This window comes from Gaetbulibacter sp. M235, from assembly GCF_043876835.1.
GTDB lineage: Bacteria > Bacteroidota > Bacteroidia > Flavobacteriales > Flavobacteriaceae > Yeosuana.
In genome coordinates this window covers 1-57,671 of record NZ_JBAWJZ010000002.1, presented here as the reverse complement: position 1 = coordinate 57,671, position 57,671 = coordinate 1, and the positions used below count along the sequence as shown (strand labels likewise).

Annotated in this window: 48 protein-coding genes and 2 tRNA genes (1 of these 50 running past the window's edge); 16 read left to right on the top strand and 34 right to left on the bottom strand. The window is 31.3% G+C overall.

Annotated features, from left to right (window positions below; genetic code table 11):
• The 3 genes from purE to V8G69_RS02855 all read left to right on the top strand — a co-directional run.
• Positions 1 to 455 carry the 3' portion of a 5-(carboxyamino)imidazole ribonucleotide mutase gene (gene purE / locus V8G69_RS02865; protein ID WP_394880246.1) on the top strand. The gene continues 28 nt to the left of window position 1, outside the view, so only the last 455 of its 483 coding nucleotides appear in the window; its start codon lies beyond the left edge, outside the window; it ends in the stop codon at positions 453 to 455.
• Positions 456 to 596: 141 nt separating this feature from the next.
• Positions 597 to 2,633: a M3 family metallopeptidase gene (locus tag V8G69_RS02860; RefSeq protein ID WP_394880245.1), complete on the top strand. Its 2,037-nt coding sequence runs from the start codon at positions 597 to 599 to the stop codon at positions 2,631 to 2,633.
• Positions 2,634 to 2,718: 85 nt separating this feature from the next.
• Positions 2,719 to 3,273 (top strand): sigma-70 family RNA polymerase sigma factor, encoded by a 555-nt coding sequence (locus tag V8G69_RS02855; RefSeq protein ID WP_394880244.1) that lies wholly within the window; start codon positions 2,719 to 2,721, stop codon positions 3,271 to 3,273.
• A gap of 245 nt (positions 3,274 to 3,518) precedes the next feature.
• On the opposite strand, the gene V8G69_RS02850 is transcribed toward V8G69_RS02855, so the two are convergent.
• Positions 3,519 to 4,367: a hypothetical protein gene (locus tag V8G69_RS02850; RefSeq protein WP_394880243.1), complete on the bottom strand. Its 849-nt coding sequence runs from the start codon at positions 4,365 to 4,367 to the stop codon at positions 3,519 to 3,521.
• Between the two features lie 120 nt (positions 4,368 to 4,487).
• Here V8G69_RS02850 and gcvP point away from each other — a divergent pair, with 120 nt between their 5' ends.
• The 4 genes from gcvP (at position 4,488) to V8G69_RS02830 (ending at position 9,921) form a co-directional block, all read left to right on the top strand.
• Positions 4,488 to 7,337, top strand: coding sequence for an aminomethyl-transferring glycine dehydrogenase (gene gcvP, locus V8G69_RS02845; RefSeq protein ID WP_394880242.1), 2,850 nt, complete (start codon positions 4,488 to 4,490; stop codon positions 7,335 to 7,337).
• Positions 7,338 to 7,438: 101 nt separating this feature from the next.
• Entirely contained in the window at positions 7,439 to 8,497 is a 1,059-nt protein-coding gene (locus V8G69_RS02840) for a 3-oxoacyl-ACP synthase III family protein (protein WP_394880241.1), read from the top strand.
• Between the two features lie 29 nt (positions 8,498 to 8,526).
• The gene (locus V8G69_RS02835) at positions 8,527 to 9,048 is read left to right on the top strand and encodes a methyltransferase (RefSeq protein WP_394880240.1); all 522 of its coding nucleotides are present in this window, start codon (positions 8,527 to 8,529) and stop codon (positions 9,046 to 9,048) included.
• A 24-nt stretch (positions 9,049 to 9,072) separates the two neighbouring features.
• On the top strand, positions 9,073 to 9,921 hold the full coding sequence (locus V8G69_RS02830; RefSeq protein ID WP_394880239.1) for a glycosyltransferase family 2 protein: 849 nt from the start codon (positions 9,073 to 9,075) through the stop codon (positions 9,919 to 9,921).
• Here V8G69_RS02830 and V8G69_RS02825 read toward each other — a convergent pair.
• Together V8G69_RS02825 and pafA are read right to left on the bottom strand one after the other, a co-directional pair.
• Complete coding sequence (locus tag V8G69_RS02825; RefSeq protein ID WP_394880238.1) at positions 9,914 to 10,723, bottom strand: DNA/RNA non-specific endonuclease; 810 nt, start codon at positions 10,721 to 10,723, stop codon at positions 9,914 to 9,916. The genes V8G69_RS02830 and V8G69_RS02825 overlap by 8 nt on opposite strands.
• 1 nt (position 10,724) lies before the next feature.
• Entirely contained in the window at positions 10,725 to 12,389 is a 1,665-nt protein-coding gene (gene pafA, locus V8G69_RS02820) for an alkaline phosphatase PafA (RefSeq protein WP_394880237.1), read from the bottom strand.
• Positions 12,390 to 12,500: 111 nt separating this feature from the next.
• Here pafA and V8G69_RS02815 point away from each other — a divergent pair, with 111 nt between their 5' ends.
• Both V8G69_RS02815 and V8G69_RS02810 read left to right on the top strand, forming a co-directional pair.
• Positions 12,501 to 13,238: an MlaE family ABC transporter permease gene (locus V8G69_RS02815; RefSeq protein ID WP_394880236.1), complete on the top strand. Its 738-nt coding sequence runs from the start codon at positions 12,501 to 12,503 to the stop codon at positions 13,236 to 13,238.
• The gene (locus V8G69_RS02810) at positions 13,238 to 14,005 is read left to right on the top strand and encodes an ABC transporter ATP-binding protein (protein ID WP_394880235.1); all 768 of its coding nucleotides are present in this window, start codon (positions 13,238 to 13,240) and stop codon (positions 14,003 to 14,005) included. Before V8G69_RS02815 ends, V8G69_RS02810 begins: the two co-directional genes overlap by 1 nt.
• A 28-nt stretch (positions 14,006 to 14,033) precedes the next feature.
• Here the strand turns inward: V8G69_RS02810 and V8G69_RS02805 are convergent, their stop codons facing one another.
• From V8G69_RS02805 to V8G69_RS02785, 5 genes are all read right to left on the bottom strand, one after another.
• Positions 14,034 to 14,759, bottom strand: coding sequence for a polysaccharide deacetylase family protein (locus V8G69_RS02805; RefSeq protein ID WP_394880233.1), 726 nt, complete (start codon positions 14,757 to 14,759; stop codon positions 14,034 to 14,036).
• Entirely contained in the window at positions 14,752 to 16,539 is a 1,788-nt protein-coding gene (locus tag V8G69_RS02800) for a glycoside hydrolase family 9 protein (RefSeq protein ID WP_394880232.1), read from the bottom strand. Before V8G69_RS02800 ends, V8G69_RS02805 begins: the two co-directional genes overlap by 8 nt.
• A gap of 22 nt (positions 16,540 to 16,561) precedes the next feature.
• On the bottom strand, positions 16,562 to 18,025 hold the full coding sequence (locus tag V8G69_RS02795) for a DUF389 domain-containing protein (RefSeq protein ID WP_394880231.1): 1,464 nt from the start codon (positions 18,023 to 18,025) through the stop codon (positions 16,562 to 16,564).
• Between the two features lie 118 nt (positions 18,026 to 18,143).
• Positions 18,144 to 19,223, bottom strand: coding sequence for a mannose-1-phosphate guanylyltransferase (locus tag V8G69_RS02790; RefSeq protein ID WP_394880229.1), 1,080 nt, complete (start codon positions 19,221 to 19,223; stop codon positions 18,144 to 18,146).
• Positions 19,224 to 19,225: 2 nt separating this feature from the next.
• Entirely contained in the window at positions 19,226 to 19,819 is a 594-nt protein-coding gene (locus tag V8G69_RS02785; RefSeq protein WP_394880228.1) for a SprT-like domain-containing protein, read from the bottom strand.
• A 139-nt stretch (positions 19,820 to 19,958) separates the two neighbouring features.
• On the opposite strand from V8G69_RS02785, the gene V8G69_RS02780 reads away from it, so the two are divergent.
• Positions 19,959 to 20,579, top strand: a complete 621-nt coding sequence (locus V8G69_RS02780) for a hypothetical protein (protein WP_394880226.1) — start codon at positions 19,959 to 19,961, stop codon at positions 20,577 to 20,579.
• A 157-nt stretch (positions 20,580 to 20,736) separates the two neighbouring features.
• On the opposite strand, the gene V8G69_RS02775 is transcribed toward V8G69_RS02780, so the two are convergent.
• The 4 genes from V8G69_RS02775 to V8G69_RS02760 form a co-directional block, all read right to left on the bottom strand.
• Positions 20,737 to 21,372, bottom strand: coding sequence for an HAD family hydrolase (locus V8G69_RS02775; protein ID WP_394880225.1), 636 nt, complete (start codon positions 21,370 to 21,372; stop codon positions 20,737 to 20,739).
• 3 nt (positions 21,373 to 21,375) lie between these two features.
• Positions 21,376 to 24,609: a T9SS type B sorting domain-containing protein gene (locus tag V8G69_RS02770; protein WP_394880224.1), complete on the bottom strand. Its 3,234-nt coding sequence runs from the start codon at positions 24,607 to 24,609 to the stop codon at positions 21,376 to 21,378.
• A gap of 65 nt (positions 24,610 to 24,674) precedes the next feature.
• Positions 24,675 to 25,361, bottom strand: a complete 687-nt coding sequence (locus V8G69_RS02765) for an SDR family NAD(P)-dependent oxidoreductase (RefSeq protein ID WP_394880223.1) — start codon at positions 25,359 to 25,361, stop codon at positions 24,675 to 24,677.
• Complete coding sequence (locus V8G69_RS02760) at positions 25,351 to 26,301, bottom strand: M28 family peptidase (protein WP_394880221.1); 951 nt, start codon at positions 26,299 to 26,301, stop codon at positions 25,351 to 25,353. Before V8G69_RS02760 ends, V8G69_RS02765 begins: the two co-directional genes overlap by 11 nt.
• Before the next feature lie 147 nt (positions 26,302 to 26,448).
• Between V8G69_RS02760 and V8G69_RS02755 the strand changes: the two genes are divergently transcribed.
• From V8G69_RS02755 to V8G69_RS02745, 3 genes are all read left to right on the top strand, one after another.
• Positions 26,449 to 27,555 (top strand): nickel-binding protein, encoded by a 1,107-nt coding sequence (locus V8G69_RS02755; protein WP_394880220.1) that lies wholly within the window; start codon positions 26,449 to 26,451, stop codon positions 27,553 to 27,555.
• A gap of 103 nt (positions 27,556 to 27,658) precedes the next feature.
• Entirely contained in the window at positions 27,659 to 28,033 is a 375-nt protein-coding gene (locus V8G69_RS02750; RefSeq protein ID WP_394880219.1) for a group 1 truncated hemoglobin, read from the top strand.
• Positions 28,034 to 28,062: 29 nt separating this feature from the next.
• Positions 28,063 to 28,335: a DUF4242 domain-containing protein gene (locus V8G69_RS02745; RefSeq protein WP_394880218.1), complete on the top strand. Its 273-nt coding sequence runs from the start codon at positions 28,063 to 28,065 to the stop codon at positions 28,333 to 28,335.
• An 80-nt stretch (positions 28,336 to 28,415) separates the two neighbouring features.
• On the opposite strand, the gene V8G69_RS02740 is transcribed toward V8G69_RS02745, so the two are convergent.
• The 5 genes from V8G69_RS02740 to porU all read right to left on the bottom strand — a co-directional run bounded on the left by V8G69_RS02740 (position 28,416) and on the right by porU (position 36,929).
• Positions 28,416 to 30,029 carry a pyruvate dehydrogenase complex dihydrolipoamide acetyltransferase gene (locus V8G69_RS02740; RefSeq protein WP_394880217.1) on the bottom strand — a complete coding sequence of 538 codons (1,614 nt, stop codon included), beginning with the start codon at positions 30,027 to 30,029 and terminating at the stop codon, positions 28,416 to 28,418.
• A 3-nt stretch (positions 30,030 to 30,032) separates the two neighbouring features.
• Entirely contained in the window at positions 30,033 to 31,031 is a 999-nt protein-coding gene (pdhA, locus tag V8G69_RS02735) for a pyruvate dehydrogenase (acetyl-transferring) E1 component subunit alpha (RefSeq protein ID WP_394880215.1), read from the bottom strand.
• 200 nt (positions 31,032 to 31,231) lie between these two features.
• Positions 31,232 to 31,714, bottom strand: a complete 483-nt coding sequence (gene cdd / locus V8G69_RS02730; protein WP_394880213.1) for a cytidine deaminase — start codon at positions 31,712 to 31,714, stop codon at positions 31,232 to 31,234.
• Positions 31,715 to 31,813: 99 nt separating this feature from the next.
• The gene (gene porV, locus V8G69_RS02725; protein WP_394880211.1) at positions 31,814 to 33,016 is read right to left on the bottom strand and encodes a type IX secretion system outer membrane channel protein PorV; all 1,203 of its coding nucleotides are present in this window, start codon (positions 33,014 to 33,016) and stop codon (positions 31,814 to 31,816) included.
• 34 nt (positions 33,017 to 33,050) lie between these two features.
• Positions 33,051 to 36,929, bottom strand: a complete 3,879-nt coding sequence (gene porU, locus V8G69_RS02720) for a type IX secretion system sortase PorU (protein WP_394880209.1) — start codon at positions 36,927 to 36,929, stop codon at positions 33,051 to 33,053.
• A 260-nt stretch (positions 36,930 to 37,189) separates the two neighbouring features.
• On the opposite strand from porU, the gene gldJ reads away from it, so the two are divergent.
• On the top strand, positions 37,190 to 38,896 hold the full coding sequence (gene gldJ, locus V8G69_RS02715) for a gliding motility lipoprotein GldJ (protein ID WP_394880207.1): 1,707 nt from the start codon (positions 37,190 to 37,192) through the stop codon (positions 38,894 to 38,896).
• 67 nt (positions 38,897 to 38,963) lie between these two features.
• Positions 38,964 to 40,247, top strand: coding sequence for a UDP-N-acetylmuramoyl-tripeptide--D-alanyl-D-alanine ligase (murF, locus tag V8G69_RS02710; protein WP_394880205.1), 1,284 nt, complete (start codon positions 38,964 to 38,966; stop codon positions 40,245 to 40,247).
• A 163-nt stretch (positions 40,248 to 40,410) separates the two neighbouring features.
• On the opposite strand, the gene V8G69_RS02705 is transcribed toward murF, so the two are convergent.
• The 16 genes from V8G69_RS02705 to V8G69_RS02630 form a co-directional block, all read right to left on the bottom strand.
• Positions 40,411 to 41,418 carry a ComEC/Rec2 family competence protein gene (locus V8G69_RS02705; protein WP_394880203.1) on the bottom strand — a complete coding sequence of 336 codons (1,008 nt, stop codon included), beginning with the start codon at positions 41,416 to 41,418 and terminating at the stop codon, positions 40,411 to 40,413.
• Complete coding sequence (locus V8G69_RS02700) at positions 41,412 to 42,050, bottom strand: hypothetical protein (RefSeq protein WP_394880202.1); 639 nt, start codon at positions 42,048 to 42,050, stop codon at positions 41,412 to 41,414. Before V8G69_RS02700 ends, V8G69_RS02705 begins: the two co-directional genes overlap by 7 nt.
• Positions 42,035 to 42,730, bottom strand: a complete 696-nt coding sequence (locus tag V8G69_RS02695; RefSeq protein ID WP_394880201.1) for a hypothetical protein — start codon at positions 42,728 to 42,730, stop codon at positions 42,035 to 42,037. Before V8G69_RS02695 ends, V8G69_RS02700 begins: the two co-directional genes overlap by 16 nt.
• Before the next feature lie 107 nt (positions 42,731 to 42,837).
• Entirely contained in the window at positions 42,838 to 43,668 is an 831-nt protein-coding gene (locus V8G69_RS02690) for a hypothetical protein (protein ID WP_394880199.1), read from the bottom strand.
• Between the two features lie 321 nt (positions 43,669 to 43,989).
• Positions 43,990 to 44,304: a helix-turn-helix domain-containing protein gene (locus V8G69_RS02685; RefSeq protein ID WP_394880197.1), complete on the bottom strand. Its 315-nt coding sequence runs from the start codon at positions 44,302 to 44,304 to the stop codon at positions 43,990 to 43,992.
• A gap of 81 nt (positions 44,305 to 44,385) precedes the next feature.
• Positions 44,386 to 45,009 (bottom strand): hypothetical protein, encoded by a 624-nt coding sequence (locus V8G69_RS02680; protein ID WP_394880196.1) that lies wholly within the window; start codon positions 45,007 to 45,009, stop codon positions 44,386 to 44,388.
• Positions 45,009 to 46,241 carry a site-specific integrase gene (locus tag V8G69_RS02675; RefSeq protein WP_394880194.1) on the bottom strand — a complete coding sequence of 411 codons (1,233 nt, stop codon included), beginning with the start codon at positions 46,239 to 46,241 and terminating at the stop codon, positions 45,009 to 45,011. The genes V8G69_RS02680 and V8G69_RS02675 overlap by 1 nt, the downstream gene beginning before the upstream one ends.
• A gap of 165 nt (positions 46,242 to 46,406) precedes the next feature.
• Positions 46,407 to 46,481 (bottom strand) — tRNA-Val (locus V8G69_RS02670).
• A gap of 86 nt (positions 46,482 to 46,567) precedes the next feature.
• Positions 46,568 to 46,642 (bottom strand) — tRNA-Val (locus V8G69_RS02665).
• Between the two features lie 62 nt (positions 46,643 to 46,704).
• On the bottom strand, positions 46,705 to 47,922 hold the full coding sequence (locus V8G69_RS02660; protein ID WP_394880193.1) for a bifunctional folylpolyglutamate synthase/dihydrofolate synthase: 1,218 nt from the start codon (positions 47,920 to 47,922) through the stop codon (positions 46,705 to 46,707).
• Between the two features lies 1 nt (position 47,923).
• Positions 47,924 to 48,772 (bottom strand): energy transducer TonB, encoded by an 849-nt coding sequence (locus V8G69_RS02655; protein WP_394880192.1) that lies wholly within the window; start codon positions 48,770 to 48,772, stop codon positions 47,924 to 47,926.
• A 28-nt stretch (positions 48,773 to 48,800) separates the two neighbouring features.
• A complete protein-coding gene (locus V8G69_RS02650; RefSeq protein ID WP_394880190.1) occupies positions 48,801 to 49,196 on the bottom strand; it encodes an ExbD/TolR family protein in 396 nt (131 codons plus the stop codon).
• A gap of 1 nt (position 49,197) precedes the next feature.
• Positions 49,198 to 49,899: a MotA/TolQ/ExbB proton channel family protein gene (locus V8G69_RS02645; RefSeq protein WP_394880189.1), complete on the bottom strand. Its 702-nt coding sequence runs from the start codon at positions 49,897 to 49,899 to the stop codon at positions 49,198 to 49,200.
• 54 nt (positions 49,900 to 49,953) lie between these two features.
• Entirely contained in the window at positions 49,954 to 51,360 is a 1,407-nt protein-coding gene (gene nhaD / locus V8G69_RS02640) for a sodium:proton antiporter NhaD (protein ID WP_394880188.1), read from the bottom strand.
• A gap of 8 nt (positions 51,361 to 51,368) precedes the next feature.
• Positions 51,369 to 52,595, bottom strand: a complete 1,227-nt coding sequence (locus V8G69_RS02635) for a Glu/Leu/Phe/Val dehydrogenase dimerization domain-containing protein (RefSeq protein ID WP_394880187.1) — start codon at positions 52,593 to 52,595, stop codon at positions 51,369 to 51,371.
• A 154-nt stretch (positions 52,596 to 52,749) separates the two neighbouring features.
• The gene (locus V8G69_RS02630) at positions 52,750 to 53,814 is read right to left on the bottom strand and encodes an anhydro-N-acetylmuramic acid kinase (protein ID WP_394880185.1); all 1,065 of its coding nucleotides are present in this window, start codon (positions 53,812 to 53,814) and stop codon (positions 52,750 to 52,752) included.
• 94 nt (positions 53,815 to 53,908) lie between these two features.
• Between V8G69_RS02630 and V8G69_RS02625 the strand changes: the two genes are divergently transcribed.
• A complete protein-coding gene (locus tag V8G69_RS02625; RefSeq protein ID WP_394880184.1) occupies positions 53,909 to 55,051 on the top strand; it encodes an acyl-CoA dehydrogenase in 1,143 nt (380 codons plus the stop codon).
• Here V8G69_RS02625 and V8G69_RS02620 read toward each other — a convergent pair.
• Positions 55,048 to 57,498, bottom strand: a complete 2,451-nt coding sequence (locus V8G69_RS02620) for a helix-turn-helix domain-containing protein (RefSeq protein ID WP_394880183.1) — start codon at positions 57,496 to 57,498, stop codon at positions 55,048 to 55,050. The two genes, V8G69_RS02625 and V8G69_RS02620, sit on opposite strands and share 4 nt — an antisense overlap.
• Positions 57,499 to 57,671: the final 173 nt, after the last annotated feature.

The window sequence follows — 57,671 nt, the reverse complement described above, 5'->3', positions numbered from 1 at the left end:
GCAAAAGCGATCTTCCAGTTATGCAAGAAGCCATAGACATTTTAAAAAGTTTTGACATTGATGTTGAAGTTGATATAGTTTCAGCTCATAGAACACCAGAAAAATTATTTGATTATGGTAAACATGCACATACTAAAGGATTTTCTGTTATTATTGCCGGTGCTGGTGGTGCTGCGCATTTACCAGGAATGATAGCTTCTTTATCTCCGCTTCCAGTAATTGGGGTTCCAATAAAAAGCAGTAATTCAATAGATGGTTGGGACTCTGTACTTTCAATTCTTCAAATGCCAGGCGGCGTTCCTGTAGCAACCGTAGCACTTAATGGAGCTAAAAATGCAGGTATATTAGCAGCACAAATAATTGGTTCTAATAATGTTAGCATATTAGACAAAATTATTGCTTACAAAGAAGGACTAAAACAAATAGTGATTAAATCTGCTCAAGATATGAAATAAAAAAACCCCGAATAAATTCGAGGTTTCTTTGGCTATTAAAATAGATTAAATTTGAATTAGTCACTTTTCAAAAACAATATCAACAAATATAAAAAAATAAATATAACTATGCGCGCATAGTAGTTTTAATTTTCTAAAAAAATGATTAAAAATATATTAGCAGAACCATTTAAAACTCCATTTGGTACTGCTCCATTTTCAAAAATAAAGAATGAAGATTTTCTTCCTGCCTTTAAATTGGCAATACAAGAAGCTAAAACAGAGATTGATACCATTGTAAATAATTCTGAACTTCCTACATTTCAAAATACTATCGAGGCGCTTGACTTTTCAGGAGAAAAATTAGACAGAATTTCTAGTATATTTTTTAATCTGAATTCTGCAGAAACCAATGATGCCATTCAAAAAATTGCTCAAGAAGTTTCTCCTCTTTTATCTGAATTCAGCAATGATATTGCTTTAAATGAAGACTTATTTAAACGAGTTAAAATTGTTTATGATAAAAAAGAAACTCTAAACCTATCAACAGAGCAAAATACATTGCTTGATAAAAAATATAAAGGCTTTTCAAGAAACGGTGCTAATTTACCCGAAGACAAAAAACTGATACTTAGAGATATTGACAAAAAATTAAGCCAGCTTAAACTGAAATTTGGTGAAAATGTTTTGGCTGAAACCAATAAGTACGAAATGCTTATTACCAACGAAAATAATTTGTCTGGTTTACCAGAAGGCGCCATTGAAGCCGCTAAACAATTAGCAGAATCTAAAGATAAAAATGGCTGGTTATTTACATTAGATTATCCTAGTTACATCCCTTTTGTAACCTATGCAAACAATAGAGAGTTACGTAAAAAACTGGTTATGGCGTCTGGACAAAAATCATTTCACAATGATGAATTAGACAATCAAGAAAATGTTTTAAACATTGCTAAACTACGTTTTGAAAGAGCCCAACTTTTAGGCTATAAAACTCATGCTCACTTTGTGCTAGAAGAACGCATGGCTAAAACTCCTGAAAAAGTCACTTCCTTTTTAAATGAGTTACTTGAAAAAGCAAAACCTGCTGCAAAACAAGAATTTGATGAATTAGAAGCGTTTGCAAAAGAATTGGATAATATAGATCATTTAGAAAAATGGGATGGAGCTTATTATGCAGAAAAACTAAAACAAAAATTATTTGATTTAGATGACGAAAAATTAAAGCCTTATTTCAAATTAGAAAATGTTATTAATGGTGTTTTTGAGGTTTCACAAAAGTTATACGGTTTAAATTTTGAAAAAATAAATACTATTGACAAATACCATAAAGAAGTTTTAACTTATAAAGTTACTAACGATGAAGGCGATTTAATTTCCGTTTTTTATGCAGATTTTTTTCCTAGACCAGGAAAACGTAATGGTGCGTGGATGACATCGTTTAAGCCTCAAAGCATTAAAAATGGCACAAATGAACGACCTCACATATCAATAGTTTGCAACTTTACCAAACCCACAAAAAGCAAACCATCTTTATTAACCTTTAATGAAGTAACTACATTATTCCATGAATTTGGTCATGCGCTACATGGTATGTTAGCAAATACAACTTACCCAAGTTTGTCTGGAACCAGTGTATTTTGGGATTTTGTTGAATTACCTAGTCAGGTACTTGAAAACTGGTGTTATGAAAAAGAGGCTTTACAATTGTTTGCGAAACATTATGAAACTGGAGAAGTCATTCCTATGGATTTGGTTGAAAAAATAAAAAAATCATCGACTTTTCATGAAGGTATGCAAACCTTGCGTCAGTTAAGTTTTGGATTGTTGGATATGAGTTGGCACGGACAAAACCCTACTCACATTACCAACGTAAAAAATCATGAAACCCTAGCTTTTGAAAGTACTAAATTATATCCTGATGTGATAGAAAATTGCATGAGCACATCATTTTCACATATTTTTCAAGGTGGCTATTCTTCTGGATATTACAGTTACAAATGGGCTGAAGTATTGGATGCCGATGCTTTTGAATATTTTAAAGAAGCTGGTATTTTTAACAAAGAGATAGCAAACAAGTTTAAAAATAATGTACTTTCTCAAGGAGGCACCGAAGATCCTATGGTTCTTTATAAACGCTTTAGAGGTCATGAACCTAAACCAGAAGCTTTGTTAAAAAGAGCAGGATTATTAAAATAATTCATTAATATTAGCACTTTATTTTAACAAGTTTGAGCATATTGGTTTTCAATTATTAATATGTTATTTTTATAAAAAATTATTCATGACTAATCACCAACTAAATCCTAATAAGTGGATTGACTTATATGCCGATTACTTATTTAACTACACTATTTCTCGTGTTAATAATAGAGACATAGCTCAGGATTTGGTACAAGATACTTTTTTAGCGGCTTTAAAATCAATGAAAAACTTTAAAGGAGAAGCCAATGAACGCACTTGGCTTATCTCTATTTTAAAACGAAAAATCATTGATTATTACAGAAAAATAAATTCAAATAAAGGAAAAGCTGAAGTAAGAATTACATCAAACAACGATTCGGAAACTGATGGAGATTGGTTGGAAGAACGTGTAGCTGATCCTTTTGACAAAACTGCTGAAGACACCATGCAAAACACTGAATTGGGCGAAGCTATTTTTAAGTGTTTAACAAAACTACCTGAAAAGCAAGCAGAAATTTTTAGAATGAAAACCATTGAAGGTCTTGAAACTGAAGATATTTGTAAAGAATTAAACATCACTGCGTCTAACCTTTGGGTTATTATCCATAGAGCTAGAACAGCTATGGCATCATGTCTTAAAGAAAATTGGTTTTAATTATGAGTAAAAAACTTAATATAAAATTACCTTGCAGTGAAGCAAATCATGTTTGCGATAAATCACAATACAAAGAATCGTCTATTTGGGAAAAAATTAAGCTCAACCTCCACCTATTATACTGTAAAGCTTGTAGAGAATATAGCAAACAAAACTCCAAATTATCATTCATTATCACAAAATCAAAGGTGACTTGCATGGATAAAAAAAATAAGGAATGTTTGAAAAATGAGTTTGAAAAAGCTTTAAAAGAAAATAAGCTTAAGTAAAAATAATACTAAAAACAACCATAAAACAGGCAGTCCTTCTACCCAAAATGCACAATAATACTTTCCTTGTTTTTCTTTTGAAAAAATTATAAATAATAGTGTAATAAAAGTAAATATCAGCAATGTTAATAACTGATTTAAAAGGACTTCCTTTTTAAAAAATTCTAAAATAAAAAAAATAAAACCTAAAATAACCCCCATAATTTTAGTACCATTTACTCCTAATTTCTGAGGAATAGTAGAGAGTTTTAAACTATCAAATTGCAAATCCCTTATCTCAAAAGGTAGCATTAACATGATCACCAACAAAAAACGTTGAACACTCACAATTACAACATCTGCGTCAATAACATGATTATTGTTTATTAAAGGAAGATAAACTGTAACGCCTGTCCAAACCAATGCTATTAAAAACACCTTTAACCCACTTACGTTTCTTAAATTACTGCTTGTTTCTAAAAGCTTTTGTCGTGGCAAAAATGGGACAGCATACAAAAAGGTTATTATTCCAAAAATAAAAACAATCAACAAGGTGTTTCTTTCAATCTTTAATGCGTAATAACACATTAACACAAAACAAATAAGAGAAAAAATCTGAATCCATTTCAACCAAATAGATAAACTAAGATGTTGAAATTTAGCAATTTCAAAAAACTTAACAAAATTATATCCTGTTATAGAAGCATAAAAAATGAAATACAAAATGCTTTCATCATAAGAAATCTTAAATTCAATTAGCGTTAACCATGACAGAGAAAATACAGCTAATGCTACATGAATACTGCTATTTATATAAAAATTTAAAATATGTTTTAAAAACCGCATGACACAAAAATAACTAAAGTGTTAATAACGCCATTATTTCGTTAAAAACTTTAAGCCATACTGCTTAAAAAGGGTGATTAATTATGTAATTTTGCGCATCAATTTTCAACTAAATTATAAATGAATACAAACGCTTTTGCACTGCGTCATATTGGTCCAAGAGAAAACGACCAAAACCTAATGCTAAAAACTTTAGGTGTAGATTCCTTAGATCAATTAATTTATGAAACCATTCCTGATGACATTCGTTTAAAAGAGCCATTAAAATTAGACGAACCCATGACTGAGCATGAGTATTTGCTTCATATCCATGAGTTATCTAAAAAAAATAAAGCTTATAAAACTTATATAGGTTTAGGGTATTATCCAACTATTTTACCGGCCGTTATACAAAGAAATATTCTTGAAAATCCAGGTTGGTATACTGCTTACACACCTTATCAGGCAGAAATTGCCCAAGGACGTCTTGAAGCTTTACTAAATTTCCAAACCATGATTACCGACTTGACAGGAATGGAAATCGCTAACGCATCTCTACTTGATGAAAGTACAGCCGCTGCTGAAGCCATGAGTTTGTTATTTGCAGTTCGCGAGCGTGATCAAAAGAAAAATAACGTAAATAAGTTTTTTGTTTCTGATACCATATTACCACAAACATTATCATTGTTACAAACAAGATCTAATCCACTTGGTGTTGAGTTGGTTATTGGTAATGAAAACTCATTTGATTTTTCTTCTGAATTTTTTGGAGCCATATTACAATATCCAGGGAAAGATGGACAAATAACTGATTTAAAATCATTTATAAGTAAAGCCAATGAGGCTCAAATAAAAGTAGCTGTTGCTGCAGATATTATGAGTTTAGTTAAATTAGAAGCTCCGGGGAAATTTGGTGCTGATGTGGTAGTTGGCACTACACAACGCTTTGGAATTCCTATGGGTTATGGCGGACCTCATGCTGCATATTTTGCAACCAAAGAAGCCTACAAGCGTGATTTACCCGGAAGAATTATTGGTGTTACCAAAGATGCAAGCGGAAATAGAGCTTTACGTATGGCGCTTCAAACCCGCGAACAACATATTAAGCGTGATAAAGCCACATCAAACATTTGTACTGCACAAGTTTTATTAGCTGTTATGGCTAGTATGTACGTTGTTTATCATGGGCCAAAAGGATTAAAATTCATAGCCAATAAAATTCATAATACAGCTTCAACTCTTTCAGGTGCTTTGGTAAAATTAGGTTTTAACCAAGTTAACACATCTTATTTTGACACTCTTCAAATTAAGACTGACTCCAAAAAAATTAAAAAAATTGCTAAGGATAAAAAGGTCAATTTCTTTTATCCTGACAGTGAAACCGTAACAATTTCAATCAATGAAACTACTTCTGTTAGAGATATAAATTATATTATAACCGTTTTTGCTGAAGCAGCTAATAAAGAAACTATTGTTATTTCTTCAATTTCAGAATTAAACAACATTTCTGAAAAATCACAAAGAACTTCAGATTTCTTAACGCTTGATGTATTTAATAAGCACCATTCTGAAACCGAATTGATGCGTTACATAAAATCTCTTGAGCGCAAAGATTTATCATTAAATCACTCTATGATTTCTTTAGGTTCTTGTACCATGAAATTAAATGCCGCTTCAGAAATGTTACCATTAAGTTGGTTTAAATGGGGAAATATCCATCCATTTGCGCCACTTAAACAAGCAAAAGGATACTTAACTGTATTAAAAGAATTAGAAAACCAGTTAACAGAAATCACAGGCTTTGCAGCTACTTCACTACAACCAAACTCTGGTGCACAAGGAGAATATGCGGGTTTAATGGTCATTAAAGCTTATCATGAATCACGTGGCGATTATAATAGAAATGTTTGTCTTATTCCATCATCGGCTCATGGTACAAATCCAGCAAGTGCTGTTATGGCCGGAATGAAAGTTGTTGTAACAAAATCAACTGCTGAAGGAAATATTGACGTAGAAGATTTACGTGAGAAAGCTGAATTATATAAAGATAATTTATCTTGCTTAATGGTAACATATCCATCAACACATGGTGTTTATGAGTCTGCTATCAAAGAAATTACAAAAATTATCCATGATAATGGCGGACAAGTTTATATGGATGGTGCTAATATGAACGCCCAGGTTGGATTAACAAATCCTGGAAGTATTGGTGCTGATGTTTGCCACCTAAATTTACATAAAACCTTTGCTATTCCTCATGGTGGTGGTGGCCCTGGTGTTGGCCCTATTTGTGTTGCGAAACAGCTTGTACCATTTTTACCAGGAAACCCATTAGTTAAAACTGGTGGTGATAAAGCCATCACAGCTATATCAGCTGCCCCTTTTGGTTCGGCTTTAGTATGTCTGATTTCTTATGGCTACATTAAAATGTTAGGAGAAGAAGGATTAACCCAATCAACAAAAATTGCCATCTTAAATGCTAACTATATCAAGCATCGTTTACAAGGAAGTTTTGACACATTATATTCAGGTGAATGTGGAAGAGCTGCACATGAAATGATAGTAGATTGTAGAGCTTTTAAAGCAAATGGCATTGAAGTTACAGATATTGCAAAACGATTAATGGATTATGGTTTTCATGCACCAACTGTTTCTTTCCCTGTTGCTGGAACTTTGATGATTGAACCAACAGAAAGCGAAAGCAAACAAGAGATTGATCGTTTTTGTGATGCTATGATTTCTATCAAAAAAGAGATTGATCAGGCTTCAAAAGATGATGAACATAACGTTTTAAAAAATGCCCCTCATACTTTGGAAATGATTACATCAACAAATTGGATTTATCCATACTCTCGTGAAGCAGCAGCTTTTCCGTTAGACTATGTAAAAGACAACAAGTTTTGGCCTACGGTAAGACGTGTTGATGATGCTTATGGAGACAGAAATTTAATATGTACTTGCGCTCCAATTGAAGCCTATATGGAAGCATAAATGAGCTGTTGAACATCGTAAAAATCTTCATAATTTAATTTGCCTTTAATTTATAGTAACTACCTTAGTTACCAACTAAATTAAAGGCATATTTTATATTTATGAGTATTAAAATTACCGGTACAGGAAGCTACATTCCAGATACCATAGAAAAAAATGAAAACTTCAACCAACATACATTTTTAAACACAGATGGCTCTCCTATTAATAGTGAAAACACTGTAATCATTGAAAAATTTAAAGCCATTACAGGCATAATTGAACGTCGATATGCAAAAAATCATTTAAACTCTTCAGATTTAGGTTTTTTTGCAGCCGAAAAAGCTATTATAGACGCCAATATTGACCGAGAGGAATTAGACTATATCATTGTAGCCCATAATTTTGGTGATGTAAAGTACAATACCATTCAAAGTGATCTTTTGCCCTGTTTAGCATCTAGAATTAAACATAGTTTGCGAATAAAAAACCCAAAATGCGTAGCTTATGATATCCTTTTTGGTTGCCCAGGATGGATTCAGGGAGTTATACAAGCTGAAGCTTTTATAAAAGCAGGTATTGCTAAGAAATGTTTAGTTATAGGAAACGAAACCTTATCAAGAGTGGTTGACAAATATGATAGAGATTCCATGATATATTCTGATGGTGCTGGAGCAACAGTAATAGAAGCTACTGATGATGAAGGAGGTATTTTAGCTCATGAAGCAGCAAGTTTTACTTATGATGAAGCTTACTATTTGTTTTTTGGAAATTCAAACAATCAAGAATTATGTAGAGATACCAGATACATTAAAATGGATGGTCGTAAAATCTACGAATTTGCTTTAACAAATGTGCCTAACGCCATGAAAACGTGCCTTGAAAAAAGTGGTGTAGACATAAAAGATGTGAAAAAGATACTCATTCATCAAGCTAATGAAAAAATGGATGAAGCCATTGTAAAGCGCTTTTATAAACTCTACAAAACAGATATGCCTGAAGACATTATGCCAATGAGTATTGATAAATTAGGCAATAGTTCTGTAGCAACAGTACCCACTTTATTTGATTTAATTAAAAACAATAAATTAGAAAATCATAGTCTTTCTAAAGGCGATGTTATTATATTTGCTAGCGTTGGTGCAGGTATGCACATTAATGCCATAGTTTACAAATATTAATAATACCGCATTAGCGGAAACACAAAATAATGTACGAGAAAAGCTATCCTAACAAACGCTTCAAACATACTATTGAGTTTTTAAAAAATCATATTCCTAATACCTATTCAATTTTAGATTTAGGTGTTGAAAATCCTTTTTCAGAAATCATGAAATCTGAAGGTTATATGGTTGAAAACACAAAAGGAGAAGATTTAGATATAGATACTTCTGCCATTTCAAATTCTCAAGTAAAAGTCGTTACTGCTTTTGAAATTTTCGAACATTTATTATCTCCTTTTACGGTTTTACAATCTATAAAAGCAAACCAATTAATTGCCAGTGTCCCGCTTAGGTTATGGTTTTCATCTGCTTACAGAAGCAAAACCGATATGCGTGACAGACATTATCATGAATTTGAAGATTGGCAATTTGATTGGTTATTGGAAAAAGCGGGTTGGAAAATTATTGATAGACAGAAATGGACAAACCCTACAAAGAAAATTGGCATCAGGCCTTTATTGCGTTGGTTTACCCCTAGATATTATATTATATATGCTGAAAGGGTTTAACTTTGAATAATTAAATTTTCAATTTTGAATTTCTATATCATCATTCCTGCGCATAACGAACAAGATTCCATTGGACTTACTTTAGATTCTTTGGTTCATCAAACGCTTCTACCAAAAAAGATTGTAGTTGTTAATGACAATTCAACAGATGAAACTCAAGATATTGTAGAAAGCTACTCAGCAAAATATAATTATATTCATTTAATCAACACAACATCTTCAAATGAACATTTACCAGGTTCAAAAATTATTAATGCCTTTTATAAAGGTTTTGATACCTTGGATGAAAATTACGATGTGATCTGTAAATTTGATGCCGATTTAATTTTTCCAAATGATTATTTAGAAAAACTATCGAAACATTTTCATCATAACAATCGCTTTGGAATGGTTTCGGGTTTTTGTTATATAGAAAAAAAAGGTGATTGGATTCTTGAAAATTTAACACGAAAGGATCACATTAGAGGAGGACTTAAAGCCTACAGGAAAGATTGTTTTATTGAAATAGGAAAATTAAAATCATCTATGGGTTGGGATACCGTTGATGAATTACTTGCAAAATACTATAAATGGGATATTTTAACTGATGAAACTTTACATGTAAAACATCTTAAACCTACAGGAATAAACTACAATAAAGCTTCAAAATACATGCAAGGCGAAGCCATGTACAAAATGCGTTATGGCTTTATAATCACTTTAATTTCTGCTTTAAAATTGGCTTACAGAAAACGTAGCTTTACTTTGTTTACAGATTATATGGCCGGTTATTTTAAAGCTAAAAAAAATAAAATAGATTTTTTAGTAACTGCTGAAGAAGGTAAATTTATCAGGAATTTACGCTGGAAAGGAATGTTGGAAAAATTCAATTAAAACTCCAGTTTTTATAATTACTTGACGCTTCAAGTTTGTTTTCTATATTATCATCCAATTCAGGAAAAAAATCAATACCAGTAAGTTTTTCAACCTCATCTACAGATACAACAAATTTATAGAGTGGTTCATTTGAGTTTTCATGCGGCATTAAAAAAGCTATCATTTTTATTTTCCCATGATTATTATCTAAAATGAATTTATAGAATTGATTTGGAACAGAAACATGTTCATATCCAATTGTTTTTAAATGCCCTTTAAGAACTCCGCCAGTTACTACAAAAACCCCGTCATATTTATTTGCCCAATAACGCACTTTTTGCTCTAAAATATTCCAGATACCTGCATTAAAATCATGCTCCTGAGGACTAATATTACTTGTCAAAAATGTTTCATCGTAAGCTGATTCACTATAATTTCTATCGCCTGCAGGACATAAATGTCCGCGGTCATAACCAGAGTTTTTATAGTTTTTCCAATCTGCTGCTCCAGATTTCACAGCTTTATCAATTTCAAAATATGGCCTTTCAAAATTTGCGTTAGAGAGTTGTTCTTTTTTTAATTCATAAGCAACCCATTCTGCTTGCTCATTTGGTTCACTATAAGATAATGAATATCCTTCATGATGTACAATTTGACCTGTAGTACTTGTAGGCAAAAAATATTCGTTTGTTTGTTTCTTAACAGTAGAACCTTGTTTTACAATGTTGGTTTGCTCTTCTTGATTTAAGAAATATTCATACCCATATACTCCTAAAACAATTAGTATAGCTAATAAAGAATATAGTTTTGTTTTTCTCAAACTAGTTAAAAACAAATTCTAAAGGTTCTCCTTTATTTCCACTTGGATAGCTAATATCCAATAAGGCTGACATTGTTGGAGCAATATCTATTATTTCTGTTTTTTGAAAAGTCTCCCCATGTTTTATGCCTTTTCCAAAAAACAATAAAGGTACATGGGTGTCGTATTCAAATGCTGAACCATGGGTTGATCCTGTTTTACTATATGATATGAAGGCTGTATCCAATACATAAATGACATCTCCCGAACGTTTTTGATTGAATCCGTTTTGAATTAACTGCTCAATACCTGTTGAAAAAGATGTACTTGTCATGGCAGTTGCTGTATAAGCCTTATCAACAAAATCGTATGTAATAATTTCATTTACTATGGCTTCTTGAACGTCATCCAAATCTAAATCCAACTGGTGTATCTTTTCTCTGTTTAAAAATATTTGATAATTACTAATACTTTCAATCAAATCTGAAGCTCCAAAAGTAGCTTTCATAAAATCATTTATTTTTTTACTAAAGTCACTTGAACTAAAATAACCTGCTGGTATTTTTACACTTTGCAAATAGGAAGGCACATCAACAGCAGCATGATCTGCTGTTAAAAAAACAGTGTAATTACCATTTCCTACTTGCTCATCTAATGACTTAAAAAGTCTTTCTAGTTCTAAATCTAATCGTAAATAGGTATCTTCAATTTCTTTTGAATTAACACCAAAATTATGTCCAACATAATCCGTACTTGAGTAACTTACCGTTAAAACATCAGTTATATTATCAGAACCTAGTTTTTCAGCTTTAATAGCTTCAATAACAAAATCTGTTGTTAAACTATTTCCAAAAGCAGTAGTTTTTAAAATATCATAACCTTCATTTTGGTCTTTTAAAGTTTTTAAATCATAAGGAAATGTTGCTGTTTCTTTTCCTTTAAAACCTCCTTCAAAATCATTTAAATCGCTTCCACTTTCTGTATATGTTGAAATATCATATAAAGTATTCCATGTTTTTAAATAAGACTCCACTGAATGCTTTTTATTAAAATCAACTACCCATTTTGGAAGTTCATTCATATAAAAAGTACTTGTTATCCAATTTCCTTCATCTTTTCCTTGAAACCAATAGGCTGCATTTGCTGTATGACCAGCAGGTAAAATAGCACCTCTGTCCTTAATAGCAATACCTATAGTTTTTCCTTGCATTTGGGTAAATAATCTGTTTTCATCAGAGAAAGTGGTTGTTTTCATTCTTTGAGGAGACATTTGTCCTGCATCAGTTACAGTTCCAACAGATTGAACAGAAGTATCCTCAGCACAATAAACACTCTTTTTTATTTCTTTATCATACCAGTCATTTGCAATAATACCATGGTATTTTGGCGTTGTTCCTGTATAAACTGACGTATGACCTGGTCCAGTATATGTTGGAATGTAATTAAAATGATTGTTTTTGCAATTAAACCCTTCATTCATCATGCGTTTAAAACCTCCTTCACCATATCTATTATAAAAGCGAGTTAAATAATCGTATCGCATTTGGTCAATCACAATACCTACAACAAGTTTTGGGCGTTCATTAAAACTACTTGCACTAGGAATTTGATTTTTTGTTATTGAACTTTGGGCTAAACAAACACTTGTTATAGTTACCAATAATAAAAGAGAAATAAAACGTTTCATTTTTGTATTTATATTTAATTATTCAAAAATACATATTTTAAAACATCATAATTTAAAATTAAAGTTAAATACCTTTAACTTTTTTTTACTTTAGCATCAAGAAATTAAAACATGACATACCTTCAATATATAGGCACCTATTTTTTAATGATTGTTGAAATGTTTCGCAAACCTACCAAGTGGTCGGTTATGAAACAGCTTATTTTTAAAGACATTGATGACTTGATTATTGGCTCGTTAGGAATAGTCGCCTTTATTTCATTTTTTGTTGGTGGCGTTGTTACCATCCAAACAGCGTTGAATATAAGTAATCCATTAATTCCTAAATATTTAGTTGGTTTTGCTACAAGACAATCGGTTATTCTTGAGTTTGCACCTACATTTATTTCCATCATTATGGCTGGAAAAGTTGGTTCATTCATTACATCAAGTATTGGTACTATGCGAGTAACAGAACAAATAGATGCACTAGAAGTTATGGGAATTAACTCATTAAATTATTTGGTATTTCCTAAGTTTATATCATTAATGCTCTACCCTTTTGTAATATCTATCGCTATGTTTTTAGGTATTCTAGGTGGTATGGCTGCTTGTGTTTATGGTGGTTTTAGCTCGTTAGATGATTATATTATCGGAATTCAAACTGATTTTACCCCATTTCATATTACCTATGCATTTATTAAAACATTTGTGTTTGCGTTTGTTTTAGCAACCATTCCGTCCTATCATGGCTTTTACATGAAAGGTGGTGCTCTTGAAGTTGGTAAAGCCAGTACCACTTCTTTTGTATGGACCAGTGTGGTGATAATCCTTTTAAATTATATTTTAACCCAAATGTTATTGAGCTAATGATAGAAGTAAAAAATATACATAAATCTTTTTCTGGTGTTGAAGTTTTAAAAGGGATTAGCACGTCGTTTGAAAAAGGAAAAACCAACTTAATTATTGGGCAAAGTGGTTCGGGGAAAACGGTTTTTATAAAGTGTTTGCTTGGATTATTTGATTATCAAGAAGGCAGTATATCGTATGACGGAAAAATATTTTCTGAATTAAGTGAAGATCAAAAAAGAAATTTACGTGCCGAGATAGGTATGGTATTTCAAGGCAGTGCCTTATTTGACTCTATGACTATTGCAGAAAATGTGATGTTCCCTTTAAAAATGTTTACCAAGCAAAGCAAAAGCGAAATGGAAGACCGCGTTGACTTTGTTTTAAAACGTGTCAATTTAATTGATGCCCATAATAAAATGCCAAGTGAAGCTTCTGGTGGTATGCAAAAACGTGTTGCCATTGCAAGAGCTATTGTAAATAATCCCAAATACTTGTTCTGTGACGAACCAAACTCTGGTCTTGATCCAAAAACAGCTATCATTATAGATAATTTAATTCAAGAGATTACAGATGAATATCAAATTACAACCGTTATTAACTCACATGATATGAACTCGGTGATGGAAATTGGTGAAAAGATAGTGTTTTTAAAAGACGGATTAAAAGCTTGGGAAGGTTCTAAAGAAACTATTTTTAAAACCGATAATGAAGTTGTAACCGATTTTGTTTACTCTTCTGAATTGATGAAAAAAGTGCGACAAATGTATATTGAAGAAAAGCAATAATTTGTTTGTTAAACTATTATACGTTTTGTTAGAATTTTTTGAAATCATACCCTTTATTCATCAAATAACTTATAAGCTCATCTAAATGTAAATAGAGTTTATCTTTTCTTAAAGGATTTGTTCCTGGATGAATTAGTAAATGAAAGCCATTCATCCCATTTAATTTTTCGTATTCATAAATGCTCTTTAAAATAGCTTCACTTGAAATATAATTTGACATGTCTGGAGTTGTATAATCAGCATTAGATCGTGTTCCCGAAGAATAATTTATTGTTATTAGATTAAGCTCATTTGCTATTTCAACAACCTTTTTATTATACCATTCATAAGGAGGCATAAAATACAAAGCTTCAACACTTAAGTCGTTTAACAACTTAATATTTCTTGAAATATCTTCCTTTATTATACTTGTAGAATATAATAAGCTATCTCTTTTTGACCAATCACAATACAAAAGATGCTTATCTGAATGCGCTCCAACATAGTGTCCCTGATTAATAATACTTTTCACTAAATGTTTGTGACTTCGAACAAAATCTCCCGTAAAAAAGAAAGAAGCTTTAATTTTTTTGGTTTTTAACACCTTCAAAACATAGTCAAAACCCTCATAATAATCATGTCCTGTAAAGCATAAAAAAATATTTTTTTGTAAAGTGTCAGATCTTACTAAAGCCCCTTCTACATCAATAATATTTTGTGCTTTTGCAGAACAAAAAAATCCTAAAATTAAAATAGAAAAAACAATTCTATTCATCGCTTAAATGTGTCAATATCAGCAACAATTCTGCAGAACCATCTAAGGTAGGCTCATTAGTACTGTAGTCCATCCAATCGTCTCTGTACTTAATGTGTTTCGGTTGCAAATGCTCATATTCGTCAGGTTCAGAAAGTTCAATAGCAATCATTTTTTCAAGAATGGTAGTCCAAAGTGGCCCATCAACCAAACTTCCTTTAATAGTTTCTTTATTAATTACCCAAAAAGGCATATGAACACTAACAGGCGTATCTGCATTTTCAGGAATTCCAGTAATCATACTTGAATTCCATGGATTTAATCCTAACAGCCAATTGATATGATCTTGCATAAGAGTGCGATATTTTTTAGAACCCGTCATCTCTTCATATAACATGGCTTGTGTGGCCACTGCTGCAGCCAAATTATTAGAACACCAAATAAACAAATGTCCTACACCATATACATTTTCTGATGTTTTTTGCTGAATCTTATCCAAATTATGTTCGTAATAAGCTACCATTTGTTGCTTATCTTTTTCTGAGCCAACTTGCCACAATGCATAATGCCCCATGTTTACAAAAGGGTACATTTCATAGTGATTAGCAGTTTCCCGTTCCATCCAGGACCAGTTACCTATAATTTTGGCATATTTACGAGCATCTTTTAAATATTTCATTTTTTTTGAAACTTTATATAACTGTGCTGCTGCCCATTCCATATCGTCTGCCCATGTATTTTCTTCGTATCGATATGGTGCTCCAAAGCTATTGCCTTGTTGGTATCCTTCATTTTTTTGTCCCATTTCATATAGTTCAAGAGCCGCTTGCATGCAAGTTTTTGCAAAAGTTTCATAACCTTTTAAATTAATGAAAATCTCGTAACCTAAAGCTAAAGTAGCTGCAGAACGTCCTGCCAGATTTGAAATACCAGTTGCCTGACTTTTATATTTTGAAAGGCCTTGTGGCTTTCCATCTGCAAAATAGACAGGACGGAAACTATTGGGTCCCCAACCATAATCGGCATTTTCTTCATGGGGTAATTTGAAACCTCTGTGGTCTCTATCATCTGCAACTTGATGATATAACTCATTGGGTTTTGGATGTAGTTTTAAAATCCACTCGAGTCCCCATTTTGCTTCATCCAAAATGTCAGGTAAATCATTTGTCCCTTCTAGTCCTTTAGAATCAAATTTATCCAAAAACTTTTTAGGATTGGATTGATATGCCATAAGCAATCTTGCAGTAGTATTGCTACCAGTAATTAGATATTTTAATTGATCACCTGCATCATGCCAACCACCAGTGGCATCAATTTGTGTTGAATCTGGTCTAATTCCAAAAAAACTCAACCCATCTTTTTGGTGGCAAAACTCTTTGGTGTGAGGATTAAATCCACAGCGTTGTGTTCTAATAAAACCAACTACATCTTCGTCCCAATTTGGGTAAGGGCCAATTTTAAAAGTATTACTTAATATGTTTTGTTCAGTTCCATCCTGAAATTCAAAATAATAAGTTCCTTGTTGTTTAAAATCAGAAAAGTCTATAACATAAGAATAAGAAAACGGATCCCAACTGCCTTCACTTAATATACCATTGTATTTATTTAAGACTACTCCTTTTTCGTCTTTTAAAATCAAAGTAGGTTCTATTAGTTCTTTTTTACTTAAAAGGATAGCTTTCTTCGGATTTTCTATTGGGTAACCTGCCAAATTAACCCTTATCTCAACATCTTGTTCTGCTTTTAAGGAATTATAACAAAAACAAAAAAACGCTACGGCAATAATTCGAAAAACATTCATATTCTAATTTAAAAACAGTTCTTTAATTAGCTCGTTTAACAACCAAAGTGTCTAAATTTAATTTCAGTTTCAACCATTTTTCAAGTTTCTCACTATCCTTAACCCTTGCTTTTTCATTAGCTAGAGAATCAATCCATTTTACTGTAAACACAGTAACTGTATCTGTTTTTGTGAAATTGGTATTAATAACATTCGAATAAGAAAATTGAGCTAAATTTTCATAATTTATTTTTACTTCTTTGGTCAATTCATCAAAAGGGATATAATTTTTCTCCAATTTTGAAAGCTGTTTTACTTTACCTTCGAGAAATGATATTTTTTGTGTTTGTGATAATAAATCCAAGGAATCTCTGTAACGCAATTCTTCCATATATTTAAAATTATCTAACCCTTTGGATCTGTTTTGATTGAAGTTTAATTTTGTAGCCGATAAGGCGCTATAATCTCTCATTCTGCCATCTAAAAGATTAATGGTTGATTCAGGAATTTCATCCAATCCAAAAGTATTAATATCAATAGATGAATTATTCCTGTCTACATAACTATAAATGGCGTTATTTTTCATGTATTCAAAATGAGGCAAATCTTTTAACTCACTATTTACAAAAGCTTTGGCGTCTCTTGTAAAATTACTTTCCTGTAGCACGTTAATAAACGTCCAGATTGCCGGTATCATCACAACAATTGCTAGCAAAGAAGCTATTCGACCAATACGTTTTCGCTTTGCAGAGTTGACGTATTTAAGCATAGGGAAACGCAGCACTTTTAAAATGATAAAAGTTGCCAACGCTATAAAAATGGTGTTAATTGTAAACAAATACATAGCGCCACCAAAATATTGCCAATTACCTTTTGCCAAACCATAACCTGCTGTACATAATGGTGGCATTAAAGCTGTAGCTATAGCGACACCAAAAATTACAGAAGCAATGGTTCCTTTTTTTGTTCTGGCTATAAGAAGTGCAGAACCGCCAAAAAATGCAATTAAAACATCTCGAATATCTGGTTTAACTCTACCTAAAAGTTCTGAAGTATCTTCACTTAGCGGAAACAAATAAAAGAATAAGAATGCGGTTAATAAACTTAAGGCTATCATGATACCTAAATTTATCAAAGAACGTTTTAAAGTATCAACATCGTTGATTGCTATTGATAAACCAACTCCAAGAATAGGTCCCATAAGAGGAGAAATTAACATGGCTCCAATTACAACTGCCGTTGAATTCGCATTTAATCCAATGGAAGCCACAAAAATAGAACACACTAGAATCCATGCTGTAGCTCCTTTAAAAGGAATATCGTTTTTAATAGCTTCAACAGTAGCCTCTCTATCTGTTTCTTCTCTAAAATCAAGCAATTCTTTTAGAAACTTTTTAAGACTTATAAATAAGCCTTGTGCATCTTTTTTAATAGTCTCTTTTGTTTCCTCTACCGAAGAATCCTTTTTGGTTCCTTCTTCGGAAAAATTGAATTTATTTTCTTCCATTGACTTATTTATTAAACACCAATAACATAAATATATTAAAAAAATAATGCACTGGTTAATTAAAATATTTTCACCAATGCATTATTTCTTTTTTATCTAAAATAAAGGTTAGTTAAACCTATCCGTATTGTTCTCCAAACTCACCTTTTACCTTTTGAAGCACTTTTTTAATATCCTGTTCTTTTGCTTTTGGGTAAATTAGCAGCACATCTTCCTTATCTACAATTATATAATCTTTCAGTCCATCAACAACTACAATTTTATTGTTTTTGGTTCTAATCATGTTTCCTGAAGCATCCTGGGTTAAAGTTCTTGAATTTACTACAGCATTACCTGTTTCATCCTTATCCAGTTTATCATACAAACTTCCCCAAGTTCCAAGGTCATTCCAATCAAATTCTGCGGCCAAAACATATACGTTTTTCGACTTTTCCATAATAGCATAATCCACTGAAATGTTTTCTGATTTGGCATAATTTTCTTGAATAAAATCATACTCAAGTTCTGTATTATAAGTAGCCAATCCATTTTTAAATAACTCATAAAGTGCAGGTTGACTACTTTGAAAAGCTTTAATAACACTTTTTACGCTCCACATAAAAATACCAGCATTCCACAGGAAATTACCTTGAGAAATAAACTCTTTAGCGGTTTCATAATCTGGTTTTTCTCTAAATTGATTTACAGCTTTTATAGTCTCATTTGAAGTTTTATCAAACTCAATATAACCGTATCCCGTATTTGGAAATGTTGGTTGAATTCCTAACGTCATTAAAGCATCATTCTCTGCGCAAAAATCAAACGCCTGTTGCACGTTGTTGGAAAATGTTGTTTCATCTTCTATCCAATGATCACTTGGTGCTACAATCATAATAGCATCAGGATTTTCTTTTTGAATTTTTAAAGAGGCATATAAAATACATGGCGCTGTATTACGCATTGCAGGTTCTAAAACCACTTGACGTTGTGTTACTTGTGGCAATTGTTCAAGCACTAAGTCGTTATAACGTTCATTCGTTAAAATAAAAATATTTTCTTGTGGTATTAATTTTGCAAGTCTTTTAAATGTTTTTTGAATAAGTGTATCTCCAGTTCCAAGCATGTCATGAAATTGCTTTGGAAAAGCTTCTGTACTTACAGGCCAAAATCTTGAGCCCACACCACCTGCCATTAAAATGGCATAATAATTTTTGTTCATAATTATATTAATTCTACTTCTACATTCGGATTGAAAAGATACAACTTTCCTGTTTTAACCTCAACACATTCATAACGTTTTACACGCTTATCTGCCTTTTTAAATATTTTGCCATTGTAAATTTTAAAAGTACTTCCTAAAGGCACTTCAAAAACATATGTTTTATCAAATGATTCGTCAAATTGCTTTAAGGCATAAGCTAATGCTACATCGGTATCACTGGATGCTTTTGGGTTTTTAAAATGCTTCGCCAAAAGCTGAAGCAATTCATTTGGGAAAATCTCAGGATTTAAAAATGGAAGCATTAAATGCTGAAAGCTTCGCTTCCACTCTATTCCATGTGGTTTTATAAATCTACCATAATTTTTATAGGCTTCAAAATGAGCTATTTCATGAATAAGGGTGATTAAAAACCGATATTCATTTAAATTAGAATTGATGGTTATTTGATGTTTACCGTTTGGTAATCTTCTATAATCTCCATGCCTTGTTTTTCGCTCATTTTTAATTTTAACAATCAGATTATCATGCTCTAAAAGGTTTAAAACCTGTGGCATTGCCTTAGATGAAATAAAGTTTTCAAGTTTGTTTTGCATTACGACAAAAATACATGAATTATTGAAAGTAAAAAACGTTGATTTTGTCAGAAAAAATTTATAACTTCGTTTAACAGTCGATAAATAAACATTGAAACGTTTTTTATCTAGGCATTACAAAACATTTAGAAGAAACAATATGAACAAAAATTTATCTCTGCTATTTTTGATATTTATATCAATTTCCAGTTATGCTCAAAATTCAAAATCTGACTTTTTAGTTACCAAAGAAAATGACACTATCTTTTGTAAAGTAGTTGGTTTAAAAGGAAAACAGATTGAATTTATTCAAAACGGAGAAAATAAAAGCAAGAAAAAGAATATTTTTAATTTTTTGGACTTAAAAATCGCGGACTTATCAGTAATTGAAAACCCTCTTAATTTACAAATCGAAAAACCTGAAAACGGATATGCACACGTTTATCTTTATAGACCTTATGTTTATACAGGTTCAGCTTTAGCTTGTAAAGTAGAATATAATGGAGAAAAATTAGTTAACCTTAAGACTTACAGCTACTATCTACATAAAATAAAAGCTGGTGAAATTCATAAATATAATTGGAATAATAGTAAAAAAGACATACTCGAAATAGACGCTGTAAATGGAGAGATTTATTTTATCAGAGGTTCATTTGGAGCAAGCTTTGAGCCATGGAATACGATTTCAACTGTGAGAAACGGAATGAACATTTTCTTAGATAATCCAAATACATCAAAGTATGCTATTTTGACAATGAAAGAAGTAAGTCCAAATTATTAAAAAACGTTTTGTAACACCGTGTAAAAATAATTGCTTGGTTCTTGCCTACTCGGAAAATCCTGCGGATTTTCCTCTGGTTTGTTCCTTTTTTAGCAAGTTAGCTACTTACTAACACAACTATCCTTAAACAAACACATTAAACGAACCTCCAAAAAAGTCATAACATTTTTAAAAGCTGTCGCATATCATTAAAGGTTTTAGTGACAATTCCTTCCAATTCATTGTTATAATCATGTGCGGTAAACCCAAACACATCAAAACCTCCCGCAAGAGCTCCTTTAACACCTAATAAACTATCCTCAACAACAACACATTCGTGTGGTTGAAACCCCATGGTTTTTGCTGCCCATAAAAACACATCAGGTTCTGGTTTAAATTTTTGAATGGCATAACAACTAAACAGTTTGTTTTCAAAATATGGTAACAACCCAACTACATTTAAATTAAACCTCATCTTAGATTCCATACCACTTGAAGCTACACAAAAAGGTAATTGTAATTGTTCAATAACTTGGGTAACCCCTTCAATGGGTTTTAGGTGTTTTTCAAATTCCTCCAAACTTCGTGTTCTATACTCATTTTCAAACGTCTCTGGAATGGGTTGTTTTACCAAAGTTGAAATGATATTTACACAATCTTTAAAATGACTGCCCTTAAAGTGGTTCATAGCAAAACCTAAATCGATTTCAGCACCTAAGTCATTTGCCATATCTACAAGAGTTTGGTTTCCAATGGGTTCACTATCTACCAAAACACCATCGCAATCAAAAATGACACATTTGTATTTGCTCATAGATTATCTTTTTAACGAAAAATGTCCATTAAACTCATTCTTATCATCTAATTTTACTGTAAACCAATAATCTGATGACAGCATTTTTTCTCCATTAAATGTCCCATCCCAACCATTACTATTTGGGCTAATTTGTTTTAAAAATTTACCATATCTGTCGTAGATAAAAATTTCAGCATTTGGATAGTCTATAATACCTTTTATTTGCCAAGTATCGTTTACACCATCGCCGTTTGGAGTAAAGTATTTAGGATAATCTATAATAATGACTTCTTCAAAATCCTCACCACATCCCAAAGCATCTCTAACCGAAACCGTGTAAATTCCTCCTAAAACATTGTTGAAAAAATTACTACTTTGATAATTAATGCCATCAATAGAATATTCAAAATCGCCATCACCCGAAGCATTTATTTTTATATAATTATCATTAGATAGTTCTTGGTACTCTACATTAACAATACTTGGAAGTTCTGAACGAATCAACTTAAAGTCAAAACTCATTTCACAATAAATGCCATTATTGTTTTGTCCAACCGTAAGTGTGTAATTTCCAGCATTAATCAAATTAGCCTGATAGGTGTTTGAAATAATTGCTCCATCTTGATATTCCCAATTATAAGTATCAAAATCACTTTCAACACTTACGCCTAATGATGTCTCTAAATTGCATAAAAAATAAGAATCCTCCATAGAAACTAATGGCAGTTGGTTTACAATTAAATTAAAACTGGTCTCAGAATAGCATAAACTATTGAGTTCATTTTCTACCCTAACATAAATTGTTTGCGACCAAGCTTGTGTATTTTGAAAGATAGCAGACAAAGGACTTGGTAATTGATTGTTTCCTGAATCAAAATAAGTAATTTTAAGTCCATTTTGATTTCCTATAATTTCGGTTTCAATGTGTGACAAATCAAAATTTGCAAACCCATTTCCTAAATCACAAGAATAAAGTGTTTGAGGTTGATCTATTTGTGGTTGAGACGCTGTTTTTAAAGTTACCGAAGTTTCGGAAAAGCAAGTAGTTATTGGATTTGTAACTCGTACTATAATTAATTCCTCATTAGGAATTGTATTGGTATAAGGGTTTGGCAGCGGGCTTGGCAATGGATTACCGTTGTAATCAAAATAAGATACTTGTAAACCTGTTTGATTGCCTAAAACTTGAGATTCAATATTTGAAGTATCAAAATATTCTGAAATACCATCGTTGTTGTCGTCGCAGCCAATTATTTCACTTAAGATATTTGCTGTGGGTAGTGGAATTACTATTAAATTAAATGTAATCTCATTAGAACAATTAGTATTAATATTAGTTACTTTTCCTATTACAGTCTCTTGATTAACAACTCTATTTACAGTATTTAGTGAATTGATTAATTCCCCATCTTGATGATAAAATTCAACAACCAAGTCTGAGTTTCCATTTTTAATTTCAGATTCGGTTTGGGTTAAATCAAAAACTGTAAAACCATCAAAATCGTCATCACAAACCTCTAAATCTTCTACATTATCTATATTTAAGTTATTTGAATTAACAATTAAATCGAATGTAGTTTCTGAATAACAACAAAGATTTCCTCTATCGGAAACTCTCACTGTTATGGTTTCCCTACCCTTGATTCTATTAGAAAATGGATTTGGTAATGAGTAATATTTATGCCCCGATTCATCAAAGTATAAAATAGTCTTATCTGTTTGTCCATTCAATACTTGTTGCTCAATAGCAGAAACATCGAAAGATGTAGAAAAGCCTGAGTTAAAACTATCTTCGCATGCATAAATATTGTTAATACCGTAAGCTGTTGGAGGTTGCCTAACATCAATTATCTCTGTTAAAACTTCAATTCTTCCATCATTTGCTGTGACAGTTGCTGTGACAGTAAAACTACCATCAGAAGAAAAGTCATGAAAAGGTGATAAATCATTAGATATATTATTTATTCCAGAAGTAGGGTCTCCAAAATTCCAGGATACTGAAGCAACTTCAAACTTATTCTCTACACTAAATTCTTTTAAAAACTCAGAACAAATATTTGTAATGCTCATTCCAAAAATGTTCGACTTTTGGTTTACATCACCAGATACTTTTACATAAAAATTAACTTCAGGCTTACCCATATCTACCGTTGAAGTATAACACTCTGGTGCACAGCCTCCATTTTCTGATTTAAGCCAAGATAAATCGTTACTTTGCTCTGAGCCAGCTATAAATGCCGCAGAAGAATATCCAGGTCTTGGCAAATTGTAAACTTCAACAAGTATCATTTCTACATTAGCAGGCACAACTACTGGATTAATAAAATCTACAATAAAAATTCGAGGTGTGATTCTATCATCAAAATAAGGAATGTCTACAATTTGGCTACTACCTAATAAGTCTGCACTAGAAAAGGAATCAGGAAAATTGGAATCAATTTTATATATATTAAATTGTATTTTCGTGTCCCATTGAGCAGCAGAAAAAGCAACTTCTCCTTTATCAATTATATATTCTTCATCAATCGAAACTCCAAAATCTTTCAAAACAAATGTTCTAGCAAATTTTAAGCCTCCACCTGTACAACTATACTGGTTCATCCAGATAGGTGGATCGTTCAAATTATGTGTTAAAGTTGTATTTGTTCCTGTGTTTATTGTATTAAAAGGCTCACCAGTAACATTGATATAAAAATTCGCATTTGGAACAGGAACACTTAAATCCAAAGTGGATGTATGCGTGTAATATTCTCTGCAACCCTTGTACCAAGAAAAATCATTATCACTTGCTGTACCAGCAATAATTACCTCTGCAGAATTAGGATTATAAAAATCTACAAACTTTACAATTTCGACCAATATCATTTCCACGCCTGACGGCACTATTATAGGTGTTGTTAGATCAATTTGTATAACTTGTGGAGTATCAATGCTTGGCAATATTCCAAAGCCTCCGGCACCCAATTGACGTGGTGGTGAGTTAGGAAAATCAGAATCAATACTATAAACACTCAAACCCAAATAAGCTCCATTATAAGATTTACTAATTCCAACTTGAGCTGACCTAATAATAAACTGTTCACTTGTATCTAAACCAAAATCTGACAATTTGAAAACTCTTGCCCAAGATTCGTCTTCTTCACATGAAGGCATTCCTGTATCAATAGGAGTTGTTCCAATATTATGTGTTAAAGTAATTTGAGCAAATCCTATTCCTAGGTTTAGCAAAAAAATAAAAGAAAGAATATTCCTCATAGGAACAAATATATAAAACAGAAATTAATTGATTTATATTTTCTGTTTCCAACGTCAAATGATTATTAAGGCGTAGAATTAGAAACCTGCAACAATTTACCATTGTAGTATTTGTTTCCGGTGAGCGAAAATTCAAAAATATATTGTGCCATTTCTAAAGCTGAAGTAGATGCTTTATAACCGGGAAATGCTTCTTCCAACATTTCAGTCTGTACTGCCCCTAAGGCTAATACATTGAACGAAATACCCGAATCTTTATATTCTTCTGCCAACAATTCAGTTAATGTAATAACTGCGCCTTTGCTAGAACTATAAGCAGCCAATCCTGGAAATTTCATGCTTCCTTGTACACCACCCATTGAGCTTATAGTAACAACATGACTTTCATTTTTCATAAAAGGCAAAACAATTCGAGTTAATTCTGCTACTCCAAACACATTTGTTTTATAAACATTTTCAAAATCTTGCATACTGATTTCTGAAAATGGTTTATTAACAAGCTTTCCTGCATTATTTATTAATATATCTACTTTCTGCCAATTTTTATTCACAAAATCTTCAACCTTTTTATAAGCTTCGCCATCATTTAAATCAAATGAAAATGCATTAACATTATTTAGCTTTAAATCTTGTATTGGTTTTTCATTTCGTGAAAGCGCTAATACTTTGTGACCAGCTTTTGCAAACAGCTGTACCAACTCAAAGCCTATACCTCTACTGGTTCCTGTTATGATAACATGTTTACTCATCATTCATTTTGATTTCTTTGGTTGGTGAATTACATATTTGCACTAAAGCAGGAATCATCGCAGTTATTAAATTACTCATATGTTCATAATCTAATTTATCTGCTTCATCATCTACGTGGTGATAGTAATCATAATTTGTTAAGTCGCAAGAAGAAATGGTTTGACAAGGCACGTTAAACGCAGTATAAAACGGATAATTATCTGAACGTTTGAACAAACTGTATTTAACCGACACATCTGATTTTCCAATATAATTTGAACCTATGTATGCATTCATCTTTTCGGCCATATTACTTAAATCATAACCCGTAACAAACGCTTCATAATCCCTATCTTTAAAAGGGACACCTATCATTTCAAAATTTAGCATTGTATATAAATTAACATTTTGCTCTTTAAGTTTTTTTGCTAAATGGTCCGAACCCAATAATCCCATTTCTTCACCAGAAAACAAGGCAAATATGATACTTCGCTTATTACTTTTTGCATTAGAAAAATATTCAGCAAATGCTAAAACGGCACTTGTTCCTGCTGCATTGTCATTTGCACCATTAGCTATAGAATCATTTTCAATAACTTTGCCAAATCCTATATGATCATAGTGAGCTCCAATAACGACAATTTCATTTTTTAATTCTGGATCATTGCCTTCAATAAAACCAACAATATTTGAACCTACAAAATCTTTCACTTTAAAAGTATCTCTGTATGTTTCAAAATAGGGCTTGATATTATTTTTATTAAAAATGTTTTCAATGTAATTTGCTGCCATTTCTATTCCCTCTGTTCCTGTATTTCTGCCTTTTAAAGCATCAGAAGTCAAAAATTGAACTGACTCTTTAACTTCACTTATATTGATAAAAGTGTCATTAATTTGCTCTTTTTCTTGAGATTTACAGCTCAGGCTTAAAAGCACACATATAATCGCTAAAATTTTTTTCATAAAATATTCTAATTGACTTTAAAGATAAAAAAATAAGCCTAACATTACTTTTTAACTTAAATTAAAATAACCACTAATTTCAACACCTAAATTACTATTGTACAATACATTAATAATCATTAACTTGTATGAAAAATACAGTCAACTATGCCACTATATATGGATCGTCATGATATACCTGAAGGCACTACAGCAGAGCATTTGGCGAAAATGCATCAAGAAGATTTGAAAGTACAGCATTTATTTGGTTGTAAAGGAATGACTTATTGGTTTGATGAAAAGAGAAGAACAGCTTTTTGCTTAGTTGAAGCTCCAACAAAAAAGGCACTTCAAGACATGCATAACCAAGCTCATGGTCAATTTCCAAATAGCATAATTGAAGTCAACAAACATATAGTTGAAGCTTTTTTAGGCAGGATTGAAGACCCTGAAAATTTACAAAATAAAGATTTAAATATTATTAACGAGTCTGCTTTTAGAGTGTTAATGGTTATTGAAACAAGTAATTATTTGAACCGACTTGAAGCTAATCAATTTACGATATTCACTCAAAAATTTCATAACAGTGTTTCAAAACGCCTAAATGAGTTTAAAGGAAATATTGTAAAAAAAAATAACAACACTTATTTAGTATCGTTTAAATCGGTTACCGATGCTGTTTCGTGTGCTCAAAAAATTAATTTTCAATTTAAATATGTAACTCCAAAATTTGACATTTCCAGCAGAAAATTAAAAATCGCATTAAGTTGTGGAAATCCAGTTACCAAAAAAGATAATATTTTTGAAGATGCCATTACCTTAACAACTCGTATGTGCGATTTTATAAAGGAACCTTTTGTTATTACTACAGAAATTAATTCCCTTTATGAAAATGAAAACCGAAATGCTACTATTGACAAGGATTTAGTAAGAATTTTATCCCCTTCTGAAATAAAATTTCTAACCCAATTAATCAACTTTATTGAAAGTGTTTGGCAAAATCCAGATTTTAATATAAGTCAGTTTAGCGAATCTTTAGGCTATAGCAAATCTCAATTAAACAGGAAATTAAAAAACTTAACAGGACAATCACCCAATAATTTTTTAAAAGAATTCAGGTTACATAAAGCATTAGATTTATTACATAATCAAAATGGCAACATTTCTGAAATAGCTTTTGAAACCGGTTTTAATAGTGCCGCATATTTTTCAAAATGCTTTTTAGACAAATACAGTATTCTGCCTTCAAAATATATTCAACAGCATATAGTTTAGATATTTATTAAAATGAACCAAAATTGCACTAATTTGGATTAAATTTAGATGTACTTCCTCTTTTGATTGCATAAATTTATTGCTAACCAATAAATAAAAAATTATGAGTAAATCACTTTTTGAAAGATTAGGTGGCACAGAAGGTATTTCAATAATTGTTGATGATACCGTTGAAAACCACATGAACAATCCAAATATTCAAGCCAGATTTCTTCCTTACAAAGACCAACCAGAACAAATGAATCTAGTTAAAAAACACACCGTAGATTTTTTTAGTGCTGGTAGTGGTGGCCCAATTGTATATTCTGGAAGAGACATGGTTACAGCACATAAAGGCATGAACATTAGCCATGCTGAATATATGCATACCATTGATGATATTTTTATGGCTTTAGATAAAAATGGTGTCGATGAGAACACAAAAAAAGACGTCCTTTATATTTTATGGTCACTAAAAAATATGATTATCTCACAATAAAAATGATACTAACTTAATATTTTTATATCATGCCAAAATACGTAATAGAGAGAGAAATTCCTGGAGCAGGAAAATTAACTCAAGAACAATTAAAAGGAATTTCACAAACTTCTTGCAAAGTATTGCAAGATTTAGGGTCAGAAATTAATTGGGTTCATAGTTATGTAACTGAAGATAAAATTTATTGTGTTTACATAGCTCCAAACAAAGAGTTAGTATTAGAACACGCCAAACAAGGAGGATTTCCTGCTAATTCTATAAGTGAAGTGTCAACTATTATTGATCCTACAACTTCAGAATAAAAACAAAAAAACCTGCTTCGTTTACTTGAAGCAGGTTTGATATTTATTTGGAGATTCTGAAATAAGTTCAGAATGACAAATTATACTAACATCGTTACAGGATTTTCAATATATCCTTTTAATGTTTGAAGAAATTGTGCACCAGTAGCACCATCAACCGTTCTGTGGTCACAGGCCAATGATAATTTCATGGTATTACCCACAACTATTTGTCCATTTTTAACAACTGGTTTTTGGATAATGTTACCAACAGATAAAATTGCTGAGTTAGGTTGATTTATAATTGATGTAAAACTTTCAATACCAAACATACCTAAATTAGAAATTGTAAAGGTACTACCTTCCATTTCTTGAGGGGTTAGTTTTTTACTTCTAGCTCTACCTGCAAAATCTTTAACTGCAGCTCCAATTTGTGGTAAACTTTGCTCATTGGCAAACTTAACTACAGGAACTAACAATCCGTCTTCAACAGCTACAGCCACACCAATATGAACATGATTGTTTAAACGCATTTTATCAGCAAACCATTGTGAATTCACCTGTGGATGTTGCTTCAATGCTAACGCACAAGCCTTAACCACCATATCATTGTAAGATATTTTTGTATCAGGAATTGTGTTAAACTGTGTACGGAAAGCGATTGCATTATCCATATCAAACTCAACATTTAAGTAATAGTGAGGAGCTGTAAATTTAGATTCTGCCAAACGTTTAGCTATTACTTTACGCATTTGAGAATTAGGCTTCTCGTCAAAATCTTCTTGACCAGATGGAACAAACTTACCAACAGCCGCAGCCGAAGACACCGTTGCAGGTGTAAAGTTTTCTACATCACGTTTTACGATTCTTCCGTTTTCTCCAGATCCTTTTATTTGAGATAAGTTGATACCTTTTTCATCAGCCATCTTTTTTGCTAACGGTGACACATATAATCTTCCGTTAGATGAAGTTTGAACAACTGTTGGAGCAACAGTTTCTTTCACTTCTTGTTTAGGATTATCTTGTTTTGAAGCTTCAACAGCTTTTGCAGGTTCTTCTGTTTTAGTTGTTCCAGCATTAGTATTGAAATTAGCTACGATATTTGATACATCTGTACCAGCAGGACCAATGATTGCTAAAAGTGAATCAATCTTTGCAGATTCACCAGCATTTATTCCAATATATAATAAAGTACCTGATTGAAAAGATTCAAACTCCATAGTAGCTTTATCTGTTTCAATTTCTGCCAATATTTCTCCTTCACTTACTTTATCACCAATTTTTTTCAACCAAGTAGCTACAGTTCCTTCTTCCATGGTATCACTTAAACGAGGCATAGTGACCACAGTAACGCCTTCTGGAATCTCAACATTTGCTGAAGCTACTTTAGCAGGCTCTTCTTTCTTAACTTCTTTAGTTACATTCTCTTCCTTTTTTTGTGAAGTGCCACCAGTAATAAGTCCTGAAATATCTTCGTCTTTATCACCTATAATAGCAAGTAACTCATCTACTTTTGTTGTTTGCCCTTCTTGAACACCAATATATAACAAGGTTCCTTCATGAAATGATTCGAATTCCATAGTAGCCTTATCAGTTTCAATTTCTGCTAAAATATCGCCTTCGCTTACTTTGTCTCCAACTTTTTTTAACCAAGTGGCCACAGTACCTTCTTCCATGGTGTCACTCAAACGAGGCATATTTATAATTTCTGCCATAGCTTATAATTTATGTTGTATAAATGGATAATCTCTTTGCTCATATACCACATCATACATAACGTTTTTATCTGGAAATGGTGATTCTTCAGCAAACTTCTCACATTCTTCCACCAAATCTTTCACACGACTATCAATGACTTTTATATCAGCTTCAGTCGCGTATTTATTTTCTAATATGATATTTTTAATCTGAGTAATAGGGTCGATTTTTTTGTATTCTTCAACCTCATCTTTAGTACGATAGTGTTGAGCATCACTCATAGAATGTCCTCTATATCGATATGTTTTCAATTCTAAAAATGTAGGACCTTCACCTCTACGTGCTCTTTGAATAGCTTCATCAAATGCTTCGGCAACTTTAATTGGGTTCATTCCATCAACAGGTCCACAAGGCATTTCATAACCTTTTCCAAGTTTCCAAACATCGGTATGATTTGCTGTTCTTGCAACTGATGTTCCCATTGCGTATCCATTGTTTTCACAAACAAATACTACTGGTAACTTCCATAACATTGCTAAGTTAAAAGTTTCATGTAATGATCCTTGGCGAGCTGCACCATCTCCAAAACAACATAAGGTAACAGCATCACTACCATGGTATTTATCACCAAAAGCAATACCAGCACCTAATGGAATTTGGCCTCCAACTATACCATGACCACCATAGAAACGGTGTTCTTTTGAAAAAATGTGCATAGAACCACCTAAACCTTGGGATGTTCCTGTTGCCTTTCCATATAACTCCGCCATAACACGTCTAGGGTCAACTCCCATACCAATTGGCTGCACGTGGTTTCTATAAGCAGTAATCATTTTATCTTTAGTCAAATCCATAGCATGTAACGCTCCTGCCAATATGGCTTCTTGACCATTATATAAATGAAGAAAACCTCTTACTTTTTGTTGGATATACACTGCTGCCAACTTATCTTCGAATTTTCTCCAGAACAGCATGTCTTCATACCATTTAAGGTATGTATTTTTAGTGATTTTTTGCATCGACTATTATTAATTTTTACTTATGAAAAGTACAAAAGTAATACTTTGTATGTTATTGGGAAAACGTATATTAATTAAAGTAAAAAAAATATCAAAAAAAAAGCGCTTTATACTCAATTTTGAATATTTAACAAAAAATGATTATTAATTAATAAAATAACCAATTTCAACAATCAAAAATCATTAAATAGCTTAAAATATTAAAGTACAGACTTATCAAAAATAAGAGGCAATAAATTTGCCAAGGAGTTTGATTTTGCAATTTTACCAACTTCTCCCATAAAATAAATTTCTATAGGTGCATCTTGTTTCACTTCATATTCGGCAATAGCCTGCCTACAAGCTCCACATGGAGGTATTGGTGAGGTTGTTTGGTTTTTTTTTGAGCCAGCTGTTATAGCCATTCTAACAATTTTGGAGTCAGGGTATTGCGAATTAGCATAGTATATAGCTGTACGTTCGGCGCATAAACCTGATGGATAAGATGCATTTTCTTGATTACTGCCAGTAATTATTTCATTGTTATCTAACAACAATGCAGCGCCTACGTAAAAGTTCGAATATGGTGCATATGCTTTTTCTCTTGCCTCAACAGCTTTACCCATTAGAAATGTGACTTCTTTTGGCAATTCTTCTAAACTTTCAAACAGATAAAGAGTAGATTCTATTTTTATTTCCTTCATATAGTATTTCCTTCTATAAAGTTAAGAAACAATTTGAAACAAAAAAACTATTGCCCGTTGGATAGGACAATAGTCTTTTTATTGTGAATTTAAAAACAATTAATATTCGTTATACTCTCCTGCTCCTATGTTGAATGTTAATGAGAAACGCAACGTGTTTTCTAGTGGACTTTGAACTTTTGATGCTGAGAACAAATATGATAAATCAATATTTACAACATTATATTTGAAACCTGCTCCTAACGCCAAAAACTTTCTAGCACCTTTTTCTTCGCTTTCATTAAAATAACCTGCTCTAAAAGCAAAGGAGTCTTGATATAAATATTCAGCACCTAAAGACCATGTAAATTCTTTTAGCTCTTCACTAAAACCTCCTGGAGCATCACCAAAAGATTGGAAAATCCCAGATAAAAAGTCCACATTTGGATCTTTTCCTTTATAAATAACCACTTCTTCACCTTCGTCTGCAACACCATTATTATTTTCATCTACTGTTCCATAAATTGGAGGTGTTGGCACTAACAATTTAGCAACTTCGGCCGTAACAGACACTTTATTATAATCATCAAAAATAAAATCAAACCCTGCTCCTAATCTTAAGTTGGTAGGCTGAAAATTCTCTTGTCCTCCTTGATCATATTTAAATTTTGGTCCTAAATTTTGAATGGCAAACCCCATTCTCCAACGTCCGTTAAAATCTGCATAGGCTTCTTCTTCGCTTTGGTAATATCCAGAAATATCAACACCAAAAGTACTTGCTGGCGTAGCATCACCATCAACACCATCTAATTTTAAATCTGAACGCAAATAACGCATGGCTACCGACATTCCAAATTGATCTGTTAATCGTAATGCATAAGATGCATCTATAGTAAGCTCATTAGGTCTTTGAATTAATGCGGTAGAAAATTCATCAGTAACAAATTCAATATCACCTAATGAAAAATATTTAAAGCTGACAGCAAAGGCACTACGCTCGTCTAATCTATTAAAATAAGTGACATTTCCTAAAAAAATATCGTTTACCAACTTACTTAAATATGGGGTATAGCTTATTCCTATTCCTTGTTTAGTTTCAGAAAACACATATTTAGATGAATTCCATTGTTGTGAATATGCGTCTACAGAAGTAGCGACTCCCATGTCTCCCATAGCTGCAGCTCTAGCATCTGAGGCAATTAGCACAAACGGAATTCCAGTGGTTATTACTCTACTATCATTAGCATTTGGTATTATGGTTGTTTGGGCGTTTACTTTAACAATAAGTAAAACTAAGGCAATGGCAATTATTACTTTTTTCATTTAGATAATTTAATTTAACAAATATAATCCTTTATTATAGTATAACAAGTTTCTCAATTTTTTCAACTTTCTTATTTAAAAGTGGTGACCTTACAGTCAATTTATAAATATAGACTCCTTTTCCTATTTTATCACCAAAATCGTCTCTTCCATCCCAAACAATATCTCTTGAAAGCGAGCTAGTAGTATAAATACCAGAGGTTGTTTGTCCGTTTAAGGTTCTAACTAACTTTCCTGACACGGTGAATATTTGAATAGAAACGTCTAAAGACTCCGAACTATTGTGATTAAACCAAAATTCTGTATAATTTACGAATGGATTTGGATAATTAAGCACGTTATTTATAACCAATTCCTGATCTTTATCGTATACAATAAATTGAATTTCTGCAGTTGAGGAATTATTGTAAACATCCCATGCTTTTATTGTTAAAGTATGTAACCCTGGTGATAAATCTCTAAAAGGAAAACTCACAACGCCTTTTTGATAATTATCTAATTCTGTTTGATAATAATCATTTAAAATAAAAGGATTTGTTTCATTACCATCAAGAATTGCTACAATATCATGACCTATTCCACTTGCTGTATTTATTCCATTTAAATCTTCTAACTTAACTAATAATGTTGGTGATTCATTCGTAATTCCACCTGATACAAAGCTTTCATCATTCATATAAAGTGCTATTACTGGACCAACATCATCTGTTGGTGCATTATCATTCACACCTCCAATTTTAACGGTATTAACGCTTGCTCCAGTTTGATCTTCTAAAGCAGTTCCGTTTTTTGCATAAAAACTTACTTTTCCAAAGCCAACAGGTATGCCAATATCTTTAGGCACAACAAAATCAAATTCAAATAAACCATTTGCAACGGTTGCCTGACCTCTAAAAATAATCTCACCTAATGTGGTAAAATCCATTTTAACAAGTTGTCCATTTAATCTTGTTCCGTCATTGGCTAGAGTTTGCCTATTTATTTCTTTATCATATATAGTTGTAGATAAAGATCCATTGTAATTATTTAAAACATTTCCAGAAATATCAGTTACCTCACCAGCAAGCTTGATATGACTTAATGCTTTTAAAGTATCTGTTGATTGCCCAATAGGAATATCGTTAATTTTTGTAAGTCTCACATTTGGCTTTGGAAATGCCAATTTCATTGCTGGATCACCAATAAAAAATACTAAACGACGCTGACTAATTCCAGAAATTGCAGGGTCAATTTTTGTAAGTCTTAATGCTTCGGCCATTGATGGATATTCATAATCCTCATATGAATCATTCGGGTTATATGAATACAAATATTTACCCAACTCGTTATTAAATGAAATGCCAGTCGTTACAAAAATTTGTCTTGTTGTAGTAATTAATCCAATGGCTCCAGCATCTTTATTCCAGTAATCAAACTCTCCGGCTGTTTGCCTTAACGGGTTATCGAATCTTGTAAATTCACAGGTTACGGTAACAAAACAATTCAGTTTAAAATAATTTCTAAGAGCCAAAATGTTTGGCTTTAACAATATACGTTCTGAGGCCAAACCATCTTCACCACCATGACCAAAGTAATTAATAACCAAAGTTCCATTATCAATTGCATTTACCATCGCTTCGGTTACCTGAGGATATGTGTTACCTCCTGAAGAAGATTCCTGTTTAAAGGAATCTGCATGAATTTTAACCACATTCATAAAAGGTTTTGACTGGGTAATTAGATTTCCTATGTTATCTGTTGTTTCCTGTAATATTCCTTCCCAATCTTGATCTACATCATCTGATACGACAACCACATTATTTCTCCAGCTTCCAAATGATTCTTTTTTATAATAGGAGTCAATTTTATCAACCAGTTCTTTAGCTCTAGTTGGAGTGTCAGCAAGAATTCTTCCAACAGCAATATCTAACTTATCACTTGTAGACATTGTTCCTTCTCCAATATCCATCATTCCAAAAAAATCATCAGAAACATACGAGTTTGTATAACTAAAACTATTATATGCATGCCATGAAGGAACTATATTGGTATTATTTGAAATTCGGTTTTTATAATCAAATGATGCATCGCCAAACAAACAGACATATTTTATTCTTTTATCTGTTGCACTGGCATTATCATACACATATTTAATTAAGTTTCTTATTGCCCCGACATCTTGATTTCCTGTGCTGAACTCATTATAAATTTCATTTAAACCAACAACCTTTATATTTAGATTATATTGATTTCTGTCTATTTGTGCTAAACGCTCAGCTTCGCTTATCATATTATTTGGTGAAATAATAATATAATCAACATCTTGAAACTGGCCTTGGCTATTCAAAAAAATGGTGCCCTTTATATTTTGATTGTTTACTATTGAATTTGATTCTCTTTTGGGTTCTAAATAGTCTGAAGATGTAACAGCAACATATTCTTTTAAAGTTCCAAGTGGAAAAGTAAAACTAAGATTTGCTTGATTATCTGAATTTATAAAATTAGATACATTATAAATATCTGTCACATCCCATATTTCAGAAACTTGAGAAGCATTTTTCACTGTGTATTGTCCAATACCAGACGCCAAAGCTGTTGCATTATTTTTAAACTGAAATTGCTTGCCCGAAAAACTTAAATCACAAGTAGCTTCAATAGAAATATAATCTAAATATGCCAGTGCACTTGGATTTCCTAAGTTATCAAAATTAAGATTAACCGAAATGTTTGAGGAATTTACTGTAACATTTCCATTATATATTGCTTCGCTTGCAACAATTGGAGATGATGATGCCGAAAGTGACAATGTGGCAACCGAACTGCCATTAACCCCAAGTTGCATAGATGTTTGAGACGAAGAAACAGCCACAGCATAAACTTTTATTTTAATAGGCTCTGTTGCAACTAAACCAGGGAAATCAAACTTAAAAGATTTATTATTTACAATATCAAATCTGTCCCCAAACCAACGTCTGCCTAATGAAGCAATATTATAATCGTCTTTCTCATGAAATTGATAATCTTGATACGTGTTAATATTCATATCAATAGTTCCAGCTGGTTGTGAAAAAGGTTGAATGCGCTTTCCTGTTCCTGAACCAACATTAAGGAAATAATACGTTTTATCTGAATAGCAATTTATATTTGTATTACTTTCTGACTGATATCCTTTTGGACCAACAGCATAAAACAAAATATAATCTTCACTATTAAAAACACCATCTTCTTCTCCAACAATCTTAATGGCATTCTCTTGAATATCTAAAGGATATGAAATTGAGTTGGAATACGGAATCATATTACCGCCATTACCATATAATTTTATATTTCTAGGATCAACACTATTTACATTAACTCCTAATTGTTGCAAAAAACTTCTGGATAATTTAAAAACGCCAGTAGTATCAACATAAAACTTATACCATTCTCCAGAATTTAAAACAGAACTAGTTATTTGTTTTACTTTACTAACTCTATTTAAAGATGAGGAATTATTGTCTGCAGTATTATAATTGATAGTAAATGATGTTACTTTTTTATAAAGACCATTTCCATCTTTAATTATAGGACTTAATTGAAAAAATGCAAATTGGTCATTTCTGGCTTTTGAATTCTTCAATTGAAAAACAAGTTTATTGGGAATTTTATTTATATCTAAATCTTTTAAATCGCTTTTGGATACATTAGAATAAGTTACATTTGATAAAGTAACGTTTGTTTCGTTAATATTACCTGTAATTTTCCATTGAGCTACAAATTGCAAGCCGTTTTCTAAATCAAAACTAAAATTATCTTTGTTAAATGAAGGAATTTGAATAGAATAATTTCCAATTGATAGCGTTTGAAAATTAGCCCAATCTATATTATATCTCTTTTGCTGAGAGAATATAAAAGTTGTTATAAAAAAAGCAAATAGTAATAACTTCTTTTTCATTGGTACATTAACGCTACAAACAGTTTGTTATTATTTAAAAAACGTAATTTTGAAAAACAGTTCAAAAATACAATAATATTTTATTAAAATAAACGTTAATATAACACAAAACATCGGTGCAAAACACTAAAAACATCGGTGTAATGTTTAAAAAATAGGGTGAAATGCACTTTTTTTTCGTTAAAATGTGAAAAATCGCTTGCAGTATTCGGTTTAATTCTTATATTGCACCACCAAAACTTATTAGCTTACTTAAACATATGGATATGAAAAGAGTATTAGCATTCAAGACTTTATTAGTTTTGACTTTAATTTTAGCCACTGTTGGCTGTAAAAAATCTTCTAGTTCTAAGAACAGTTCTAGAGCAACAGGCTGGCAAATAAACAACCGAGAAGGTGGTTTTCAATACAATACAAATTTCCAAGAACAGGAAACTTCTCCAGGCTTAGTTTTTGTAGAAGGAGGAACTTTTACTAAAGGTCGTGTTCAAGATGATGTAATGCATGATTGGAATAACACTCCAAATCAACAGCATGTTCAATCATTCTACATGGATGAAACTGAAGTTACCAATATAATGTATCTTGAGTATTTAGATTGGATAAAAAGAGTATATCCTCCAACAGATGAAAATTTTAGAGCCATTTATAATGGAGCTTTACCAGACACTCTTGTTTGGAGAAATAGATTAGGTTATAACGAAGTTATGACTGAAAATTATTTACGTCATCCAGGTTATGCTGAATATCCTGTAGTTGGTGTAAGTTGGATTCAAGCAGTTGAATACGCAAATTGGAGATCTGATCGTGTTAACGAACTTAATTTAGAAAAAGCAGGCTATTTAAAAAGAGATGCCAGAATTACAGATGTTAATGCTGAATCAAACTTCAATACAGATACTTATATCAATGCTCCAACATTAACTTATGGTGGCAATGAAGAAGTTACAAATCCTGAAGGACGTGGTAGAAGAAATGTACAAGTTGACGCAGATGGCAATGAAACAAATCTTTATGCTACCAGAGAAACTGGAATAATTACACCTAAATATAGGCTACCAACTGAAACCGAATGGGAGTATGCAGCTTTAGGTTTATCTGAAATTCGTAGTTATAACATATATCGTGGTCGTAAAAAATACCCTTGGGATGGACAATATACTCGTTCTGATCAAAGAAAAATTAGAGGTGATCAAATGGCTAATTTTAAACAAGGAAAAGGTGACTATGGTGGAATAGCTGGATGGTCTGATGACGGTGCCGATATTACAAATAAAGTTAAATCATACGACCCTAACGATTATGGTTTATATGATATGGCTGGAAACGTTGCTGAATGGGTTGCCGATGTTTACAGGCCTATAGTAGATGATGAATTTAACGACTTTAACTATTATCGTGGAAACGTTTATACCAAGAACTCAATAAATGATGATGGAACTGTGAAAATTGTAACTCCAGAAGATATTGTTTATGACACTTTATCAAATGGTAAAATAATAGCAAGAAACCTACCTGGTGAAATTTTACAGGTTCCAGTTGATGAAAACGAAACTTATTTAAGAACTAACTTTGATAAAAGTAATGAGATAAACTTTAGAGATGGAGATAAACGTTCATCAAGAAAGTTTGATCAAAGTTTTGGTGACGAAGACGAAGAAATTGATGGAGCAAATAAAACAGATGAAACAAAAGACTTAATGTACAACTCTCCGAGACATTCTGTAACTAGAGATTCATTGGGTAATCTTATAAGACAATATGATAAGTCAAACAACAGAACCTCATTAATTAATGATGAAGTTAGAGTTTACAAAGGTGGTTCTTGGAAAGACAGAGAGTATTGGTTAGATCCAGCTCAAAGACGTTATTTCCCTCAAGATATGGCAACTGATTATATTGGATTTAGATGTGCTATGTCAAGAGTTGGTTCAAAATCAAAACAAAAAAATAAAACCAAAAACTAAATTAGTTTTTATTAATAAAATAAAAAAGTCCTAGCATATGTTAGGACTTTTTTAATACATTTAATTTATGGAAATAAAAGAACTTCATGCTCGCTTTTTAGAATGCACATCGGCATCAACTGATACAAGAAAAATAAAACAAGGCGCCATGTTTTTTGCTTTAAAAGGCGATAACTTTAATGGAAATAGTTATGCCGAACAAGCTATAAAACTAGGCGCAAAATATGTTATTATAGATGAGGAAAAATTCAAAACATCGTCTAAAACTATTTTAGTTAATAGCGTACTTGAATCACTTCAGCAATTAGCTTCCTTCCATAGAGACTATTTAAACGTTCCAATCATTTCACTTACAGGTAGCAACGGAAAAACAACCACAAAAGAACTCATTAATGCTACCCTTTCTAAAAAATTTAAAACCACAGCTACCATTGGCAATTTAAATAACCACATTGGTGTACCATTAACATTACTGTCAATGAATAAAAATACTGAAATTGGCATTGTAGAAATGGGGGCAAATCATTTAAAAGAGATTGAGTTTTTGTGTAGTATTGCCAAACCAGATTATGGTTATATCACAAATTTTGGAAAGGCACATTTAGAAGGATTTGGAAGTACCGAAGGTGTTATTAAAGGAAAAAGCGAAATGTATGATTTCCTTATAAAAAACAATAAAACCATTTTTATAAACGGACTTGACCCAATTCAAGTTGAAAAAACCAAGGGCACAAAAACCTTTTCTTTTGGAAATAATCCTAAAGATTTTGATGTTGAAATAAATTTTATTGAAGCACAACCAAACGTAACCGTTAATTATAATAATCTATCAATAGAAAGCCATTTAATAGGTGAATATAATTTTAATAATATTGCTGCTGCAACTGCTATTGCTAACTATTTAAAAGTAAATGATTCTGATATTAAAAAAGCAATTGAGAATTATATCCCCACAAATAATCGCTCACAGGTTATACAAAAAGCATCAAACAAAATAATACTAGATGCTTATAATGCAAATCCTTCCAGCATGAAAGCTGCCTTATTAAATTTTGATAAGCTGAATGATAAAAACAAAATGGTTATTCTTGGAGACATGTTTGAACTAGGCAAAGAAGCCGAACTAGAGCATCAAGAAATTGTAAATTTATTAGACACTCTAAACTTTGATAAAACGATTTTAATAGGCGAAAATTTTTATAAGACTAAGGTTAATTTCAACAAAATAAAACAGTTCAAAACCTTTGATGATTTTAAAAACAATTTTGATAGCTTAAATATTGGAAATGAAACACTTTTAATAAAAGGCTCTAGAGGAATGGCCATGGAACGAGTTTTAGAGTTACTTTAAAGAACTGTCTGGAAATTATTTTATAAAAAATCCTAATGCGTTGCATTAGGATTTTTATTGTTTGTGGGTCATACTGGTTTCACCAATACAAACATAATAAATTGATTTTCTTTAAATTACACATACATTAACTGTAAAGGGGACGAATAAGGGGACGCAATCATTAAATCTTAATACAACTATTATCACTTATTTGATATGACAAATCCTTAGATGATATTTGATTTTTTAAACCAATATTTATTGGATTTATTTTTTTACTAAAAATATTTAGCATACTAGAATTACTTATTGCTTTTGGTGAGAGTGGTATACTTAAATCCGTTCTCTCTAGTATATAGTCTGGATGATTAGTGAAGAACTCTACTACTTCTGGAGAAGGGTGCTTATAGTTATTTTCACCAACAGAAATAACAGAATAAGTATTAGGATATTTACTTAAGCCAGTCCAAAAAGTTTTATTTAGATTCTTTTTTGAGCCATGATGAGGCACTTGAACAAGTATGGTCTTTTGTTGTTTAAGTCTGCCATTTCTCTTGTTCAGCCTATTTAAAACTTGACTTTCAACATCAGAAGATAGTATAACTGATGTGTTTTCATTATAAATCTTTATAATTGAGCAAAGCCAATTTCCATTAGGATTGCTAGTACTGCCTTCTTCATCAAATGGAAAATTAACTCCTCTAATATACTTTTCTATTTCTAAAGAAGATGGTGCTAAAAATTCTAATTTAAAACCATTTGAGAGGTTTTTAACAGTATCAGGATTATCATCAAAAGTATTCATTATTAGCTCACTTTTATCACGCATATCCATTAGCAATTTATAAAGTTTTGCTAATTCTTTAGTTTCAACTTTACTACGTGATGCTGCCATCAAATAATCAATTGACACACTTCCAGTGTGAAGAAATCTTTTAATATTGATTTTATTACTCCTACAATATTCTATCAAAGCTAAAAACCCTGAGTAATGGTCTTTATGGGGATGGGATAAAAGAAGAAACTCAATTTCTTTTACTTTTTTTTCTATTACAAAATCTAATACAGGGTTAATTTCAGGAGAAATTTGATTACAGTCAATTATACCAATTTTATCCTGTGACTCTTCTTCCCATTCAATTATAACCGAATCACCCTGACCAACATTTTTAAATGTAATATTTACCACTCTTGAAGTTTTGCGCCTAAATCTCTACCTCTAAGCTCTTTGATTTCTTCATTAAAATCAAATAATTCAGGATTTACCAATCCTTCCCCAGGATAAACATCAACTCTAAATGAGCCTGGCTTAGATTTTAACTTTATTAATACTAAACCTCCTGTTTGTAAAGTTTTAAAATTTGAGAATAAACTTTTATGGAATTGTCTTTGTTCAAAATGCATAGTTTCTATATCTAGGATACAATCCAAATAAACATAATCATCATCAGAACTTATTATTCTAGATTTAATAATTTCATTTGAAGCCCAAGTTTCACTTGAAATAAAATCTCTACCTGAAAAAATGTTATTAATAAAATTATCAGAATCTTCAAAATTTAAGCTTTTTACTTTTTCAGGTATTACAGAAGTTATTTCCCCTTCTGATTCTAAAGTAATAAATTCTTTGGTATTTGGCTCTGTTAAAACAGCTTCTTTGAGATGACCAAAAGTCCATTGATAACGAGAAGGAATAGTTCTCATTTTAAGTGTTGGTGCATGTAATATTTCTGTATAAAAACTAAAAGTATTTTTATCTTCAACACTCCCATGAACGTCTTCCTTTAATTTCCTCCTAGATGTGTCTACTGAATGTTCCATATTTTCTTGAATTTATCATTAAATTCAGTACAATTCTTAACAAAATCAACAAATTTAATTTCAGACAACAATTTAAAATTTTTATATTCAAACATTATTCCTTCAAATTCTAAATCATCAAGAGCACTAATATTAACAGGACCAATAGTCCTTTTTAATAAATCTTTTGGGCCCAAATAAGGACCAAATGTAATAGATGTCTCATTTTTTTTAGTTTTTGACTCAATCACAATCGCAATATCATTTGAATTTTCAAGAATATCGTTAGGATTAAAAGCTAAAGTGTTTTTTGAGAATGTGTCAAAATGAAAATCACCTCCCTTTACTTTGGAAATACAAGTAGCAAAAAATAAACTTCTTTGGATTCCTCCAAAATGACTTAAAGACATGATTTTATCAAGGATACCAAAGAAAAGTGTATCAATAGGAGAGTTTTTTTTAGTATAAGTTTCTAAACTTCCTTGACCTTTAAAAACAATTCTATCCCATGAAACTATAATTATATAATTATCATCCTCAAAATTTAAAGAATAGATTTCTTCTAAAGTATTTTGTTTGTCAACTTTTAAGCTTTGTGCAAGTTTGACAAAGGGAGCTAAAAGACTTCTAGATATTTGAGAAAAATCCAATATATGATTAAATCTAATCTCAAATTGAAAAACAGGAACAATTACTTCCATTATTTCATGTTAATTAATAATAATGTAATTCAAATATACAAGAATTATTAAATTAAATACCTATATATCTTACAAATAGAAGATAATAAATATAAGGAGAAAGACTATTAAATTTTGTGAATTAAATTTTTATCATCAAGTCTTTTATACATAGGTAAAGTATTCCTATTCAAATCAATCATTTTAACGTTAATTACAGGGCTATTTTTATCATTGTTGTCTAATTCTTTTAAAACCGCATTCATGCGCTTAAATTGGTCTGTAAATTCAGTTGTGGTATAAAAATCAGTGAATAGCTTTGAAACTAGTTTAGAGCAGTTCCAAACTTGACATTTAAATTTAGCATTATTTTTAGTTACATATTTTGTAACATATGAAGCGATCGTCCTAATGTTATTAGAATTTAATTGCCTAACATCAAAAGCCGAAGATGGTTTAAAGTCTTTTTCTCTCGGAACAATACCATTTTTTTGTTGTAAAGAAATCCAGTAATTCCACCATTTTTCAAGTTTCCAATATTTGTTTGTAATCATGTGAAAGTGAACATTCCCTTTAAACGCATCATTTTTGGTTTGTCTTTCTGCTATCCAAACATATTGAAAATCAACACTTCGTTTTTTCACATTATCTATAAACTTTCTTAGCAAATTAATAGCTTCCTCATCAGTTACTATGTTTAAAAAAGTAAGTGTTACAAAGCTTAATCTTTTATAGCATCTTGCAAAACAAGTAATCTTTTTTCTAATCTTTTGCTTAGAGCGTTTAGATAGGCTTCTATCTTTTTTCTCTTTAGGTTTATCTGTTTTCGGTTTAGCCTGTTTCACAGGCTCTTGCTTTTTTCTTAATGTTGCAGAGCCTGTAAATTCATGCTTTGGGGCGTTTCCATATTTTTTAACAGAAAAAGTAACACTTGTCCCATATGTATTCTTAACTACCATAATCTGAATCGTTGTATATTAATTAAAACCATTAAAAGGTTATTTATTAAAGGTTTTTATATATAATAAATATTAAAGGTTAATAGATTTAAAGGTTAAAAAAAAAGAAAATGAGCGTAAGGAACGGAGGGACGAAAACACCCTTTTTGAATTGCTTCATAAATTGACCGCTTCTTCGGTTGTAAACATTCATGTATAGCCAAGTAGGATGATTTTTAGACAAAAACATCGAGAAGCCATTTAGCTTATGAACATACTCCCATTTTTTGGGTTTTGTTTCATTTTCCAAGAACACGATAACGGAGTAATCATTTTTCTTTTTTAACATGATTTACCTCCTCTCTTTAATTGTGGGTTTATAAGTGTTAAAGCTTGGTTGATGTCTTCTTTTTTATAAAGAACTCTATTCCCAATTCGATATGCTCTTATTATCCCCTCTTTCGTCCAGTCATGAAGTGTTGGCAATGAAACACAAAGCTTCTTTGCTGTTTGCTTTCTAGAAAACATATCTGGGTCGCTCGCTTTTGGAGGATTAAGATATTCTTTAAATGCTCTAATAATTGCTTTTTCAAAAGCTTCATCAAAAGCTTTGTCAAAGTCTGATTTTTGAAATGTGTTTAAATGAATGTTTTGCATGTTTTTTAGGTTTTTGGTTAAACATGCAGCAAAATTCCAATTTTATAATAGTGGCTTTTATTTCTGTGGTGCCACAATCTTTCAACTCATCTGATTAATTTCCCAATTAAGTTTATTGGTTATTGTTTCAAATGTTTTATTTTCAAATAGTTCTATTAGCTTTTCATAATTTTCAATAGTTCGAATTTCACTATCTTTTTTATATAAAGCTGATAAATTTTTTCTTATATTTTCAGGACCAATATTCAAAATCTGACTTAAGACATTAGCTAATTGATTCTGTGTATAATCTCTTAAACTTGGAAATAAGTAGTGAAGTGCTAATAATTTTTGTTCATTATTAAGATCAGAAAATTTTTCTCTTGTTTTAGGAACTTTTAGTTCATTAAGCCATTTATAATATTCTGCAAATTCGACAGCTTTTTGACTAGTTTCATTAACTTCAGAAGTTTTGTTATTGTTTAAGTATTCAGTAAAAAACTTATTGAAATGTTTCCTAAACCCTAAGAAGCTTAAATCAAAAACACTATTAGTTTTGTTATCATAGAGAGTAAACATTTTCGTGGACTTAAGGACTGGTGCTTCAGAAGTAGTAAAAGCTTTTATTTGGATTATCTCATTTTGAATTAAAGAAACTTTATTTTCTATTGTTTTAAGTTCTGTTTCAAAAGCTTTAATAAAATGATTTGAGGAATTATTTTTCATTAGTTAAAAAATGGGTGAGTTAATAATTTATCCGCATTTTCTTTTTGAGAAACACGGATATATCGTAAAAATGAACTTTCTGTTCTATGACCTGTTATTTTCATAATAGAAATAGAAGGAACGTTTGCTAAATATAAGTTAGTAGCAAAACTACGTCTAGCAGTATGTGTAGAAACTAGTTTACTCTTAGGTAAAGTATTTTTTTCAACCTTACCCCCTTTTGTTATAGTTGTTTCTATAAGCTCATTTATTTCAGCTTTTCCAACTACTTCTTTTAAGTAAACATTCATTTTTTGATTTACATAGGCTTTAGGTAACTTATTATTATATTTTTTTAAAATAGATTTTACCGTTTTATGAAGTGGTATTGAAACACGTTGATTAGTTTTTCTTGTCCTCATTTCAATAATTGAATTATCTATAATATTTTCAGGATTTATTTGAGTGAAATCTGAAAATCGTAATCCAGTATAACAACCTATTAAAAATAAATCTCTTGTTATATCTAATCTTGGTATATCATTTAAATCTAGCTTTTCAATTTCTTTTAATTCATCAACTGTTAAATAAACTGTATCAGCTTCCTCACTAATAGTTTTAAATTTTTTGCTTTTGAAATCTAAGTTTGTATTAATTCCTCTTTCAGTTGCTTCATTAAGAAAGGACTTTATTGTTTTAATGTGCTTTCCAATAGTGTTATTAGCTAAGTTTTGTTCTTTTTTAAGAAACCCTAAATATTGGTTATAGAATTCAAGATTAATCATATCGAAGTCTATTAATCTATTTTGCTTTTTTGAGAATTCTTTTAGGTGAGTAAAGACTGTATTATAAACTTTAATAGTACCAGCTTTCTTATTTAGTTTGCTTTCCTCAATATATTCTTCTATGAATCTAAAAAATGTTAACCTATTTGGTTTTAAAATATGGTCAGATAGTTCAATTTCTAAAGCTTGTTTAATATTTATATTATTTGGTTGAATACCATCATTCAACAATTTCCTAAAAGCATTATTAATTCCATTCGCTATTTTATCCAATCTTGCATTAAATTCAGGATATTCTGTAAATTGTTTAGTTGCTTTAACCCTATGAGTAGATTTATTCCAAAATTTTGGATTTATTTTTTCTCCAGTAGAATATTTAAATCTTTTGTATTGGTAATTATAAAGTAAGTAGATTAAAGTTTCTTCTTTGGAATTAGGTTCTTTTAATATAAATTTAGCTTTTGACATAAGCCAAATATATACAAAAATATTAAATTAGGGGACGAATAAGGGGACAAAATATTTTAATTTCATTTAATTTTCATTAATTCTATTAAATTAAAAACCCTTTAAAATAAAGGGTTAACAAACTTAAATACAATAAAATAAGGTAAAATTTCATTAAAATAACTGTGGGTCATACTGGATTCGAACCAGTGACTTCCACGTTGTCGACGTGACACTCTGAACCAACTGAGTTAATGACCCTAAAACATATTAAATATACTTGCTTTTTTAAATTGCTTAAATATATTCAAAAAAAAATCCTAAAGTAATCATACCTTAGGATTTTGTGGGCAATGAGGGATTCGAACCCCCGACCCTCTCGGTGTAAACGAGATGCTCTGAACCAACTGAGCTAATTGCCCTTGTAATTGGATTGCAAATATAGTCTAGATTTTTAATTCGCAAAAACTTTTTAAATAAAAAATTAAATTATTTCTGCCACTACAAAAGTACTGCCTCCAATAAAAATAAAATCATTGGGTTTGGCTGTGTTCAAGGCTGCTTTATATGCCTCATTCACTGAACTATAGACTTCTCCATTAATACCAGAATTAGCCATTATATTTTTCAATTCCAAAGCATCTAATCCACGAGGAATATCTGGTTTACAGAAATAATATTTAGCATTTTTAGGTAATAAATGAACGATTGCGCTTAAATCTTTATCATTTACAACTCCAAAAACTATATGGAGAAATTCAAATTTTTCATTTGAAATCTGATTCATAACATAAGCTAATCCTTCTTTGTTATGACCTGTATCGCAAATAACTTTTGGATTTGAATGTAATTGTTGCCAACGACCCATTAAACCTGTGTTTTTTACAACATTTAAAAGTCCGTTTTTTATGTGCTCTTTTGAAATTTTATAACCCATAAATTGTAGTTCTTTTATGGTTTGTATGACCGTTGTGATATTTTTTGATTGATAAATTCCTTTTAAATCACTTTTATAAATTTCAATCTCCTGCTTATCTGCAAAAATAATCTTAGAACCATTTTTTTTAGCAACCTCTTTAAAAATAGATTCTGTTTCCAATTGAGTTTCTCCTATTACTACTGGAATATTTGGTTTAATGATGCCTGCTTTCTCAACAGCAATAGCTTCTAAAGTATTTCCTAAAAACTGAGTGTGGTCTAACCCTATATTTGTAATTACTGATACTACTGGATTGATGATATTAGTAGAATCTAATCGTCCTCCAAGTCCTACTTCAATAACAGCAATATCAACCTTTTCCTTTGCAAAAAAATCGAATGCCATACCGACAGTCATCTCAAAAAAAGATAGGGAATTACTTTCCAAAAACATTTTGTTCCTTTTAATAAATCCCATCACAAACTGCTTACTAACAGTTTGTCCATTGATTTTTATTCGTTCCCTAAAATCTTTTAAATGAGGAGATGTATATAACCCTACTTTATACCCCGCTTCTTGTAAAATAGAAGCTAACATATGACTAGTTGACCCCTTTCCATTAGTTCCTGCAATATGAATTGTTTTGAAAGCTTTTTCAGGATGCCCTAATTTCTCAGATAGTTTTAAAGTATTCGATAAATCTTTTTTAAAAGCTGAATTACCCTGACGCTGATACATTGGGAGCTGAGAAAACATCCAATTTAAAGTATCTTGATAGGTCATTTTATTGCCCTAAAGTGAAGTTTACTTTTACAAAACCTATCTGTTTAGCAGGAGCATTTGGGTCTGGACGCCATTTATGAGATAATGCAATTTTTTTTGCTGGCTCTAATAAGCATGATGCAGTATTTGTAGTTCCTTTAAAACCAGGAATAGCTTCAACAACATTGCCATTATTATTAACTGTAATTTTAACTATCACTAAACCAGACTCATTACAATCTTGTTTTAATGTTTGATATGTTGCTTTACCTCTACCGTTTAATCCATAACCAACACCTCCACTACCAGTTCCGGGATCACCAAAATAACTTGGCGCGTAAGGATCGCCATCTAATTGTCCTTTATCTCCTGCTTTATTATCATTACCTTCTCCACCTGTAGCAGTTCCATCAGACTTACTAACACCTCCTATTAAAGCATCTAATTTTCTCTTTTTATCTTCTTGGATTTGTTTTTCTTTATCAATTCGGTCTGCTTCTGCTTTTGCTTTTGCATCAGCTACAGCCTTAGCTTTTGCTTCGGCTTCTTTTTCCTTTTTTAATGCAATGGTTTCAATATCATCCTGAGTTAAAACTTGTTCTTTAACTTCATTAGGTTTAGATGGTTCTGCTTTTGAAACATCGGGCTGATAAGGTTCATTGATTTCTTTTGGCTCAGATTTAATCGGTTTTAACGGTTGAACATCACCCTTACCAAAATCTGATGTTCCGAAATTAACTGCAACCCCATATTCTATTGGTGGATCCATGTAAGGTGCTCCAACAACAAAAAGTAACAGAATTAATATAATAGTAATTAATGCTGTTAATTTAGCAGAATTCCGTTCATGTTTAGTTTCGAAATATTTCATCAGCTAGCAAAAAAACTTGTTTAATAAATTAATCGTTTGGTTTTACAGCCAATATGACTTTAAATTTATTTCTGTTTGCAATATCCATAACCTTTACAACATTTTCAACTGGCACAGACTTTTCTGCACGTAAAATAACCGTAGGTTTTTCTTCAGAAGAAAGCGCTGCAACAAGCTCAGATTCTAAAACACTTTCTCCCACACGCTTTGCATCAATATAATAAGTCAAGTCTTTTTTTATACTAACAGCTACAGATTTTTTATTTTCAGTTTTCCCACTTGCTTTTGGCAACAAAATGTCAATCGCACTGGTAGAAACCAAAGTAGAAGCTATCATAAAAAATATAAGTAACAGAAATACAATATCTGTCATTGATGACATATTGAATTCTGGCGATACTTTATTTCTTCCTCTTATATTCATACTATGACGGTTCGTTTAAATGATCTAGAAACTCCAATGAATTAGCTTCCATTTGATATACAACTTTATCTGTTTTTACAACTAAATGGTTATATGCCATAAAAGCAACAATACCAACAATTAATCCTGCAACCGTAGTTGTCATTGCTGTATAAAGTCCACTGGCCAATACATCCATTTGTATAGTACCACCTGCATTGGCAAGTTCAAATATTGCTAATATCATTCCAATTACTGTACCAAGAAATCCAATCATAGGACCTGCACCCGAAATAGTAGCCAACATACTTACGTTTTTTTCAAGTTGATAAATCTCTAATCTTCCAGCATTCTCTAAAGCTGTATTAATATCTGCTAAAGGTTTTCCAATTCTAGAAATTCCTTTACCAATTAATCTTGATACTGGCGAATTTACTTGGGCACAAAGTATTTGGGCAGAATCAATTTTCCCATGACTTACATGGTCCTTGATTTGATTCATAAAGTTTGAATCTATTTTTGATGCTGCTTTGATTGCAAATAATCTTTCAAAATAAATATAAGTAGCTAAAACTAGCATTAAAAATAAAACAGCTATTATAAGCTGTCCTGCTACTCCACCACTACTAATAAGTTCAATAATTGAAAGTGTTTTTTCAACTGGTTCCCCATCTTGAATTATATCAACCCCTTCTTGTGCGTTTTGTATTAAAGTATTTAACATATAGTATCTTATTTCTTACCGATTATATAACGTCTGTTTTTTTATTAAAGTATATTAAAATAATGTTCTTGTTACCATAAATGCTGCTGCTCCTACAAGAAAACCAATTAAAGCCAACCATGAAATCTTTTTTAAATACCAGAAAAAGTCAATTTTCTCCATTCCCATGGCTACAACACCTGCCGCAGATCCTATAATTAACATGCTTCCACCTGTTCCTGCAGAATAGGCTACAAAATGCCAAAGCTCATTATCTAATGGTTCAGAAAACATACCTAAACTTGCAGCAACTAAAGGTACATTATCTATAACTGCAGAACCAACACCTAATAATAAAATCACTAAATCTGAAACAGTATGGGCCTCATAAGAATAACTCATTTCTGTACCAAGCATAGGCATTGTTTCTTTTAGTTTAGAAGCTAACTCAAACAAAATTCCTAAAGATTCTAAAGCGGCAACCGCCATTAATATTCCTAAAAAGAAAAGTATACTTGGCAATTCAATTTTTGATAATGAATGATGAACTGGACTATGCAATGCATGGGCGTCACTTTCTTCTGAATTAAATACAGTCAAACTAAATTTTGAACTACTGTATACTTCAGCAAAAATTGCAACAACTCCCAAAGACAACATCATACCTACATATGGTGGCAAATGTGTTATCATTTTAAATACTGGAACAAAAACAATGGCTCCCAAACCTAAATAAAGCATAGTAGCACTAAATCTTGATTTTTTCTTACTTTCTACTTGTTCTTCCACTTCTAAATCTCCTTTAAAGATTGGTAAGAATGATGCAATAAATGATGGTACTGCCATACATAAAAATGAAGGCACAAATAAATATCCTATTAAATGCCCTGTGCTAACTTTTTTACCAATCCATAGCATTGTGGTTGTAACATCGCCAATTGGAGACCAAGCTCCACCTGCATTTGCAGCAATGATGATTAAACCGGCTAAATATAACCTTGTATCTCTATCCTTAACTATTTTCTGAAGAATTGAAATAAGTACAATTGTAGCTGTAAGATTGTCGATAATTGCAGATAAGGTAAATGCTAAAATTGAGAAAACCCACAATATTTTTGTTTTCTTTTTAGTTTTAACAAAGTCTTTAATGGTTGAAAAACCATCAAAATAATCAATGATTTCAACAATAGTCATAGCTCCTAAAAGAAAAACCAAGATTTCTGCAGTTTTACCTAAGTGATGCAGTAAGGTTTCTTCCATTAGTTCCATTTTCCTTTCTCCAGAAAAAGCACCAAAACCATCCAACAGCGAATGTTTAGCAGAATCAAACCATTGAGGAAAACTCTCTAACCCCAGTGCAATTATTGCCCATAACAAAGCCATCATCACTAAGGCAGGAATAAGTTTATCTATTTTTAAATTATGCTCTAATGTAATGGCCAAATAGCCTAATACAAATACCAAAATGATTGCTGCTTCCATAAATATAATTAAATGAGTTGATCTAAAGCGATTTCAAATGCCGTTTCGCTAATTCCTGTTTTACTTTGCTTTTTATTGTATACTTTTTCTATTGCTTCTTTTATTTTATTTGAAGTATCATTAAATATCGCCTCATCAGTCATTTGCACTTTTCTTTCCATAAAATAAGCGAAAACTCTTGCCATTCCACAATTAGAAATAAAATCTGGTATTAAACTTACTCTATTATCTGTGTGTTCCATTATAGGTCCAAAGAAAATTTCTTTATCTGCAAAAGGCACATTTGCACCACAAGAAATCACCTCTAAACCACTATCAATAAGCTCATCTATTTGATGTATCGTTATCAATCTTGATGAAGCACATGGAGCAAATATTTCTGCATCAAGTGACCAAATTTTTTTATTGATTTCATTAAATGGAATCAAGTTATCACTCACTAAAGTATTACCAGTTTTTGCAAGAAATAGTTTTGTTATTTCATCAAAAGTAAAACCTTCTTTATTTATGAGCCCACCTACAATATCAATAATTCCTACTATTTTAACCCCCATTTGAGACAGATAAAATGCGGCTGCTGCACCAACATTTCCAAATCCTTGAATAATAGCACGCTTCCCTTCAATATTTCCTCCATAAATATGATAATACTGTTTTACAGCTTCTGCTACCCCAAACCCAGTAATCATGTCGGCTACTGTATATTTTCTTGAAACGCTAGGTGAATAAATTGGGTTTTCAATAACTTTAATTACACCTTGACGCAATTGCCCTATTCTATTAATTTTATCAGCTTCCGTTGGTTTAAAATGTCCATTAAACACTCCTTCTTGCGGATGCCAAACACCACTTTCTTCTGTAATTGGGATAACCTCATTAATTTCATCTACATTCAAATCTCCTCCTGTACCATAATAACTTTTAAGTAACGGAGAAACCACTTTATACCAACGCTCTAAAACTTCTTTTTTACGCGGATCATTCGGGTCGAAATTAATTCCAGATTTTGCACCACCAATTGATGGTCCAGAGACTGTAAATTTAATTTCCATAGTCTTTGCTAATGATAAGACCTCATTCATATCTAAGCCTTTTCTCATTCTTGTTCCTCCTCCGGCAGCGCCTCCTCTTAATGAATTTATTACAACCCATCCTTCAGCTTCGCTTTCAGAATCTTTCCAATTAAAGACTATCTCTGGACTTTTATCTTCATACTTTTTTAATAGTTCTTTCATAAATTTTTATTCGTTTATTTTTTCAATTAAATCATTACCACTTATAATTAATTTATGAAAAGTCAGCGCTGGGTCATTGTTTGAAAGTAATTTAAATATTAAAGTAACAAATATAAAAAACTAAAAACCCTAAAAGATTAATTTTACAATAATTTTATGGACGAAAAATATTCCCAGAACTATGATTATGTGAAGCACCAGTAACTGATTTTAAACAATTAATTTCTTCTCGAAGTTTTAAAACGCCTAAAAAACCAAAAATTAGGGCTTCTTTAAATTCAATAATTTCCTTTGATGGAATTATAATATGATTATTTGTGTGAGTTTTAATTCGATCGATTAAAAAAACATTGTAAGCGCCTCCTCCAGTTACCAATACTGATGCGTTATTTTTGTTATTTATTTCTTTAGAAATCTGAAAAGCTATATGCTCGACAAATGTTCTCAAAAAATCTTTAATATCAAGCCTATATGAATCTATTAAAGGAATGACTACAGATTTTACCCATTCTAAACCTAAAGATTTGGGATATGGCATTTTATAAAAATATAAATCATTTAATTTTTCAAGTAACTCATTATTAACAGTTCCTGTTGAAGCTATTTTTCCACCATCATCATATTCATATCCTAATTTTTTAACATAATAATTCAAAACAATATTTACCGGACAAATATCGTAGGCAATTACTTCGTTATTAATTATAGTTGAAATATTTGCAAAACCTCCAAGATTCATGCAGAATTCATATTCAGAAAACAATAAAGCATCACCAATAGGGACTAATGGTGCGCCTTGTCCACCAAGTTTAACATCCTGAACTCTAAAATCGCAAACAACGGTTTTTTGTAATAATGAAGCTAACAAAGGAAGATTTCCTATTTGGTAAGTTAATTTTTTTTCTGGTTGATGTAAGGCAGTATGTCCATGTGAACAAATAGCATCAACATCCTGAATATCATACTTAACTATAAAATCTTGAATTTTATTTGCTAAATATCGAGTATAATCTTCATCAATTACTTCTAATTTTGATTCAGAAAATAGCACCAAATCTTTAAGAATCTCTAACCAGGAATCCTCATAAGGAATAGTATCTATATTAATTATTTGAAAACTCCAAGTTTCATTAAATTTAAAAGTAACATAAACCAAATCGATGCCATCAAGTGATGTTCCAGACATTACACCGATAATTTTATATTCTGTCTTTTTCATATTCAGTAAAAATAATAATACTTATTGAAAATATTCTATTAAAAATTTATCTTTGTGTACCTTTTTTTATCAAATTAATAATTAATTATTTTTTATGGATTTTAATCTTACAGAAGAGCATATTATGATTCGTGATGCTGCTCGTGATTTTGCTCAAACCGAATTACTTCCTGGTGTTATTGAACGTGATGAAACTCAACACTTTCCTGATGAATTAGTAAAAAAAATGGGAGCATTAGGCTTTATGGGAATCATGGTTAATCCTAAATATGGTGGAAGTGGTATGGATGCCATCTCATATGTTCTTATCATGGAAGAGCTATCAAAAATTGATGCTTCTGCTTCTGTAATTGTTTCAGTAAATAATTCGTTAGTATGTTATGGCATCGAAGCGTTTGGATCTGAAGATCAAAAACAAAAATATCTTCCAAAATTAGCCACTGGAGAATTTATAGGAGCATTTTGCCTTAGTGAACCAGAAGCAGGAAGTGACGCTACCTCACAAAAAACAACAGCTATTGATAAAGGTGAATATTATTTACTAAACGGAACAAAAAACTGGATTACAAATGGAGGTCGTTCAGATGTATATTTAGTGATCGCTCAAACTGATAAAGACAAAGGCTCTCATGGAATCAATGCTTTTATTATTGAAAAAGGAATGGAAGGTTTTCATGTTGGCCCGAAAGAAAATAAATTAGGAATAAGAGGTAGTGACACTCATACACTACAATTTAATGATGTGAAAGTACCTAAAGAAAATAGAATTGGGGATGATGGTTTTGGTTTTAGATTTGCTATGAAAACTTTATCTGGAGGACGTATTGGTATTGCTGCACAAGCCTTAGGAATCGCTCAAGGAGCATATGAACTAGCAAGAAAATATTCCAAGGAGCGAAAAGCTTTTGGAACAGAAATTTCAAATCATCAAGCTGTAGCTTTTAAATTAGCTGATATGTACACTGAAATATCGGCTGCACGTCATTTAGTAATGAAAGCAGCTTGGGATAAAGATCAAAATAACAATTATGATATTTCTAGTGCTGTTGCAAAATTGTATGCCTCACAAGTTGCTATGAAACATAGTGTTGAAGCAGTTCAAATTCATGGCGGCAATGGTTTTGTAAAAGATTACCATGTAGAGCGATTGATGCGAGATGCCAAAATAACTCAAATTTACGAAGGCACTTCTGAAATTCAAAAAATTGTAATTTCTAGAAGTATTTTAAGGGATTAAGATTTATTTTTTTCAGAATTTAAAGCTTCTAAAACCAGTTTCAAATCACCATAACTGTATTTATCATCCAGTTGACTTTTTAAATCGGATAAATTCTCAAATTTTTTTTGAGGAATAAGTTCCTTTAATGATTCATAATTTTCAATTGACATTAAATCGGTGATTTCTACATCTTCTGAAGCTATAAAACTGGCTAAATGACCAAAAATAGTGTTCTCATTTAATTCGCGTTCAAAGGCTATTTCTTCAATAGATTTACCAGATTTAAATAATTCTAAAGACAATTTCTTAGTATCAATTTTATTTTTTTTGGGTTTCACTTCTTCAAAAATAGTTTCATCGCTTATAGTGTCAATATCATTTTCATCACAATACGTTTTTATCACATCTAAAATAGCCTTACCATATTTTTCTACCCTTGTTTTTCCCATACCATTTACTTGTAACAACTCTTTCTTTGTTAAAGGCAAGGTTTCACACATTTCATATAAAGCCTTTTGAGTAAAAACTTGAAAGTGTACTAAATCATTTTTGCTTGCAATCTCATTTCTAAGCACTCTTAAAAGTTCGAACAATTCTACATTTGTGGTTCCATCAATAACTGTCTTTCTGGATTTCTTAGGTTTTTCTTTGGAAAGAAATACAGATTTTGCTCTTAACTCTAAAAGTTTTTTTGTAGAAAAACCTTCCGATAATCCACTAAAAAATAACAATTTAACTTCTAGCAATTCTTCTATGGCATCTAGATTTTTATTAATATCCGCACCAATTACTTTATTATCAGTAGTAAAGCCAAATTCTTTTAAGGGAGCAACCAAATTAATGTCTGATTCGGTTTTAAAATATGCTATAGCCTTTTTAAAACGTTCTTGAATTCGATTACTTAACTCTGGTAATGGTTCTCTTTCAGTAAGTTGTTTTAATTGAGAATTAAAACCATTACTAACTTTTAAAAAATTTGTAATTGTATTTTTTAAAGTCAACATGGGGTTTTCAACTTTCCCTTCAATGCTTGTTCTGTTTTTGTAATAAATATCAAGAATTCTATTTACAGGATACAAAAATTCATAAAACCCAAAAACTTCAGCAATTAAATCCAACTGAAACGTTTTTTGAGAACTTTCTAAAACGGTATTATCTGGTTCATTCGCTTCTGCATTTTTATTAAACGAAATAACATGACTATCACTAATAATTTGGCTGGAACTAATTCTACTTTTTAAAACCAAACCCTCAATAGACTTACATCTACTTAATGCTACATAGGTTTGCCCATGAGCGAACGCACCCTGCGCATCAATAATCGCTTTTTCAAAAGTCAATCCTTGGCTTTTATGAATGGTAATGGACCAAGCCAAACGCAACGGTATTTGTGTAAATGCTCCTATTCTATCCTCCGTAATAGCTTTTGTTTCGGCATCAACCGTATAATTTATATTTTCCCAAACTTCTGGTGTCGTTACAATATTAAAATCATCATCAGGACAATGCACCACGACTTCATCCTTTTCCAAATGCACAACTTCACCTATTTTTCCGTTAAAATAACGTTTATCTGGACTGCTGTCATTTTTTATAAACATGACTTGAGCCCCCACTTTCAATGAAAGAATTTGATCATTAGGAAAAGAAAATTCAGGGAACTTACCTTCTACTTTAGCTTTATATGTGAATGTTTTAGTATTTAGTTTATCTAACTCTATTTTATTAGTAGCCTCTGCTTTATTATTATGAGTAGTCAATGAAATGTAACCGGAATTCGGTTCTGGAGTAAAATCTGGAATAAAGCGTTTATTCAATTCAGCAGCAGAAGCTTGACTAAGTACATTATTTCTAATCTCATTAAGAATTTGAATAAACTTAGGATTTTCTTGTCTATAAATATGTTTTAGCTCTATAGTAATCGCATGACATTCTTGATATGCTTGACTACTAAAAAAGAATCCATTACTATAAACATGCTTTAATAATTCCCATTCACTTTCTTTAATAACAGGAGATAATTGCTGCAAATCTCCAATCATAAGGACTTGAATACCTCCAAAAACTTTATCCCTATTTCTAAAACGACGCAACGTTCTATCTATACCATCTAGTAAATCGGCACGTACCATACTAATTTCATCAATGACTAATAAGTCCATCGACTTAATAATATTGATTTTCGTTTTGCTAAATTTTCTATTAAAACTACTGGAATTATTTAAATCAGTATCTGGCAAAATAGGTCCAAAAGGCATTTGAAAAAATGAATGTATTGTAACACCTTTAGCATTAATAGAAGCCACACCAGTAGGAGCTACAACTACTAATCGTTTTAAACTATTCATTTTTAATTGGTGTAAAAACGTTGTTTTACCTGTCCCCGCTTTACCCGTCAAAAAAATAGATCGATTTGTGTTGTTCACAAATTCCCAGACTAATTCCAGTTCTTTATTTACAGCCATTAAGTACTATTAAAAATTGAATTTGAAGATACTACTTTTGAGGTCTTATTTAGCTAATTTTTGTAAGAAAAAATCAACTTGTTTAAAGTGTAAAAAATATAAAAGCAAAAAGCCCTTCATATTTCTATGAAGGGCTTCCAAAAAAGGCAACGACCTACTCTCCCACAAATGCA

Coding starts and splice junctions, on each gene's coding strand:
- porV (WP_394880211.1), bottom strand. CDS start 33,016: ATGAAAAAAGTAATAATTGCCATTGCCTTAGTTTTACTTATTGTTAAA.
- porU (WP_394880209.1), bottom strand. CDS start 36,929: ATGAAAAAGAAGTTATTACTATTTGCTTTTTTTATAACAACTTTTATA.
- V8G69_RS02635 (WP_394880187.1), bottom strand. CDS start 52,595: ATGAAAGAACTATTAAAAAAGTATGAAGATAAAAGTCCAGAGATAGTC.
- V8G69_RS02680 (WP_394880196.1), bottom strand. CDS start 45,009: ATGAAAAATAATTCCTCAAATCATTTTATTAAAGCTTTTGAAACAGAA.
- V8G69_RS02660 (WP_394880193.1), bottom strand. CDS start 47,922: ATGACCTATCAAGATACTTTAAATTGGATGTTTTCTCAGCTCCCAATG.
- V8G69_RS02855 (WP_394880244.1), top strand. CDS start 2,719: ATGACTAATCACCAACTAAATCCTAATAAGTGGATTGACTTATATGCC.
- V8G69_RS02630 (WP_394880185.1), bottom strand. CDS start 53,814: ATGAAAAAGACAGAATATAAAATTATCGGTGTAATGTCTGGAACATCA.
- V8G69_RS02760 (WP_394880221.1), bottom strand. CDS start 26,301: ATGAAAAAAATTTTAGCGATTATATGTGTGCTTTTAAGCCTGAGCTGT.
- V8G69_RS02780 (WP_394880226.1), top strand. CDS start 19,959: ATGAACAAAAATTTATCTCTGCTATTTTTGATATTTATATCAATTTCC.
- V8G69_RS02835 (WP_394880240.1), top strand. CDS start 8,527: ATGTACGAGAAAAGCTATCCTAACAAACGCTTCAAACATACTATTGAG.
- V8G69_RS02655 (WP_394880192.1), bottom strand. CDS start 48,772: ATGAAATATTTCGAAACTAAACATGAACGGAATTCTGCTAAATTAACA.
- V8G69_RS02765 (WP_394880223.1), bottom strand. CDS start 25,361: ATGATGAGTAAACATGTTATCATAACAGGAACCAGTAGAGGTATAGGC.
- gldJ (WP_394880207.1), top strand. CDS start 37,190: ATGGATATGAAAAGAGTATTAGCATTCAAGACTTTATTAGTTTTGACT.
- V8G69_RS02790 (WP_394880229.1), bottom strand. CDS start 19,223: ATGAACAAAAATTATTATGCCATTTTAATGGCAGGTGGTGTGGGCTCA.
- murF (WP_394880205.1), top strand. CDS start 38,964: ATGGAAATAAAAGAACTTCATGCTCGCTTTTTAGAATGCACATCGGCA.
- V8G69_RS02750 (WP_394880219.1), top strand. CDS start 27,659: ATGAGTAAATCACTTTTTGAAAGATTAGGTGGCACAGAAGGTATTTCA.
- V8G69_RS02800 (WP_394880232.1), bottom strand. CDS start 16,539: ATGAATGTTTTTCGAATTATTGCCGTAGCGTTTTTTTGTTTTTGTTAT.
- V8G69_RS02675 (WP_394880194.1), bottom strand. CDS start 46,241: ATGTCAAAAGCTAAATTTATATTAAAAGAACCTAATTCCAAAGAAGAA.
- pafA (WP_394880237.1), bottom strand. CDS start 12,389: ATGAAACGTTTTATTTCTCTTTTATTATTGGTAACTATAACAAGTGTT.
- pdhA (WP_394880215.1), bottom strand. CDS start 31,031: ATGCAAAAAATCACTAAAAATACATACCTTAAATGGTATGAAGACATG.
- V8G69_RS02785 (WP_394880228.1), bottom strand. CDS start 19,819: ATGCAAAACAAACTTGAAAACTTTATTTCATCTAAGGCAATGCCACAG.
- V8G69_RS02795 (WP_394880231.1), bottom strand. CDS start 18,025: ATGGAAGAAAATAAATTCAATTTTTCCGAAGAAGGAACCAAAAAGGAT.
- gcvP (WP_394880242.1), top strand. CDS start 4,488: ATGAATACAAACGCTTTTGCACTGCGTCATATTGGTCCAAGAGAAAAC.
- V8G69_RS02850 (WP_394880243.1), bottom strand. CDS start 4,367: ATGCGGTTTTTAAAACATATTTTAAATTTTTATATAAATAGCAGTATT.
- V8G69_RS02810 (WP_394880235.1), top strand. CDS start 13,238: ATGATAGAAGTAAAAAATATACATAAATCTTTTTCTGGTGTTGAAGTT.
- cdd (WP_394880213.1), bottom strand. CDS start 31,714: ATGAAGGAAATAAAAATAGAATCTACTCTTTATCTGTTTGAAAGTTTA.
- V8G69_RS02745 (WP_394880218.1), top strand. CDS start 28,063: ATGCCAAAATACGTAATAGAGAGAGAAATTCCTGGAGCAGGAAAATTA.
- V8G69_RS02770 (WP_394880224.1), bottom strand. CDS start 24,609: ATGAGGAATATTCTTTCTTTTATTTTTTTGCTAAACCTAGGAATAGGA.
- V8G69_RS02740 (WP_394880217.1), bottom strand. CDS start 30,029: ATGGCAGAAATTATAAATATGCCTCGTTTGAGTGACACCATGGAAGAA.
- V8G69_RS02805 (WP_394880233.1), bottom strand. CDS start 14,759: ATGAATAGAATTGTTTTTTCTATTTTAATTTTAGGATTTTTTTGTTCT.
- nhaD (WP_394880188.1), bottom strand. CDS start 51,360: ATGGAAGCAGCAATCATTTTGGTATTTGTATTAGGCTATTTGGCCATT.
- V8G69_RS02685 (WP_394880197.1), bottom strand. CDS start 44,304: ATGCAAAACATTCATTTAAACACATTTCAAAAATCAGACTTTGACAAA.
- V8G69_RS02860 (WP_394880245.1), top strand. CDS start 597: ATGATTAAAAATATATTAGCAGAACCATTTAAAACTCCATTTGGTACT.
- V8G69_RS02645 (WP_394880189.1), bottom strand. CDS start 49,899: ATGTTAAATACTTTAATACAAAACGCACAAGAAGGGGTTGATATAATT.
- V8G69_RS02840 (WP_394880241.1), top strand. CDS start 7,439: ATGAGTATTAAAATTACCGGTACAGGAAGCTACATTCCAGATACCATA.
- V8G69_RS02755 (WP_394880220.1), top strand. CDS start 26,449: ATGCCACTATATATGGATCGTCATGATATACCTGAAGGCACTACAGCA.
- V8G69_RS02775 (WP_394880225.1), bottom strand. CDS start 21,372: ATGAGCAAATACAAATGTGTCATTTTTGATTGCGATGGTGTTTTGGTA.
- V8G69_RS02700 (WP_394880202.1), bottom strand. CDS start 42,050: ATGGAACATTCAGTAGACACATCTAGGAGGAAATTAAAGGAAGACGTT.
- V8G69_RS02620 (WP_394880183.1), bottom strand. CDS start 57,498: ATGGCTGTAAATAAAGAACTGGAATTAGTCTGGGAATTTGTGAACAAC.
- V8G69_RS02650 (WP_394880190.1), bottom strand. CDS start 49,196: ATGAATATAAGAGGAAGAAATAAAGTATCGCCAGAATTCAATATGTCA.
- V8G69_RS02695 (WP_394880201.1), bottom strand. CDS start 42,730: ATGGAAGTAATTGTTCCTGTTTTTCAATTTGAGATTAGATTTAATCAT.
- V8G69_RS02815 (WP_394880236.1), top strand. CDS start 12,501: ATGACATACCTTCAATATATAGGCACCTATTTTTTAATGATTGTTGAA.
- V8G69_RS02690 (WP_394880199.1), bottom strand. CDS start 43,668: ATGGTAGTTAAGAATACATATGGGACAAGTGTTACTTTTTCTGTTAAA.
- V8G69_RS02625 (WP_394880184.1), top strand. CDS start 53,909: ATGGATTTTAATCTTACAGAAGAGCATATTATGATTCGTGATGCTGCT.